The sequence below is a fragment of the Pseudomonas sp. LB3P14 genome, assembly GCF_054898045.1.
In genome coordinates this window covers 5,312,270-5,369,744 of sequence record NZ_CM142714.1, presented here as the reverse complement: position 1 = coordinate 5,369,744, position 57,475 = coordinate 5,312,270, and the positions used below count along the sequence as shown (strand labels likewise).

50 protein-coding genes and 1 pseudogene (2 of these 51 cut by a window edge) are annotated in these 57,475 nt (G+C 58.9%); 27 read left to right on the top strand and 24 right to left on the bottom strand.

What is annotated here, in order from left to right; all coding sequences use genetic code 11:
* On the top strand, positions 1–1,898 hold the 3' portion of the coding sequence (gyrB, locus tag ACYZT5_RS24505; protein ID WP_462047774.1) for a DNA topoisomerase (ATP-hydrolyzing) subunit B. Its footprint begins 520 nt before the window's first position; the window shows 1,898 of its 2,418 coding nt (coding positions 521–2,418); its start codon lies off the left edge, out of view; the stop codon is at positions 1,896–1,898.
* A 72-nt stretch (positions 1,899–1,970) separates the two neighbouring features.
* Here gyrB and ACYZT5_RS24500 read toward each other — a convergent pair whose 3' ends face one another.
* On the bottom strand, positions 1,971–2,696 hold the full coding sequence (locus ACYZT5_RS24500; RefSeq protein ID WP_462047773.1) for a response regulator transcription factor: 726 nt from the start codon (positions 2,694–2,696) through the stop codon (positions 1,971–1,973).
* Between the two features lie 765 nt (positions 2,697–3,461).
* Here ACYZT5_RS24500 and ACYZT5_RS24495 point away from each other — a divergent pair.
* Positions 3,462–4,457: a FecR family protein gene (locus ACYZT5_RS24495; RefSeq protein ID WP_462047772.1), complete on the top strand. Its 996-nt coding sequence runs from the start codon at positions 3,462–3,464 to the stop codon at positions 4,455–4,457.
* Positions 4,458–4,475: 18 nt separating this feature from the next.
* Positions 4,476–6,788 (top strand): CHASE2 domain-containing protein, encoded by a 2,313-nt coding sequence (locus ACYZT5_RS24490; protein ID WP_462047771.1) that lies wholly within the window; start codon positions 4,476–4,478, stop codon positions 6,786–6,788.
* 182 nt (positions 6,789–6,970) lie between these two features.
* Here ACYZT5_RS24490 and ACYZT5_RS24485 read toward each other — a convergent pair whose 3' ends face one another.
* The 4 genes from ACYZT5_RS24485 to glyQ all read right to left on the bottom strand — a co-directional run bounded on the left by ACYZT5_RS24485 (position 6,971) and on the right by glyQ (position 11,362).
* Complete coding sequence (locus ACYZT5_RS24485) at positions 6,971–7,750, bottom strand: lysophospholipid acyltransferase family protein (protein ID WP_462047770.1); 780 nt, start codon at positions 7,748–7,750, stop codon at positions 6,971–6,973.
* A gap of 63 nt (positions 7,751–7,813) precedes the next feature.
* Positions 7,814–8,353, bottom strand: a complete 540-nt coding sequence (gene gmhB / locus ACYZT5_RS24480) for a D-glycero-beta-D-manno-heptose 1,7-bisphosphate 7-phosphatase (RefSeq protein ID WP_462052302.1) — start codon at positions 8,351–8,353, stop codon at positions 7,814–7,816.
* 4 nt (positions 8,354–8,357) lie between these two features.
* Positions 8,358–10,412: a glycine--tRNA ligase subunit beta gene (gene glyS / locus ACYZT5_RS24475; RefSeq protein ID WP_462047769.1), complete on the bottom strand. Its 2,055-nt coding sequence runs from the start codon at positions 10,410–10,412 to the stop codon at positions 8,358–8,360.
* Positions 10,409–11,362 (bottom strand): glycine--tRNA ligase subunit alpha, encoded by a 954-nt coding sequence (gene glyQ / locus ACYZT5_RS24470; RefSeq protein ID WP_003213601.1) that lies wholly within the window; start codon positions 11,360–11,362, stop codon positions 10,409–10,411. Before glyQ ends, glyS begins: the two co-directional genes overlap by 4 nt.
* An 81-nt stretch (positions 11,363–11,443) precedes the next feature.
* On the opposite strand from glyQ, the gene tag reads away from it, so the two are divergent.
* A complete protein-coding gene (gene tag / locus ACYZT5_RS24465; protein WP_462047768.1) occupies positions 11,444–12,001 on the top strand; it encodes a DNA-3-methyladenine glycosylase I in 558 nt (185 codons plus the stop codon).
* Between the two features lie 40 nt (positions 12,002–12,041).
* The gene (locus ACYZT5_RS24460) at positions 12,042–12,929 is read left to right on the top strand and encodes a lysophospholipid acyltransferase (RefSeq protein ID WP_462047767.1); all 888 of its coding nucleotides are present in this window, start codon (positions 12,042–12,044) and stop codon (positions 12,927–12,929) included.
* A gap of 72 nt (positions 12,930–13,001) precedes the next feature.
* Here the strand turns inward: ACYZT5_RS24460 and ACYZT5_RS24455 are convergent, their stop codons facing one another.
* From ACYZT5_RS24455 to def, 5 genes are all read right to left on the bottom strand, one after another.
* A complete protein-coding gene (locus tag ACYZT5_RS24455; RefSeq protein WP_462047766.1) occupies positions 13,002–13,316 on the bottom strand; it encodes a tetratricopeptide repeat protein in 315 nt (104 codons plus the stop codon).
* A 147-nt stretch (positions 13,317–13,463) separates the two neighbouring features.
* Positions 13,464–14,837: a Trk system potassium transporter TrkA gene (gene trkA / locus ACYZT5_RS24450; RefSeq protein ID WP_462047765.1), complete on the bottom strand. Its 1,374-nt coding sequence runs from the start codon at positions 14,835–14,837 to the stop codon at positions 13,464–13,466.
* Positions 14,838–14,859: 22 nt separating this feature from the next.
* On the bottom strand, positions 14,860–16,170 hold the full coding sequence (gene rsmB, locus ACYZT5_RS24445; RefSeq protein WP_462047764.1) for a 16S rRNA (cytosine(967)-C(5))-methyltransferase RsmB: 1,311 nt from the start codon (positions 16,168–16,170) through the stop codon (positions 14,860–14,862).
* Positions 16,167–17,126: a methionyl-tRNA formyltransferase gene (gene fmt, locus ACYZT5_RS24440; protein WP_462047763.1), complete on the bottom strand. Its 960-nt coding sequence runs from the start codon at positions 17,124–17,126 to the stop codon at positions 16,167–16,169. The genes rsmB and fmt overlap by 4 nt, the downstream gene beginning before the upstream one ends.
* A gap of 70 nt (positions 17,127–17,196) precedes the next feature.
* Positions 17,197–17,703 carry a peptide deformylase gene (def, locus tag ACYZT5_RS24435; protein WP_462047762.1) on the bottom strand — a complete coding sequence of 169 codons (507 nt, stop codon included), beginning with the start codon at positions 17,701–17,703 and terminating at the stop codon, positions 17,197–17,199.
* A 170-nt stretch (positions 17,704–17,873) separates the two neighbouring features.
* Here def and ACYZT5_RS24430 point away from each other — a divergent pair, with 170 nt between their 5' ends.
* From ACYZT5_RS24430 to ACYZT5_RS24420, 3 genes are all read left to right on the top strand, one after another.
* Positions 17,874–18,899: a LysM peptidoglycan-binding domain-containing protein gene (locus ACYZT5_RS24430; RefSeq protein WP_462047761.1), complete on the top strand. Its 1,026-nt coding sequence runs from the start codon at positions 17,874–17,876 to the stop codon at positions 18,897–18,899.
* An 80-nt stretch (positions 18,900–18,979) separates the two neighbouring features.
* On the top strand, positions 18,980–20,086 hold the full coding sequence (dprA, locus tag ACYZT5_RS24425; protein ID WP_462047760.1) for a DNA-processing protein DprA: 1,107 nt from the start codon (positions 18,980–18,982) through the stop codon (positions 20,084–20,086).
* Between the two features lie 54 nt (positions 20,087–20,140).
* Positions 20,141–20,698, top strand: a complete 558-nt coding sequence (locus ACYZT5_RS24420; RefSeq protein ID WP_462003388.1) for an L-threonylcarbamoyladenylate synthase — start codon at positions 20,141–20,143, stop codon at positions 20,696–20,698.
* 125 nt (positions 20,699–20,823) lie between these two features.
* Here the strand turns inward: ACYZT5_RS24420 and ACYZT5_RS24415 are convergent, their stop codons facing one another.
* Together ACYZT5_RS24415 and ACYZT5_RS24410 are read right to left on the bottom strand one after the other, a co-directional pair.
* Entirely contained in the window at positions 20,824–21,993 is a 1,170-nt protein-coding gene (locus tag ACYZT5_RS24415) for an IS4 family transposase (protein WP_462046742.1), read from the bottom strand.
* Between the two features lie 121 nt (positions 21,994–22,114).
* Positions 22,115–23,092, bottom strand: a complete 978-nt coding sequence (locus tag ACYZT5_RS24410; RefSeq protein ID WP_462047759.1) for an NADPH:quinone reductase — start codon at positions 23,090–23,092, stop codon at positions 22,115–22,117.
* 171 nt (positions 23,093–23,263) lie between these two features.
* On the opposite strand from ACYZT5_RS24410, the gene hemF reads away from it, so the two are divergent.
* A complete protein-coding gene (gene hemF / locus ACYZT5_RS24405; RefSeq protein ID WP_462047758.1) occupies positions 23,264–24,178 on the top strand; it encodes an oxygen-dependent coproporphyrinogen oxidase in 915 nt (304 codons plus the stop codon).
* A 13-nt stretch (positions 24,179–24,191) separates the two neighbouring features.
* A complete protein-coding gene (aroE, locus tag ACYZT5_RS24400) occupies positions 24,192–25,013 on the top strand; it encodes a shikimate dehydrogenase (RefSeq protein WP_462047757.1) in 822 nt (273 codons plus the stop codon).
* A 96-nt stretch (positions 25,014–25,109) separates the two neighbouring features.
* Here aroE and ACYZT5_RS24395 read toward each other — a convergent pair whose 3' ends face one another.
* The 3 genes from ACYZT5_RS24395 to betC form a co-directional block, all read right to left on the bottom strand.
* Positions 25,110–26,678 carry a SulP family inorganic anion transporter gene (locus ACYZT5_RS24395; RefSeq protein WP_462047756.1) on the bottom strand — a complete coding sequence of 523 codons (1,569 nt, stop codon included), beginning with the start codon at positions 26,676–26,678 and terminating at the stop codon, positions 25,110–25,112.
* 169 nt (positions 26,679–26,847) lie between these two features.
* Positions 26,848–27,768 carry a choline ABC transporter substrate-binding protein gene (choX, locus tag ACYZT5_RS24390; protein ID WP_462047755.1) on the bottom strand — a complete coding sequence of 307 codons (921 nt, stop codon included), beginning with the start codon at positions 27,766–27,768 and terminating at the stop codon, positions 26,848–26,850.
* A 16-nt stretch (positions 27,769–27,784) separates the two neighbouring features.
* On the bottom strand, positions 27,785–29,299 hold the full coding sequence (gene betC, locus ACYZT5_RS24385) for a choline-sulfatase (protein ID WP_462047754.1): 1,515 nt from the start codon (positions 29,297–29,299) through the stop codon (positions 27,785–27,787).
* Between the two features lie 114 nt (positions 29,300–29,413).
* On the opposite strand from betC, the gene ACYZT5_RS24380 reads away from it, so the two are divergent.
* Positions 29,414–30,364 carry a choline sulfate utilization transcriptional regulator gene (locus tag ACYZT5_RS24380; protein ID WP_462047753.1) on the top strand — a complete coding sequence of 317 codons (951 nt, stop codon included), beginning with the start codon at positions 29,414–29,416 and terminating at the stop codon, positions 30,362–30,364.
* Positions 30,365–30,410: 46 nt separating this feature from the next.
* Here ACYZT5_RS24380 and ACYZT5_RS24375 read toward each other — a convergent pair whose 3' ends face one another.
* Complete coding sequence (locus tag ACYZT5_RS24375) at positions 30,411–31,076, bottom strand: NAD(P)-dependent oxidoreductase (RefSeq protein ID WP_462047752.1); 666 nt, start codon at positions 31,074–31,076, stop codon at positions 30,411–30,413.
* Between the two features lie 82 nt (positions 31,077–31,158).
* Between ACYZT5_RS24375 and ACYZT5_RS24370 the strand changes: the two genes are divergently transcribed.
* Positions 31,159–31,485: a DOPA 4,5-dioxygenase family protein gene (locus ACYZT5_RS24370; protein WP_462047751.1), complete on the top strand. Its 327-nt coding sequence runs from the start codon at positions 31,159–31,161 to the stop codon at positions 31,483–31,485.
* A 5-nt stretch (positions 31,486–31,490) separates the two neighbouring features.
* Here the strand turns inward: ACYZT5_RS24370 and ACYZT5_RS24365 are convergent, their stop codons facing one another.
* The gene (locus ACYZT5_RS24365; RefSeq protein WP_462047750.1) at positions 31,491–31,892 is read right to left on the bottom strand and encodes a GFA family protein; all 402 of its coding nucleotides are present in this window, start codon (positions 31,890–31,892) and stop codon (positions 31,491–31,493) included.
* Between the two features lie 319 nt (positions 31,893–32,211).
* On the opposite strand from ACYZT5_RS24365, the gene ACYZT5_RS24360 reads away from it, so the two are divergent.
* The 13 genes and pseudogenes from ACYZT5_RS24360 to ACYZT5_RS24300 all read left to right on the top strand — a co-directional run bounded on the left by ACYZT5_RS24360 (position 32,212) and on the right by ACYZT5_RS24300 (position 45,593).
* Complete coding sequence (locus ACYZT5_RS24360; protein ID WP_462047749.1) at positions 32,212–33,519, top strand: CitMHS family transporter; 1,308 nt, start codon at positions 32,212–32,214, stop codon at positions 33,517–33,519.
* A gap of 85 nt (positions 33,520–33,604) precedes the next feature.
* Complete coding sequence (locus tag ACYZT5_RS24355) at positions 33,605–34,372, top strand: TerC family protein (RefSeq protein ID WP_462047748.1); 768 nt, start codon at positions 33,605–33,607, stop codon at positions 34,370–34,372.
* Positions 34,373–34,585: 213 nt separating this feature from the next.
* Positions 34,586–35,081 (top strand): annotated as a pseudogene (locus ACYZT5_RS24350) (PAAR domain-containing protein).
* Positions 35,082–35,099: 18 nt separating this feature from the next.
* Entirely contained in the window at positions 35,100–36,257 is a 1,158-nt protein-coding gene (locus ACYZT5_RS24345) for a DUF2515 family protein (protein WP_462047747.1), read from the top strand.
* A complete protein-coding gene (locus tag ACYZT5_RS24340; protein WP_462047746.1) occupies positions 36,257–36,889 on the top strand; it encodes a hypothetical protein in 633 nt (210 codons plus the stop codon). Before ACYZT5_RS24345 ends, ACYZT5_RS24340 begins: the two co-directional genes overlap by 1 nt.
* A gap of 50 nt (positions 36,890–36,939) precedes the next feature.
* Positions 36,940–37,545 carry a hypothetical protein gene (locus tag ACYZT5_RS24335; RefSeq protein WP_462047745.1) on the top strand — a complete coding sequence of 202 codons (606 nt, stop codon included), beginning with the start codon at positions 36,940–36,942 and terminating at the stop codon, positions 37,543–37,545.
* Between the two features lie 283 nt (positions 37,546–37,828).
* Positions 37,829–39,487, top strand: a complete 1,659-nt coding sequence (locus ACYZT5_RS24330) for a Na/Pi cotransporter family protein (protein WP_462047744.1) — start codon at positions 37,829–37,831, stop codon at positions 39,485–39,487.
* 56 nt (positions 39,488–39,543) lie between these two features.
* Positions 39,544–40,920, top strand: a complete 1,377-nt coding sequence (locus ACYZT5_RS24325) for a M16 family metallopeptidase (protein ID WP_462047743.1) — start codon at positions 39,544–39,546, stop codon at positions 40,918–40,920.
* A 76-nt stretch (positions 40,921–40,996) separates the two neighbouring features.
* Positions 40,997–42,028 carry a DUF5924 family protein gene (locus tag ACYZT5_RS24320; protein ID WP_462047742.1) on the top strand — a complete coding sequence of 344 codons (1,032 nt, stop codon included), beginning with the start codon at positions 40,997–40,999 and terminating at the stop codon, positions 42,026–42,028.
* 53 nt (positions 42,029–42,081) lie between these two features.
* A complete protein-coding gene (locus tag ACYZT5_RS24315) occupies positions 42,082–43,230 on the top strand; it encodes an ABC transporter permease (protein WP_462047741.1) in 1,149 nt (382 codons plus the stop codon).
* A complete protein-coding gene (locus ACYZT5_RS24310) occupies positions 43,227–44,030 on the top strand; it encodes an ABC transporter ATP-binding protein (RefSeq protein WP_462047740.1) in 804 nt (267 codons plus the stop codon). Before ACYZT5_RS24315 ends, ACYZT5_RS24310 begins: the two co-directional genes overlap by 4 nt.
* A gap of 1 nt (position 44,031) precedes the next feature.
* Entirely contained in the window at positions 44,032–44,970 is a 939-nt protein-coding gene (locus ACYZT5_RS24305) for an MlaD family protein (RefSeq protein WP_462047739.1), read from the top strand.
* A complete protein-coding gene (locus ACYZT5_RS24300; RefSeq protein WP_462047738.1) occupies positions 44,967–45,593 on the top strand; it encodes an ABC-type transport auxiliary lipoprotein family protein in 627 nt (208 codons plus the stop codon). The genes ACYZT5_RS24305 and ACYZT5_RS24300 overlap by 4 nt, the downstream gene beginning before the upstream one ends.
* 118 nt (positions 45,594–45,711) lie before the next feature.
* Here ACYZT5_RS24300 and ACYZT5_RS24295 read toward each other — a convergent pair whose 3' ends face one another.
* The 4 genes from ACYZT5_RS24295 to ACYZT5_RS24280 all read right to left on the bottom strand — a co-directional run bounded on the left by ACYZT5_RS24295 (position 45,712) and on the right by ACYZT5_RS24280 (position 49,706).
* Complete coding sequence (locus ACYZT5_RS24295; RefSeq protein ID WP_462047737.1) at positions 45,712–46,941, bottom strand: nucleoside recognition domain-containing protein; 1,230 nt, start codon at positions 46,939–46,941, stop codon at positions 45,712–45,714.
* Between the two features lie 102 nt (positions 46,942–47,043).
* Entirely contained in the window at positions 47,044–48,375 is a 1,332-nt protein-coding gene (gene gltP / locus ACYZT5_RS24290) for a glutamate/aspartate:proton symporter GltP (protein WP_462047736.1), read from the bottom strand.
* A 797-nt stretch (positions 48,376–49,172) separates the two neighbouring features.
* On the bottom strand, positions 49,173–49,337 hold the full coding sequence (locus tag ACYZT5_RS24285; protein WP_003177151.1) for a DUF1328 domain-containing protein: 165 nt from the start codon (positions 49,335–49,337) through the stop codon (positions 49,173–49,175).
* 81 nt (positions 49,338–49,418) lie between these two features.
* Complete coding sequence (locus tag ACYZT5_RS24280; RefSeq protein ID WP_462047735.1) at positions 49,419–49,706, bottom strand: hypothetical protein; 288 nt, start codon at positions 49,704–49,706, stop codon at positions 49,419–49,421.
* 433 nt (positions 49,707–50,139) lie between these two features.
* On the opposite strand from ACYZT5_RS24280, the gene algB reads away from it, so the two are divergent.
* Entirely contained in the window at positions 50,140–51,486 is a 1,347-nt protein-coding gene (gene algB, locus ACYZT5_RS24275) for a sigma-54-dependent response regulator transcription factor AlgB (protein ID WP_462047734.1), read from the top strand.
* A gap of 10 nt (positions 51,487–51,496) precedes the next feature.
* A complete protein-coding gene (locus ACYZT5_RS24270; RefSeq protein ID WP_462047733.1) occupies positions 51,497–53,287 on the top strand; it encodes a KinB sensor domain-containing domain in 1,791 nt (596 codons plus the stop codon).
* A 12-nt stretch (positions 53,288–53,299) separates the two neighbouring features.
* Here ACYZT5_RS24270 and ACYZT5_RS24265 read toward each other — a convergent pair whose 3' ends face one another.
* The 3 genes from ACYZT5_RS24265 to ACYZT5_RS24255 all read right to left on the bottom strand — a co-directional run.
* Positions 53,300–54,913, bottom strand: a complete 1,614-nt coding sequence (locus ACYZT5_RS24265; protein ID WP_462047732.1) for an EAL domain-containing protein — start codon at positions 54,911–54,913, stop codon at positions 53,300–53,302.
* Positions 54,914–54,988: 75 nt separating this feature from the next.
* Complete coding sequence (locus tag ACYZT5_RS24260) at positions 54,989–55,768, bottom strand: N-acetylmuramoyl-L-alanine amidase (RefSeq protein WP_462047731.1); 780 nt, start codon at positions 55,766–55,768, stop codon at positions 54,989–54,991.
* Between the two features lie 103 nt (positions 55,769–55,871).
* Positions 55,872–57,475, bottom strand: partial view of a GGDEF domain-containing protein gene (locus ACYZT5_RS24255; RefSeq protein WP_462047730.1) — the 3' portion only. Its footprint extends 469 nt past the window's final position; only the last 1,604 of its 2,073 coding nucleotides appear in the window; its start codon lies off the right edge, out of view; its stop codon occupies positions 55,872–55,874.

Here is a 57,475-nt window from a genome sequence, read left to right as displayed (position 1 = left end):
CTGATCTGACTTTCAAGAACATCCACTTCAGCTGGGACATCCTGGCCAAGCGGATTCGTGAGCTGTCCTTCCTCAACTCTGGTGTTGGCATCGTCCTCAAGGACGAGCGCAGCGGCAAAGAAGAGCTGTTCAAGTACGAAGGCGGCCTGCGTGCGTTCGTTGAATACCTGAACACCAACAAGACGCCGGTCAACCAGGTGTTCCACTTCAACATCCAGCGCGAAGACGGCATCGGCGTGGAAATCGCCCTGCAGTGGAACGACAGCTTCAACGAGAACCTGTTGTGCTTCACCAACAACATTCCGCAGCGCGATGGCGGTACTCACCTGGTGGGTTTCCGTTCCGCACTGACGCGTAACCTGAACACCTACATCGAAGCTGAAGGTCTGGCGAAGAAACACAAAGTCGCGACCACCGGTGACGATGCCCGTGAAGGCCTGACCGCGATTATTTCGGTAAAAGTGCCGGATCCGAAGTTCAGCTCCCAGACCAAAGACAAGCTGGTTTCTTCCGAAGTGAAGACCGCGGTCGAACAGGAAATGGGCAAGTACTTCTCCGACTTCCTGTTGGAAAACCCGAACGAAGCCAAGCTGGTCGTCGGCAAGATGATCGACGCGGCTCGTGCTCGTGAAGCGGCGCGTAAAGCCCGTGAGATGACCCGCCGTAAGGGCGCGCTGGATATCGCCGGTCTGCCGGGTAAACTGGCTGACTGCCAGGAAAAAGACCCTGCCCTTTCCGAACTGTACCTCGTGGAAGGTGACTCTGCTGGCGGCTCCGCCAAGCAGGGACGTAACCGTAAAACCCAGGCCATCCTGCCGCTGAAAGGCAAGATCCTGAACGTCGAGAAGGCGCGTTTCGACAAGATGATCTCTTCGCAAGAAGTGGGTACCTTGATCACCGCGCTGGGCTGCGGCATTGGCCGCGACGAGTACAACATCGCGAAGCTGCGTTACCACAACATCATCATCATGACCGATGCTGACGTCGACGGTTCGCACATCCGTACCCTGCTGCTGACCTTCTTCTTCCGTCAGTTGCCGGAGCTGATCGAGCGCGGCTACATCTACATCGCTCAGCCACCGCTGTACAAGGTCAAGAAGGGCAAGCAAGAGCAATACATCAAAGACGACGACGCCATGGAAGAGTACATGACGCAGTCGGCCCTGGAAGACGCGAGCCTGCACTTGAACGAGGAAGCACCGGGTATTTCCGGACCAGCCCTCGAGCGTCTGGTGAATGACTTCCGTCTGGTGATGAAGACCCTCAAGCGTCTGTCGCGCCTGTACCCACAGGAACTGACCGAGCACTTCATCTACCTGCCGGCAGTGAGCATGGAGCAACTGTCCGATCACGCAGCGATGCAGGATTGGCTGGCCCAGTACGAAGTTCGCCTGCGCACCGTCGAGAAGTCTGGCCTAGTGTACAAAGCCAGCCTGCGTGAAGACCGTGAACGTAATGTCTGGCTGCCTGAGGTCGAACTGATCTCCCACGGCTTGTCGAACTACGTCACGTTTAACCGCGATTTCTTCGGCAGCAACGATTACAAGACTGTGGTTTCTCTGGGCGCTCAACTGAGCACCTTGCTGGACGATGGCGCGTACATCCAGCGTGGCGAACGCAAGAAGCCGGTCACCGAGTTCAAGGAAGCCCTTGAATGGCTGATGACCGAAAGCACCAAGCGTCACACCATCCAGCGATACAAAGGTCTGGGTGAAATGAACCCGGATCAGCTGTGGGAAACCACCATGGACCCAAGCCAGCGCCGGATGCTCAAAGTGACCATCGAAGACGCCATTGGCGCAGACCAGATCTTCAACACCCTGATGGGTGATGCGGTCGAGCCTCGTCGTGACTTCATCGAAAGCAACGCCCTGGCGGTTTCCAACCTGGACTTCTGATCCGGCAAGATCGCTAAAACGAAAAAGGCCAACGCTAAGCGTTGGCCTTTTTTATTGATCGTCGAAACGTCGTCATTCGCTAGCAGTGGCAGTGGCCACGCTCTCGAGCCGATACCCATACCCGTAAATCGTCAGCAGTTGCCAACCGCGATCAGCTGTCAGGCCCAACTTGTTGCGCAGGCGATAAATATGAGTATCCAGCGGGCGTGAGGACACTATTTCTTCATGGGTCCAAAAGCGCTCATATAAGTATTCACGGGATAGAGGTCGTCCCAGATTGGCAAACAGGCAGCGGGCGAGACGGTATTCCCGTTCGGTCAGGCTAATGGGGGTGGAGGCGCGGGTGACGGTGAGTTCGGCGTCGTCGAATTCAAGGTCATTGAAGGTCAGTATTTCGGTGGCTGCCGCGCGTTGCAGTCCATGCCGACGAAGCACCGCGCTGACCCGAGCCATCAGCTCGTTGGGACGAAACGGTTTGCTCACGTAATCGTCGGCCCCGGCGTTCAACGCCTGGACGATATCGCTTTCGGTATCGCGACTGGTGAGCATGATCGCGGCGGGTGGCACGTCCATGTGTTCACGGGTCCAACGCAACAATGACAGGCCGCTGATATCGGGCAGTTGCCAATCGAGGATCAGCAGGTCGAAGGTCTCCCGTCGAAGTTGCCGCAACAAGTCCTCTCCCCGCTCGAAGCTGTGCAACGTCCACGCCTGCTCTCCCGTGACGGGGATCTGTCGCAGTGTCTGTTCTACCCGGCGGAGTTCGGCGGGTTCGTCATCCAGTATTGCGACACGCATGCCGAGTGTTTCCTTCATCTCGTAAGTGCAAAGTGAAAACTCCTACGGGAGTTTAGGCTGATTGATTGAATCTGAACAATTGTGGCGAACTGCTGCGAATTTCCCAATTTTGGCTACGCTGATGTCACTTCGCCGGTAGGCGATGAACCATCGGCAGAATGCTCAAGAGGGACTGTGGGAATGATGCGTCTAAAGATTCTCTCTAATGGATTTACAAGGTTGGCAGCGTTGCTGTTGGCGGCTGGCCTCGGACTGGGATGCACCACGGTCCAGTGGACTCCAATCGTCGAACAGGAGACTTTACCGCGTTACTTCGGTCCAGCGGAGACAAACAGGCTTATGGGGGACTCGCCAGGCTTTGCCCCGATGCACTCCCCTCAGATGGAATCCGTACAGCTCGACATCCCTTCAACACAACAACGCTGGGTGTTTTAGCCTTCGGCCAATTCTGAACAAATATTGAGAATCCGCTCGCAAGGCCCCTTATGCGGGTAAATTCGTTCTCGCTGAGCGGCACAGGGGCATTGGGATTTGCTCCGACGCAGGGAGCGTCAACGCCAACCTGGCAGGACCGTCGATCGCCGGTTTTCGACAGTCTGCAGTTCAGGGGAAAACACACGGAGTGCCTGCTCGGTTCCGACACAGGGATGTGTCATCTCATATCCTTTGCTCCCATGGCTATCTGCCAGAGCGTCCGGTCAGGTATCGTGCGTCAAGCGTGTGGGTTTCCCGGCATGATTTCTATAAGAGCATAAAAAGCAATCCATGAACCCCATGACCTTATTGCTTCCACGCCGTTCTGGCGTCTGTCTTTTATTGGTTGCCGGCCTGATGGGATTGTTCACCCAGAGTGCATCAGCGGCTGTCGCCTCGGCAAAACGTCTGCCTTATATCGATGAAAACCAACAATGCCGTGGTCAACCGCTGCCGGCGACTGTCGAGCATCTGACCGGCGAAGCCTGGAAGCTGGACGCCAAAGGCAAGCAGACGCCACTGCAGGAAGGCATGTCGATCGACGAGCAGGAAGGCGTCAAAACCTCTCCCTCGGCGTTTGTCAGCCTGTCCCTGGGGGATGGCTCGCGGGTGGTGTTGCCCTCCAGTTCCCATATCACCCTGCATCTCAATGAAGAACATTCGGTCCCTCAGGTCATTCTTGAGCAGGGGCAGGTTGAGTCGTATGTGATCAAACGTGCCAGCGACCATGATCGCTTTCAGATCGTCACGCCGGTCGGTGTACTGGGCGTACGGGGCACGCACTTTCGGGTGCGCAACGATGACGGTGGCGAGGCGCTGCTGGAGGTTCTGAACGGACACGTGGCGGTCAACCGTGATGAGGAAACGTCGGGCTCCCGCCCTGCCCGGTCGGCTGCCAAACGGACTCAGAGCCCTGAAGCTGACGAGGTCCAGGTCATGGCCCGTCAGGGTTTGCGTATTCAGAAACAAGGCACATTGACGCCAATCGACTTGCTACCTGCCCCACGTTTGTTGGGGCAAGCCGGTCAGACGGGTAATGTGCCTGTGTGGCAATTGATCATGAAACCCATCGAAGGGGCCACGCGTTATCGGGCGCAAGTGGCCGCCGATGCTGCCTTTCTGGACATCAAGCAGGAGCAGTTTTCCAGCACGCCAGAGGTCAAATTCAGCGGGCTGAAAGCGTTTTTCTACCATGTTCGCCTGTCCGCTTATGATGCTCAGGGGTTAGAGGGAGAGACCGGGGTGTATGACATTTTCTATTACCCCAGGACCACACGTGTCCAATAGCACCCCGGTCAACGACCAATGAAGAGGCGGCCAAGGAAGGACGACCGCGAGCCCACCCAGGCTCAGCGGTTGTTTCAGCGGATGGTCCGCGAGTGGCTGTGGGTCTGTCTGATCCTGTTGCCGCTGACGGCGATGCTGTCCATGAGCCAGGGCCTGACCTTGAGCAATCTGCTGTACGACAACCTGCGCCGGCTGAGTCCGCTGCCGGTAGACCCACGAATACTCATCGTCACGATCGACGACTACAGCTTGCAGCAGCTCGGCCAATGGCCGTGGTCGCGGGCCATGCACGCGCACCTGCTGGATCGGCTCAGCGCCGCGAACGTTAAAGGCGTTCTGTTCGACGTAATCTTCAGCGAACCCGATAGCCATCCCGACAACGATCAGCTTTTGGCCCAGGCGGCCTGTCGGGCCGGGAATGTTTTCGTGCCGCTGTTGCGCGAAGGCGTCGCGCGTTATGGGCAACCCTTGGGGGAAATTGAACCGGTGGCTCCGCTGAGCCATTGCGCCAAAAGCGTCGGGCACATCAATGCCGAAGCGGATGCCGACGGAATTGTGCGCAGCGTGTATTTAAGCGAAGGACCGGCGCAAAAAACACGCCCGCAACTGGCCTGGCTGTTGTACGAAGAAACCCTTATCGACAAGAGAAATGCACCGATGCCCGGTACCCCGGCCCCGCCATCGGCGCAAGGCTGGCAGCGAGCCCACGAAATACGGATTCCTTTCATCCGTTCCGACGCGGGCTTTCCCACTGTGCCCTACGTCAGCGTATTGCGCGGCGAAGTCCCACCCGAGTTACTGCGCGATCGCTTGATCCTGATCGGCTCGACCGCGCCAGGCCTGGGCGACCGTTACGTGACACCGCAATCGGCTAGCGTCGGCACCACACCGGGCATCGAGATTCAGGCGAATATCCTCAACGGGCTGCTGCAACAACGCAACATCGTGGTTCTCGATCAGCGCTTGGCGGCGCTGCTATCGGTGGTGATTGTCGGTGGATTGCTGGGCCTGCTGTTGGTGCGTCCGCGTCGCGCCCTATGGTTGACCCTGGGTGCAATGGTGGCCGCTCTACTGGGTTCGAGCCTACTGTTGCGGCTTGGCTGGTGGTGGTCGCCGGCCGCGAGCCTGCTGGGTATGATGCTGGGCTACTTGATCTGGAATTGGCGAAGGCTGAACGCGGTGCTCGCCTATTTCGGCTGGGAACTGGCGCGCCTGGACAGCGAGCCAAAAGTCTTTCCCGAACGTCGTCGCACCCAGGCCCCGGCCGGTGATGTGCTGCAAGGGCAAATCGTCGCGCTGGAGCAGGCCATGAGCCGGACCCGCGACACCCGACGTTTCATTGCCGATGGACTTGAATACCTGCCGGTAGCGACGCTGATCAGCGATCCGAATGGGCGCATTCTACTGGCCAACCGCAAGGCTCGAGAAGTGTTTTGCCGTGGTCTGGTGGGCGAGGACATGCTCGAGCAACTGAGCGACCTGGGTTACCCGGTGCCGTCCGATGGAATGCCATCTGCGTTGTCGACCCTCGAGCCGCTGGAGTTTCGTGACACCCAGGCACGCAGCCTGCGTCTTGACCTCGCACCGCTGTTGCCGGCCGAGGGCGACTCCGTGATTGGCTGGCTACTGAGCCTCACTGACTTGAGCGTCGAGCGGGACGCCGAAGAACAGAGAGCCGTGTTGCTGCGCTTTTTGTCTCATGACCTCAGAGCTCCCCACTCGGCGATTCTGGCCTTGCTCGATGTTCAGCGGCATAGGGTGTCCGGCGACACTCAAGTGTTCAGTCAGATCGAGGTGCAGGTGCGCAAGGCGCTCAACCTGACCGAAGCTTTTGTGCTGTTGGCAAAGGCCGAGTCCGAGGCTTACCAGTTTCAGCCAAGCATGTTCGCGATGTTGTTGCTCGATACCTTCGACCAAGCTTCGAGCATCGCTCATCTAAAGAACATTCAGTTGCTGCATGACCTCGACGAAGACGCTGAAGTCCTGATCCTGGCCGATCAATCGCTCCTGACACGGGCGCTGTTCAACCTGCTGGAAAACGCCATTAAGTACAGTCCGGCGGGCTCGCGGATCTCGGTGCGGGTGAGTTGTGCCGAGGGCTGGTTGATGTGCGAGATCGCCGACCAGGGCCGAGGGATTGCCGTCGAAGAGCTTCCCGAGTTGTTCAGTCAGTATCGGCGTTTTACCTCGGCTCACGGCAGCGATGGACTGGGACTGGGGTTATCCATGGTCAAGGCCGTGGTGGATCGTCATGGCGGGAGGATTTTCTGTCATAGCGTGGTGGGGCAAGGCACGACGTTCAGTGTCCAGTTGCCGCTATTGAGCGAGTGAGCCAGACGCTTTTAACGGGCATAAAAAAACCGGCTATAACAGCCGGTTTTTTTACGCCCGAAAAAAACTTATGCACCTTTTTCAGAATCTTATGAGTTTATGAAATATGTATATAAATCATAAGCCTACAAACTAAATTCAACGTTTTTCAGCAAAACAGTACACAGGTTATCCACAGAATCTCAGACAGCCACTTGATCGGTAGCGGCCGGTGCTTGTGGGGCGGGCGGCAGCGAACCCATTTCACGCTGCATTTGCTCGTTCCAGGCCTGGACCCGATCATTCAGCTCGGCAATGGCTCGCGGCCCGCTACCCTCGGCATACATCGGCGTGCCGATGATTACGGTGATGACGCCCTGCTTCTTCGCCCAACCGGTTTTCGGCCAGAACTTGCCCGCATTGTGCGCAATCGGCAGCACCGGAAGCGCGGCATTGACCGCCAAAGCGGTACCACCTCGAGAGAATTTTCCGATGGTCCCGTAAGGAACACGTGTCCCCTCTGGGAAGATCAGGACCCAGACGCCGTCTTTCAGCAGTTCATCGCCCTTCTTCGCCACATGCTTGAGCGCCGCTTTCGGGTTGTCGCGGTCGATGGCGATCGGTCGCAGCATGGCCATGGCCCAGCCAAAGAACGGCACGAACAGCAGTGAACGCTTGAGCACCTGGCTCAACGGCTCGAAGTAAGCCGATAGAAAGAACGTCTCCCACGTGCTCTGGTGGTTCGACTGAATCACGCAGGGCTGGTCTGGCACGTTCTCGGCGCCCTTCACTTCGTAGCTGATACCGAGAAAGACTTTGCTCAGCCACAAGGCGCAGCGACACCAGTACACATTGATGAAACGATAGCGCGCCTTGAACGGCAGAAAAGGCGCGATAAAGAAGCTCAGGCTGCACCAGAGCAAGGAACTGGTGCCCAGCAGCAGGTAAAAGAGGAAGGATCTGATGGCCTGCAGTATCGACATGGCGACATTTGCCTATTCAAGCGCACTCCCGATCAATCCTTGGCCAGGAATATCAGAAGCACTCTAATTGTGGATAAGTTCTGCGGCAATCGCCGCCAGATCGTCAAAAATCAAGGTGCCTACCGGCAGGGTCTTGCCCTGAGTCTTTTCGCCTTTCCCGGTCTTAACCAAAACTGGCTGAGAATCGACGGCTTTGGCGGCCTCCAGGTCACCGAGACTGTCGCCGACGAACCATAGATTAGTCAGCGATACGTTGTAATGAGCGGCGATGGTTTTCAACATCCCGGGTTTTGGCTTGCGGCAATCGCAGCCTTCATCCGGCCCGTGCGGGCAATAGACGATCAGCCCGACCTCACCGCCCTGCTCCGCCACCAACGAGCGCAAGCGCTCGTGCATGGCGTGCAGGGTGGCGATGTCGTAATAGCCGCGAGCGATGCCCGACTGGTTGGTAGCCACCGCTACCGTCCAGCCGGCCTTGCTCAACTGCGCGATGGCTTCGATCGCACCGGGGAGTGGAATCCACTCCTCCACCGATTTGATGTAAGCGTCGGAGTCGTAATTGATCACCCCGTCCCGATCGAGAATCAGCAGTTTCAACAGCAGCCCCTCAGCCCAGCAGCGAAATGTCAGCGACGCCGAGGAACAACCCACGCAGACGTGCCAGCAACGCATAACGGTTGGCGCGGACCTTGGCATCTTCGGCGTTGACCATCACCGCTTCAAAGAACGCATCCACCGGCTCGCGCAAGGCAGCCAGGCGTGCCAGCGATTCGCTGTACTGACGCGCAGCGGCCATTGGCTGGACAGCCTGGTCAGCCTGCTGGATCGCCGAATACAGGGAGAACTCGTTGGCGTTGTCGAAGTACTTGGCTTCCACGACCGACGGAACAGAGCCTTCTACCTTGCTCAGCAAGTTCGAAACGCGCTTGTTCACCGCGGCCAGGGCAGCGGCTTCCGGCAACTTGCGGAACGCCTCTACCGCTTGTACGCGCTGATCGAAGTCCAGCGCCGAACCCGGCTTCAGGGCACGCACCGACAGGTACGTCCCGACATCAACGCCTTCGTCTTCGTAACGGGCACGCAGACGGTCGAAGATGAACTCCAGCACCGAGTCGTTCAGGCCAGCCGCCTTGACCTTGGTACCGAACGCATTCACGGCGTAAGCCACGGCGTCGTTCAGGTCGAGGTCGAGTTTCTTGTCGATCAGGATTCGCAATACACCCAGCGCTGCACGGCGCAGGGCATACGGGTCTTTGCTACCGGTCGGCAGCATGCCGATGCCGAAAATGCCGACCAGCGTGTCGAGTTTGTCAGCAATAGCCACGGCCGCACCGGTCAGGGTGGTCGGCAGTTCAGCGCCGGCACCGCGCGGCATGTACTGCTCGTTCAGGGCCAGTGCAACATCTTGCGGCTCGCCGTCATTGAGGGCGTAGTAGTAGCCGGCAACACCTTGCATCTCCGGGAACTCACCGACCATCTCGGTCGCCAGGTCGCACTTGGACAACAGGCCAGCGCGGGAAGCCCACGCTGCGTTGCCGCCAATGCGTTGAGCGATAAACGCGGCGAGTTTGGAAACGCGCTCGGCCTTGTCGTAGACGCTGCCGAGTTTTTCCTGGAACACCACGTTCTGCAGACGCAGGTTGAAGTCTTCGAGTTTCTGCTTCTTGTCTTGCTTGAAGAAGAACTCGGCGTCGGTCAGGCGTGGACGAACCACTTTCTCGTTACCGGCGATGATCTGTTGCGGGTCTTTGCTTTCGATGTTGGCCACAGTAATGAAACGTGGCAGCAACTTGCCGTCGGCATCCAGCAGGCAGAAATACTTCTGGTTGTCCTGCATGGTGGTGATCAGCGCTTCTTGCGGCACATCGAGGAAACGTTCCTCGAACGAGCACACCAGCGGCACCGGCCATTCAACCAGCGCGGTCACTTCGTCGAGCAGGGCTGGCGGAACGATCGCCGTCCCTTCCTGCATCGTTGCCAACTCTTCGACGCGCTTGCTGATCAGTTCGCGACGCTCATTGGCATCGGCCAATACGTAAGCGGCACGCAGGTCGGTCAGGTAGTTGGCCGGCGAGGTGATGCGCACACTTTCCGGGTGATGGAAGCGGTGACCACGGGAATCGCGACCCGATTTCTGGGCGAGGAGGGTGCAGTCGATGACCTGGTCACCGAGCAGCATCACCAGCCACTGAGTCGGGCGAACGAACTCTTCCTTGCGAGCACCCCAGCGCATACGCTTGGGGATCGGCAGGTCGTTCAGGGAATCTTCGACGATGGTCGGCAGCAGGCTCGCAGTCGGTTTGCCGGCGATGCTTTGGCTGTAGCGCAGTTTCGCGCCGCTCTGATCGATTTCGCTCAGGTCGACGCCGCACTTCTTGGCGAAGCCCAGTGCCGCTTGAGTCGGATTGCCTTCGGCATCGAACGCGGCCTGACGTGGCGGGCCATCGAGGTTGATGTTGCGATCAGGTTGCTGAGTCGCCAGCGAAGTGATCAGCACAGCCAGGCGACGTGGCGCGGCGTAGACGGTTTTGGTCTCGTAGTTCAGGCCGGCGGCTTGCAGGCCCTTGTCGATACCGGCCAGGAACGCGTCGGCCAGGGTGTTCAGGGCTTTGGGTGGCAGTTCTTCAGTGCCCAGTTCAACCAGAAAATCTTGAGCACTCATTGTGCAGCCTCCAGCTTAGCCAACACTTCATCACGCAGGTCCGGGGTCGCCATCGGGAAGCCCAGCTTGGCGCGAGCCAGCAGGTAGGCTTGCGCAACGGAACGCGCCAGGGTGCGGACACGCAGAATGTATTGCTGACGCGCGGTCACCGAGATCGCTCGGCGAGCATCCAGCAGGTTGAAGGTATGGGACGCCTTCAACACCATTTCGTAGCTCGGCAACGGTAGCGGCTGATCGAGTTCGATCAGGCGCTTGGCTTCGCTTTCGTAGAAATCGAACAGTTCGAACAGCTTCTCGACGTTGGCGTGTTCGAAGTTGTAGGTCGATTGCTCCACTTCGTTCTGGTGGAACACGTCGCCGTAGGTCACTTTGCCGAACGGACCGTCAGCCCAGACCAGGTCGTAGACCGAGTCCACGCCTTGCAGGTACATGGCCAGGCGCTCGAGACCGTAAGTGATCTCGCCGGTCACCGGGTAGCACTCGATGCCGCCTGCTTGCTGGAAGTAAGTGAACTGCGTCACTTCCATGCCGTTGAGCCAGACTTCCCAGCCCAGACCCCAGGCGCCGAGGGTCGGCGATTCCCAGTTGTCTTCAACAAAGCGAATGTCGTGGACCAAGGGGTCCAGACCGACATGCTTCAGGGAGCCCAGGTACAGTTCCTGGAAGTTGTCCGGGTTCGGCTTCAGTACTACCTGGAATTGATAGTAGTGCTGCAGACGGTTCGGGTTTTCACCGTAGCGGCCGTCAGTCGGGCGACGACTGGGCTGCACATAAGCGGCGTTCCAGGTTTCCGGGCCAATGGCGCGCAGGAACGTGGCAGTGTGGAAAGTCCCGGCGCCTACTTCCATATCGTAGGGCTGAAGTACCACACAACCTTGCTCGGCCCAGTATTGCTGGAGGGCGAGGATCAAGTCTTGGAAGGTACGCACGGCTGGCGTAGGCTGGCTCACGAAATTCACCTGTTTCTTGGGCTGCGATTTAAAGAGCGGGAGTATACCCGATTCGGTCCTGCGCACGCCCCCTGGAGCCTTATGCCACGCTGCTTTTGGTGTTCCGAAGATCCGCTGTACATGGCTTATCACGATCAGGAGTGGGGTACGCCGCTACGCGATGCGCAGGGATTGTTCGAGTTGCTTTTGCTCGAAGGGTTCCAGGCCGGCCTTTCCTGGATCACCGTGCTGCGTAAACGTGAGCGTTATCGCGAGGTGCTGTTCGGCTTTGACGTACAGCGCGTGGCGCAAATGAGCGACGCCGAAATCGATGAATTGATGCTCGATCCGGGCATCATTCGCAATCGCCTCAAACTCAACGCGGCCCGGCGCAACGCCCAGGCCTGGCTGGCGCTGGAAGATCCGGTGGAATTTCTCTGGTCCTTCGTCGACGGCAAGCCTGTGATCAATCATTTCAAGGATCGCAGCGAAGTGCCGGCCGTGACGCCGACTGCCGTGGAGATGAGCAAAGGCCTGAAAAAGGCCGGCTTCACCTTCGTCGGCCCGACTATTTGCTACGCGCTGATGCAGGCTTCGGGGATGGTCATGGACCACACTGAGGATTGCGATCGCTACGCGACGCTGGCGAACGGCGGTTAGAATAGCCGCCTCGCGCACAGCACAAGATCAGGAGTGACCTGTGGATAAGTTTAAAGGCGCCTTGCTGGTAGGCGCTCTGCGGCTGTTTGCCCTGCTCCCGTGGCGGGCAGTGCAGGCAGTGGGCTCGGTCATCGGCTGGGTGATGTGGAAAACCCCTAACCGTTCCCGCGATGTGGTGCGGATCAATCTCGCCAAGTGCTTTCCGGAGATGGACCCTGCTGAACGGGAGCGTCTGGTCGGCCAGAGTCTGAGAGACATTGGCAAGTCCCTGACCGAAAGCGCCTGCGCCTGGATCTGGCCGGCCCAGCGCTCCATCGACCTGGTGCGTGAAGTCGAAGGTCTCGACGTATTAAAGGACGCCCTCGCCTCCGGCAAAGGTGTGGTCGGTATCACCAGCCACCTGGGCAATTGGGAAGTGTTGAACCACTTCTATTGCAGCCAGTGCAAACCGATCATTTTCTATCGCCCGCCGAAATTGAAGGCTGTGGATGAATTGCTGCGCAAGCAGCGGGTGCAATTGGGTAATAAGGTCGCCGCTTCCACCAAGGAAGGCATTCTCAGCGTCATCAAGGAAGTGCGCAAAGGTGGTGCAGTGGGGATTCCCGCTGACCCGGAACCGGCCGAATCCGCCGGGATCTTTGTGCCGTTCTTCGCCACACAGGCCCTGACCAGCAAGTTCGTACCGAACATGCTCGCTGGCGGCAAAGCGGTCGGCGTGTTCCTGCATGCGCTACGTTTGCCGGACGGTTCGGGTTACAAAGTGATCCTCGAAGCCGCGCCAGAAGCCATGTACAGCACCGATACCGAGACGTCTTGCGCGGCCATGAGCCAGGTAGTCGAGCGCTATGTGCGGGCGTATCCGAGCCAGTACATGTGGAGCATGAAGCGCTTCAAGAAGCGTCCGCCGGGTGAAGAACGCTGGTATTGAGTTGATTGGCATGATCTGTGGATAACTTTGGGTGCAGGGTTATCCACAACCGTTGGCCCGCGTTACCTCTGATCAATGAGCCAGACGCTCAAGCTTCTTCAGAAACACCGTCATTTCTTTTTCTGCCTGCTTGTCGCCATGGGCGCGAGCGGCTTCCAGGCCCTGTTCCCACGCCTGACGTGCGGACGCGAAATCCTCCAGCCCCAGATGGGCCTTGCCCAATAGCTTCCAGGCCGCCGAATACTTCGGATCGAATTCGACGCAACGCTGGAAATGCTCGGCGGCCTTGGCGTTTTCCCCAAGATCCAGGTAACCCTTGCCCAGCCCGAAGCGCAGCAATGAGTTATCCACACCCTTGGCGAGCATTTTTTCCAGGGATTCGAGCATTTTTCGCACCTCTTTCAGTGATCGTTCCCACGTCGAGGCGTCGAACCGTCCGCGTGGGAATGCAGCCCGGGACGCTCCGCGTCCCATCCAAAGCCGAACGCGGAGCGTCCGTTGAGGCATTCCCACGCAGAGCGTGGGAACGATCAGTTAGAAGAAGCTGAGTCCCACATGGAACAGCTTTTCCACATCCCGAATATGCTTCTTATCCACAAGGAACAGAATCACATGGTCGCCCGCTGCGATCACCGTGTCGTCGTGGGCAATGATCACCTCTTCGTCGCGGATGATTGCGCCAATGGTGGTGCCCGGCGGCAAACCAATGTTCTCAATGGACTTGCCGATGACCTTACTCGACTTCTCATCACCGTGGGCAATCGCCTCGATGGCTTCCGCCGCGCCCCGGCGCAATGAGTGCACGCTGACGATATCGCCGCGGCGCACGTGGGCCAGTAACGTGCCGATGGTCGCCAACTGCGGGCTGATGGCGATGTCGATGTCGCCGCCCTGGATCAGGTCGACGTAGGCCGGGTTGTTGATGATGGTCATCACCTTCTTCGCGCCCAGGCGCTTGGCCAGCAGCGACGACATGATGTTGGCTTCGTCGTCGTTGGTCAGGGCCAGGAAAAGGTCAGCGTCGGCGATGTTCTCTTCCAGCAGCAGATCCCGATCCGAAGCGCTGCCCTGCAGCACCACGGTGCTGTCGAGGTTGTCCGAGAGATGACGGCAGCGCGTCGGGTTCATCTCGATGATCTTCACTTGGTAACGACTTTCGATGGCCTCGGCCAGACGTTCACCAATCTGTCCGCCACCGGCGATAACGATGCGCTTGTAGCTCTCATCGAGGCGGCGCATTTCGCTCATCACCGCGCGAATATTCGCCTTCGCTGCGATGAAAAAGACTTCGTCGTCCGCCTCGATCACCGTATCGCCCTGAGGAAGGATCGGCCGATCGCGACGGAAAATCGCCGCGACTCGGGTTTCGACATTCGGCATGTGTTCACGCAACTGGCGCAGTTGCTGGCCCACCAGTGGGCCGCCGTAGTACGCCTTGACCGCCACCAATTGCGCCTTGCCTTCGGCAAAGTCGATCACCTGCAAGGCGCCCGGATGCTGGATCAGGCGCTTGATGTAGTTGGTGACCACTTGTTCCGGGCTGATCAGCACGTCCACCGGAATCGCTTCGTTGTCGAACAGCTCGGAGCGAGTCAGGTACGCGGCTTCGCGAACCCGGGCGATCTTGGTCGGGGTGTGAAACAGGGTGTGGGCAACCTGGCAGGCAACCATGTTGGTTTCGTCGCTGCTGGTCACCGCCACCAGCATGTCGGCGTCGTCCGCGCCGGCTTGACGCAGCACCGTCGGCAGTGAGCCGCGGCCTTGCACGGTGCGGATGTCCAGCCGATCACCGAGATCGCGCAGGCGTTCGCCGTCGGTGTCGACCACCGTGATGTCGTTGGCCTCACTGGCCAAATGTTCCGCCAGCGAACCGCCGACCTGCCCCGCACCGAGGATGATGATTTTCATCCAGTCACTCCATTGAATCCATTTAACCGCGCGCGGCGGCGATCTTGATCAGCTTGGCGTAGTAGAACCCGTCGTGGCCGCCTTCCTGGGCCAGCAACTGGCGACCATGAGGCTGCTTGATGCCGGCCGCCGTGGCGAGGTCCAGTTCACGGGCGCCTGGCGTGCGAGCGAGGAACGCTTCGATGACTTCAGTGTTCTCGGTTGGCAGCGTGGAGCATGTTGCATAAAGCAGAATGCCGCCGACTTCCAGCGTTAGCCACATGGCGTCCAGCAGCTCGCCCTGAAGCACCGCCAGTGCGGCGATGTCATCAGGTTGGCGGGTCAGCTTGATGTCGGGATGACGACGGATGACGCCGGTGGCCGAACACGGCGCGTCCAGCAGAATGCGTTGAAACGGTTTGCCGTCCCACCAGGTGGCGGTGTCGCGGCCGTCGGCGGCGATCAGTTCGGCGCTGAGGCCCAGGCGTGCGAGGTTTTCCCGCACTCGCACCAGACGTTTGGCTTCCAGGTCCACCGCCACGACGCCGGCGAGTGCCGGCTCGGCTTCAAGAATATGGCAGGTCTTGCCGCCCGGTGCGCAGCAGGCGTCCAGCACCCGTTGGCCTGGCGCCAGGTCCAGCAGATCGGCAGCCAGTTGCGCGGCTTCGTCCTGCACGCTGATCCAGCCTTCGGCGAAACCTGGCAGGCTGCGCACGTCGGCTGCTGCGTCGAGGATGATGCCGTCCTGACTGTAAACGCACGGCGTGGCGGCGATGCCGGCTTCGGTCAGCAACGCGAGATAAGCATCGCGGGTGTGATGGCGACGGTTAACTCGCAGAATCATCGGCGGATGCGCGTTGTTCGCCACACAGATGGCTTCCCACTGTTCAGGCCAGAAAGCCTTGAGGGACTTTTGCAGCCAGCGCGGATGGGCGGTGCGCACCACCGGGTCGTGTTCCAGCTCGGCCAGCAGCGCTTCGCTTTCCCGCTGGGCGCGACGCAACACGGCGTTGAGCAAAGCCTTGGCCCAAGGCTTTTTCAGCTTGTCGGCGCAACCCACGGTTTCACCGATGGCGGCGTGGGCCGGGACCCGGGTGTAGAGCAATTGATAAAGACCGACCAGCAACAGCGCTTCGACATCGGCGTCGGCGGCCTTGAACGGCTTCTGCAGCAATTTGGCCGCCAGCGCTGACAAACGCGGCTGCCAGCGAGCGGTGCCAAACGCCAGGTCCTGGGTGAAGCCGCGGTCGCGGTCTTCGACCTTGTCCATCTGCGTCGGCAGGGAACTATTGAGTGAGGCTTTTCCGTTAAGAACAGCAGCAAGTGCCTTGGCGGCGGCCAGACGTGGATTCATTGAGCGTCCGCCGCTTGACCGAGGACGGTGCCGACGGCGAATTTCTCACGACGGCTGTTGAACAAGTCGCTGAAGTTCAGCGCCTTGCCGCCGGGGAGTTGCAGCCGGGTCAGACACAGGGCTTGCTGACCGCAGGCGACGATCAAACCGTCCTTGCTGGCGCTGAGGATTTCCCCCGGCGCGCCCTGCCCTTCGGCGAGGCTCGCGGCCAGCACTTTCAGCGCTTCGCCGTTCAGCGTGCTGTGGGTGATTGGCCATGGGTTGAAGGCGCGGACCAGTCGCTCCAGCTCAACCGCCGGGCGGCTCCAGTCGATTCGCGCTTCGTCTTTGTTCAATTTGTGAGCGTAGGTGGCGAGGCTGTCGTCCTGCACTTCACCTTCCAGAGTGCCCGCAGCGAGTCCGGCAATCGCCTGGATCACCGCCGGTGGGCCCATTTCCGCCAGACGGTCGTGGAGGCTGCCGCCGGTGTCTTCACCGGTGATCGGCGTGGTGACTTTCAGCAGCATCGGGCCGGTGTCGAGGCCCAACTCCATACGCATCACAGTCACACCGCTTTCGCTGTCGCCCGCTTCAACAGCGCGCTGGATCGGCGCCGCACCGCGCCAGCGTGGCAGCAAGGATGCGTGGCTGTTGATGCAGACAAGGCGCGGAATATCCAGCACCACTTGCGGCAGGATCAGGCCGTAGGCGACCACCACCAGCAAATCCGGCTTGAGCGCGGCCAGTTCAGCCTGAGCGTCTTCGTTGCGCAGCGTCGGCGGTTGCAGCACCGGAATGTTGTTTTCCAGCGCCAGCTGCTTGACCGGGCTCGGCATCAGCTTTTGCCCACGGCCCGCCGGACGGTCCGGTTGGGTGTAGACCGCGACGATCTCATAAGGGCTGTCGAGCAGGGCCTTGAGGTGTTCGGCGGCGAATTCCGGGGTGCCGGCAAAGACGATGCGCAGTGGCTCAGTCATGGAAGCTCTCTATTACAAAGCAGTCGCAAAAGAAAAAGGCTTGCCGCAGCAAGCCTTTGAAAGGAGGGCATCAAGCGTTCTGGCGATGGAGCTTTTCCAGTTTCTTCTTGATTCGGTCGCGTTTGAGAGTGGACAGGTAGTCGACGAACAATTTGCCGTTCAGGTGGTCGCATTCATGCTGGATGCACACCGCGAGCAGGCCTTCGGCGATCAGTTCGTAAGGCTGGCCGTCACGGTCCAGGGCCTTGATCTTGACCTTCTGCGGGCGATCGACGTTTTCGTAGAAGCCCGGCACAGAGAGGCAGCCTTCCTGATATTGCTCCATCTCGTCGGTCAGGGTTTCGAACTCGGGGTTGATGAACACCCGTGGTTCGCTGCGGTCTTCGGAGAGGTCCATCACGACGATACGTTTGTGCACGTTCACCTGGGTCGCGGCGAGACCGATGCCTGGCGCTTCATACATTGTTTCAAACATGTCATCGACCAACTGACGCACTTCGTCGTCCACTACGGCCACAGGTTTGGCGATAGTGCGCAGGCGCGAGTCGGGGAATTCGAGGATGTCTAAAATGGCCATAAGCTTAATTGCTGCACGTGTGAGGTAATGTCGGGTCGATGACCTGGCGGGTCCGAAGATGCAGGCTACCGTTGTAAAACGCAGCCCCCTGCTTTTCAGGAGTGAGCCGGGAGCGAGCCACGAGGGCTCTGGCGTTTCACGTGAACGCACATAATAAAGGGATTCACCGCATGAGGAAATCACTACTCGCCTTGCTGCTTCTGGCCTCGGCCGGTTTGGCGCACGGGCAAGTGCAACTCAAGGAAGGTTTTCCACAGCAATACACCGTGGTATCGGGTGACACACTCTGGGACATATCGGGAAAATTCCTCCGTGAGCCGTGGAAATGGCCGGAGCTCTGGCAGGCCAATCCACAGATCGAAAACCCCAATCTCATCTACCCTGGCGACTCGCTTTCGCTGGTCTACGTCAATGGCCAACCGCGCCTGACCCTCAACCGCGGCGCCTCCCGGGGCACCATCAAGCTTTCGCCACGCGTCCGCAGCAGCCCGGTAGCCGACGCCATCCCGAGCATTCCGCTGCAATCGATCAACAGCTTTCTGCTGAGCAACCGCATCGTCGACACGGTCGAGGACTTCGACAAGGCGCCTTATATCGTCGCCGGCGATGCCGAACGCGTGCTCAGTGGCACCGGTGACCGAATCTTCGCTCGCGGCCACTTCGACCCGGCCCAGCCGGTTTACGGCATCTTCCGTCAGGGCAAGATCTACACCGACCCTGACAGTAAAGAGTTTTTGGGGATCAATGCCGACGACATCGGCGGTGGCGAAATTGTGGCCACCGAAGGCGACGTCGCCACACTGGCGCTGCAACGCACCACTCAGGAGGTCCGTCTCGGCGACCGCTTGTTCAGCGGTGAAGAGCGATCGATCAACTCGACCTTCATGCCCAGTGCGCCAACCACCGAGATCAACGGGTTGATCATCGACGTGCCGCGCGGTGTCACGCAGATTGGCGCACTGGATGTGGTCACGCTGAACAAGGGCCGGCGCGATGGTCTCGCCGAAGGCAATGTGCTGGTGGTGATGAAAACCGGCGAGACCGTGCGTGACCGAATCACTGGTCAGCCACTGAAAATCCCGGATGAGCGCGCTGGTTTGCTGATGGTTTTCCGCACCTACGACAGGCTCAGCTACGGGCTGGTGCTCAATGCATCACGCTCCCTGGCGGTCTGGGACAAGGTGCGAAATCCGTAAGCAGGCTCCACAAGTTACCAACAGAGTTATCCACAGCTTATTCCCGTTTGAACGGGGCTCATAACGATCAAGGATGATCCATGTCACTGCCTGCTTTTGCACCGGTTTCCCCTGCGGAACTGGAAGCTCGTTTACGTTTGCATCGACTACCGGAGCTCGGCCCTGCGCGGTTCAAGAAACTGCTTGAGGCTTTCGGCTCGGCCTCCAAGGCTATCAGCGCGCCCGCCAGTGCCTGGCGTTCGCTGGGTTTGCCCCTCGCTTGCGCGCAGGCCAGGCGCTCCACTGAGATCCGCGATGGTGCGGGCCACGCATTGGCCTGGTTAGAGCGCCCTGGCCAGCATTTACTGATGTGGGACCAGCCTGACTATCCGGCGCTGCTGGCGGAAATCAGTGATGCGCCGCCGCTGTTATTCGTTGCCGGCGATCCGGGCATTCTGGAAAAACCGCAACTGGCGATGGTCGGTAGTCGTCGCGCGTCGCGGCCGGGCATGGACACCGCCGCCGCCTTTTCCCGCAGTTTGGCTGGCGCCGGTTTTGTCATTACCAGCGGTTTGGCGCTGGGCATTGATGCTGCCGCGCATCAAGCCGCTTTGGACGTGGGCGGGCGAACGGTCGGTGTACTTGGCACGGGACTTGAAAAGTTTTATCCACAGCGCAATCGACGGCTGGCGGACGCCATGATCCACTCGGGCAGCGCGGTGATTTCGGAGTTCCCGCTGGACGCCGGTCCCAGCGCCAGCAACTTCCCCCGGCGCAATCGAATTATCAGCGGTTTATCCCTCGGCGTGCTGGTGGTCGAAGCGAGTGTCGCCAGCGGTTCGTTGATCACCGCGAGGCTGGCGGCGGAACAAGGGCGCGAGGTGTATGCAATTCCGGGGTCGATCCACCACCCTGGTGCCAAGGGGTGTCATCAGCTGATTCGCGACGGCGCGGTACTGGTGGAAACCATCGAGCATATCCTCGAAGCCTTGCGTGGCTGGCAACGGTTGCCGTTATCCACAGAAACGCCCTCGGTGGCGGCGACTCATCCCTTGCTTATGCTGCTACACGCGGCGCCCCATACCAGTGAAGCGTTGTCTGTCAGCAGCGGCTGGGCCTTGCCCAAAGTGCTGGCAGCGCTGACGGAACTGGAAATGGACGGCCGTGCGGTCTGCGAAAGCGGGCGCTGGTTTGCGCGGGTGAGCTAGGTTTTATAAGGAAGATCGGTAAACTGCGCAGAGCCTTATTCCGGAGAGTTTTTCATGGTCAACAGTTGGCGTGTGCAACAAGCCGCACGAGCAATTCGCGCAGGGGCGGTGATTGCCTACCCAACCGAAGCTGTCTGGGGCCTGGGTTGCGACCCGTGGGACGAAGAAGCGGTGGATCGTCTGCTGCTGATCAAGGGACGGTCTGTGGATAAAGGCCTGATTCTGGTCGCCGACAACATTCGCCAGTTCGACTTCCTCTTCGAAGACTTCCCGGAACTGTGGATGGACCGCATGGCCAGCACCTGGCCGGGGCCGAATACCTGGCTAGTGCCGCATCAGAATCTGTTGCCCGAGTGGATTACCGGTGTGCATGAAACGGTGGCATTGCGCGTCAGCGATCATCCGCAGGTGCGGGATTTGTGCGCGTTGGTGGGGCCACTGGTGTCGACCTCGGCCAATCCACAGGGCCGGCCGGCGGCGCGGACGCGGATTCGTGTCGAGCAGTACTTCCGTGGACAGGTTGATTTGGTGCTGGGCGGTAACCTCGGGGGTCGCAAGAACCCGAGCGTCATCCGCGATCTCGCGACCGGCAAGGTTTTACGCCCGGACTAGCACCTGATCGTTCCCACGCTCTGCGTGGGAATGCCTCACCGGACGCGCAGCAATCGCTCTTGGGACGCAGAGCGTCCCGGGCTGCATTCCCACGCAGAGCGTCACTAGTGTCCGGTAAACATGCTTCATAGCGGAAGGCTGCCTTGGGCAGCCTTCAACTTTTCTCGCTCCTGCCTTCGTCGATCCCTCAATACTGGGGTTTCGGGTCGTTCAAACAGGACATGAACTATGCGAACCGTCAGCTCGAACAACGAGCCGGTAAATCCTGAGCGACGATGGAATATTTGCAGTAACAGATAGCTGATCAAGGCACTGTAAATCTGCAAACGCACCGCATTTTCGGAGTAGGCATAAAAGCGTTTGAGCTTCAGATGTTGTTTGATCCACTTGAAAAATAGCTCGATCTGCCAACGATCTTTGTACAAGGACGCGATTTCTTCAGCTGTCCTCGTGAAGTCGTTGGTCACCAGAACTAATGGGGTCGCATGCCCCTCGCGCTCAACCACGACGCGTCTTACCGACTTTTCCCAGTAGTCGTTCAGGCGTTTGCCGGCCAAATGTTTTTTGCCAAACTGGACAACTTCATCGGTCATGACCGAGCTTTGCTCAGTCACGGTCGAGTGCTCATGCAGCACTTTGATATTGGCGTTTTTCTTCAGGCGGGTGACGAAAAAAGCACCTTTGGTCTGCAACTTGTGCCACCAGTTGTAATCGCAGTAGCCCTTGTCGAAAACATACGTCATGCCGGCCTGGATCGGCATTTCCAGTGCATCGCTCAGGTCGTTGACGTTGGCAGGCGTAATGTTCACGTACACCGGGGCCAGTTGCGCCAGATCCAGCCCGACATGCACTTTGAGGCCTTGGGTGATGCGGGTTTTCGTCGCGGCTGTCCAGCCATCGAAGTGAGGTCCGCGCAAGCTGATCGACGTGGAGTCAATCAGGCTAACCATAGCCCCGACCTCCTTGCGCTGCTGGCGGCTGACGGCGCTCATCAGGTACCCGCAAAGGTCCTGTAATGGCCGGTAGTCACGCTTGTTCAAGGCATCGGACATTGTCGAGCGGGCAATAGGGCCGGCTTTGAGATGGTAGCTATGCGGGCCGAAATTTTCGGAGATAGTCGCCAAGGACCGCAGGCTTGAGGCTTGGGTCAAATGGCCGCTGATTAGTGTTACCAGCAATTGCCAGGTCGTGCAGCGTTTGACGTAGCGATCAGCTTGGTGTGTTTCGATGGATTGCTGGAAAAACTGGCGCGGGATCGCACTGAGTAGTTGGGTTAAACGGGTGCTGGAAAACATAAGTCAAAATCGAGTCTGAAAAGTCCGATTATGCCTCACAGCCGCCAACAGCAAGGGGGAGCAAGCTCCCCCCTCGTGTTTTACCGGACACTAGTGACGCAGAGCGTGGGAACGATCAGTTTCAAGGCAACAAAACAGTTGAGCCAGTTGTACGCCGCGCCGACAATTCGGTCTGCGCCTTCGCCGCTTCAGCCAATGGGTACTTGTGGCTGATGTCCACCTTCAGCTTCCCGCTGATGATCATCTCGAACAGTTCATCCGCCATACGTTGCAGGTTTTCAGCGTTGTTGGCGTAGGTCGCCAGGGTCGGGCGGGTCACGTACAGCGAACCCTTCGCCAAGAGAATCCCCAGGTTCACCCCGTCTACCGCGCCGGACGCATTGCCGAAGCTCACCACCAGACCGCGAGGTGCCGTGCTATCGAGCGAGGTCAGCCAGGTGTCCTTGCCGACGCCGTCGTACACCACCGGGACTTTTTTGCCGTCAGTCAATTCCAGTACGCGTTGTGCGACGTTTTCATGGCTGTAGTCGATGGTTGCCCAAGCGCCATTGGCTTTGGCCAAAGCGGCTTTCTCCGGCGAGCTGACCGTGCCGATCAACTTCACACCCAAGGCCTTGGCCCATTGGCAGGCCAGGGAGCCGACACCACCGGCCGCGGCGTGGAACAGGATGGTTTCGCCACCCTTGAGTTCATACGTCTGACGCAACAGGTACTGCACAGTAAGGCCCTTGAGCATCACCCCCGCGGCCTGTTCGAAGCTGATCGCGTCCGGCAGGTGCACCAGATTGGCCTCCGGCAAGACGTGAACGTCGCTGTAGGCGCCCAATGGGCCGCTGCCATACGCCACGCGATCACCGACCTTGAACCGGGTGACTTCACTGCCCACCGCCTCGACCAGCCCCGCGCCTTCCGAGCCCACGCCCGATGGCAGAGCTGGTGGCGCATAGACACCGCTGCGGTAATAGGTATCGATGAAATTCAGGCCGATGGCCTTGTTGGTCACACGAACCTGCTGCGGGCCGGGCTCGGCGGGTTGGTAATCGACATACTCGAGTACTTCGGGGCCGCCGTGGGCGCGGAACTGGATACGCTTAGCCATCAGAACTCTCCTTAGGTCTTAGCTTCTAGAGGTGTAATACGAAGCTCCCTATCGGACTCCTATGCTTGATCTTCGTCAACTGCGACGGGGCAAGGTGCAGTGTTATCCTACGCAGCAATTTGCCGCCGGCCGTTAAACGCCGCGTAGCTTTGCCCGATTCAAGGTGATGACATGACGACCCGCACCGAGGCCGTAAAAGCCTACCTGCTCGACCTGCAAGACCGCATTTGCGCGGCCCTCGAAGCTGAAGACGGCGGCACCCGCTTCGTCGAAGACACCTGGACCCGGCCTGCCGGCGGTGGCGGTCGCACCCGGGTCATCGAAAACGGCGCGGTCATCGAAAAGGGCGGTGTCAACTTTTCCCACGTCTTCGGCAGTGGTCTCCCACCGTCCGCCAGCGCCCACCGACCAGAACTGGCCGGCCGTGGCTTCGAAGCCTTGGGTGTGTCGCTGGTGATTCACCCGCACAACCCGTATGTGCCGACGTCCCACGCCAACGTGCGCTTTTTCATCGCTGAAAAAGAAGGTGAAGAACCGGTCTGGTGGTTCGGCGGTGGCTTTGACCTGACGCCTTATTACGGCAACATCGATGATTGTGTGCACTGGCACCGCGTCGCCGAGCAGGCCTGCGCGCCGTTCGGTGCGGATGTTTACCCGCGCTACAAGGCCTGGTGCGACAGCTACTTCCACATCAAGCATCGCCACGAGCCGCGCGGCATCGGCGGGCTGTTTTTCGATGACTTGAACGAGTGGGACTTCGATACCAGCTTCGCTTTCATGCGCGCCATCGGTGATGCGTTCATCGACGCCTACCTGCCGATCGTGCAGCGCCGCAAAAATGATGCGTTTACCGAGAAACAGCGTGAATTCCAGGAATTGCGCCGTGGGCGCTATGTCGAGTTCAATCTTGTCTACGACCGCGGCACGCTGTTCGGTCTGCAATCGGGCGGTCGTACCGAGTCGATCCTGATGTCCCTGCCACCGCAAGTACGCTGGGGCTACGACTGGAAAGTCGAACCGGGCAGCGAAGAAGCACGGCTAACCGAATACTTCCTGCAAGATCGCGATTGGTTGGCCAAGGCCTGAACGAGGAGTTCTGATGGACCGTTACGTCGTATTCGGTAACCCGATTGGCCACAGCAAGTCGCCGCTGATCCACCGTCTGTTCGCCGAACAGACGGCTCAAAAACTCGACTACAGCACGTTGCTGGCGCCTCTCGACGATTTTTCCACATGCGCCCGGACGTTTTTCCTCGAAGGGCGCGGGGCGAATGTGACGGTGCCGTTCAAGGAAGAGGCCTATCGTCTGGCGAACAGTCTGACGGCGCGGGCGCAACGCGCCGGTGCGGTGAACACCCTGAGCAAACTGGCCGATGGCAACCTGCTGGGCGACAACACCGATGGCGCCGGACTGGTGCGGGACCTGACGGTCAACGCCGGTTTCAGCCTCAAGGGCAAACGCATCTTGCTGCTCGGTGCCGGAGGTGCAGTGCGCGGTGCGCTGGAGCCCTTGCTGGCCGAGCAACCGGCGTCAGTGGTCATCGCCAACCGCACGGTGGAAAAAGCCGAGCTGCTGGCGGAATTGTTCGCGGACCTGGGGCCAGTGTCGGCCAGTAGTTTCGATTGGTTGAAGGAGTCGGTGGACCTGATCATCAACGCGACGTCCGCCAGTCTGTCAGGCGAAGTACCGCCGATTGTCAGCAGTTTGATCGAGCCGGGCAAAACGCTGTGCTACGACATGATGTACGGCAAGGAGCCGACCTCGTTCTGCCGTTGGGCCAGTGAACATGGCGCTGCGGTGTCGATGGATGGGTTGGGGATGCTCGCTGAACAAGCGGCAGAAGCGTTCTTCCTGTGGCGCGGTGTGCGCCCGGACACGGCGCCGGTGCTCGCCGAACTTCGCCGGCAGTTGGCACTGTAGGAGCGAGGCTTGCCCGCGAAGGGAGTGCCGCGGTGACTCAGGCATACCGCATCATCGTTCTTCGCGGGCAAGCCTCGCTCCTACAGGAGTAGTGTTTCAATCTTCGAAACGGATCGGGCATTTCTCTGCCCCTTCCAGCTTTCTCAATTCTTCCACCACCTGTGGCCGTGCCCGCCGCAGGGTCAGGCTGCGATCCTGACGCAGTAGTCGCCGCGCTTCCTGGTGCAGCATCTCCACGCCCGAGTAGTCGATGAAGTTGATCTGTTGCGCCTCGATCACCACGCGCGCGCCGTGCATTCGTTGCAGGCGTACTTGCAGGTAATGGCTGGCGCCGAAAAAGATCGAACCACCGACCCGCAGAATGTCTTCATCCCCGTCGCGCCAATGCTGGACCCGCGGTTGCGAGGTGCGCTTGAGGTAGAAAAACAGCGAGGCCAGCACGCCGGCGTAGATCGCCGTCTGCAACTCCAGCAGCAGCGTGGCGACACAGGTCAGCGCCATGACCAGGAACTCGGCGCGGCTGACCCGCAACAACGCGCGAATGCCGCGATGATCCACCAGCCCCCAAGCGATCAACAGAATGCTGCCGGCCATGGCCGGGATCGGAATGTGCGCGATCAAATTCGCGCCGAAGATGGCGAACAGTGCGACCCATAACGCTGAGAACACGCCGGCCATCGGCGAGCAGGCACCCGCTTCGTAGCTCAGGCCCGAGCGGGTGAAAGAACCGGCTGACAGCGACCCGGAAAAAAACGCACCGACCATGTTCGATAAACCCTGGGCGCGGACTTCCTGATTGGCGTCGAGCAACTGCTGTGAGCGGGCCGACAAGGAACGGGCAATCGACAGGCTGGTGACCAGCCCAAGCATGCCCACCGCCACCGCGCTGGGTAGCAAGCGCAGAATCAGGTCCAGATCCAGCGGCAGCGGGCTGAAGGGCGGCATCCGTCCGACAAATGCGCTGACCAACTTCACATGGCCGAACATCGATGGCCAGAACCAGACCAGCAATCCGCTCAGCGCCAGGGTGATCAACAGCGTCGGCCAGCGTGGCAAGAGCAGTTTCAACACCACGCCCACCGCGACTGTCGCCAAGCCCAGCATGAGCGACGGTTTATCCACTTCGCCGAGGTGACTGAACAGCATTATCAAGCTGTTCAGCGCTGTTGCCTGGTTGGGCAAGTCCAGCCCCAGCAGATTCGGCAGTTGGCCGATGGCAATCACCACCGCCGCGCCGAGAGTGAAACCCAGGACCACCGAGTGCGAGACGAAATTCACCAGGGCACCGAAGCGCAGCAAGCCGAGCAGCCACTGGAAAATACCGGCGAGTAGCGTCAGAAGCAGAATCAGGGTGACGTAGTCCTCTGACGCGGGGACGGCCAGAGGGCTGACGCTGGCGTACAAGACGATAGAAATCGCCGCCGTAGGACCGCAGATCAAATGCCACGAAGACCCCCAAAGACACGCGATCAGCACCGGGATGATGGCGGCGTACAGACCGTATTCCGGTGGGAGACCGGCGATCAGCGCGTAGGCAATGGATTGCGGCAGCGCGAGAATGGCGCCGCTCAGACCGACGATCAGGTCACGACCGACACTGGCGCGGGTTTGCCGGGGCAACCAGCTGAGGAAGGGGAAGAGCGAATGGCGGCTTGGGAAGGCCATGGGTCCTCTCGGGTGGGGGTTTGGGCAAGGGTAGCAGGACAGGCGCCGATCGTTCCCACGCTCTGCGTGGGAATGCCGCCATGGACGCTCCGCGTCCGCTTCTGAATGTGACGCTGAGCGTCACGGGATGCATTCCCACGCAGAGCGTGGGAACGATCGGCGCAGGGAGTTACAGTTTTGCCTTCACCGCCGGCAATGCTTCCTTCCCATCCACCGTCTTCACGCCATCCAGCCATTTATCCAACACCGCCGGATTAGCCTTGATCCACGCCTTTGCCGCATCAGCATTGCTGACTTTCTTGTTCACCACCTCGGCCATGATGCTGTTCTCCATCTCCTGGGTGAAATTCAGGTTGGTGAGCAGCTTGCCGACGTTCGGGCAGGCCTGTGCATAACCTTTGCGGGTGAGCGTATGAACGCTGCCGGTGTCGCCGAAATACTTCTCGCCGCCCTTGAGGTAATGCATTTTCAGCTGCACGTTCATCGGGTGCGGGGTCCAGCCCAGAAAAGTCACAAATTTCTGCTTTTTCACCGCGCGAGACACTTCCGCCAGCATTGCCTGCTCGCTGGACTCGACCAGTTTCCACTGACCCATCTCGAAGTCGTTCTTCTTGATGATTTCCTGCAAGGAGATGTTGGCGGGAGCACCGGAGCCGATGCCGTAGATCTTCTTGTCGAACTTGTCGGCGTATTTGTTCAGGTCGGCAAAGTTATGCACACCCGCGTCCCAGACGTAATCCGGGACGGCGAGCGTAAATTCGGTGCCATCGAGGTTTTTCGCCAGTTGCGTGACATCTCCCGTGGCCACGAATTTGTCGTAGAAGCCCTGCTGCGCCGGCATCCAGTTACCCAGAAACACATCGACCTGGCCGTCCTTGAGCCCGCCAAAGGTAATCGGCACTGCAAGCGTGTCGACTTTGGCCTTATAGCCCATGCCGTCGAGCAGAAACCCGGTGATGGCGTTCGTCGCGGCAATATCGCTCCAGCCAGGGTCGGCCATTTTTACCGTCTCGCAACTCTGATCGGCATACGCCGATGCACTGCCCAGAGCTAAAAGCCCGACCGTCACTGCTGTGGATAACCTACGCATGGCATTCCCCTTAACATTATTGGTTTTGGCAGGGTTGTGGATAACGTGCTTTACGCTCCAGATCGTCGAGGTCGATGTGGTTACGCATGTACTGCTGACTGGCGTCCACCAGCGGCTGGTGATCCCAGCTCTTCAGCTTGCCGATGGTTAATGCGTCGGCGACAAATCGTCGGCGTCGCTGGCTGGCGAGTACTTGTTGATGGATCGCCGGGATATCCCATTTGGCGCGTGCTTCGGCGAGAAAATCTTCGAAAAGCGCTCGATGTTGCGGTGATTGACTGAGTTCTTCCTGCTCGCGCGGGTCGTTGTGTACGTCGAAGAGTAGACAAGGGTCGTCTTCGCTGTAGATGAATTTGTAGGCGCCGCGGCGAATCATCATCAGCGGGCTGATAGTGCCTTCAGCCATGTATTCACCGAAAACTTCGTCATGACCGCCCTGCCCTTGCAGGTGCGAGACCAGTGAGCGGCCATCCAGCGGCAGCCCCGGTTCCAGCGAACCGCCCGCCAGTTCCACGAAGGTCGGCAACAGATCGGCGGTGGACACCGCAGCGCTGACCCGACCAGCCCCGAATTGCCCCGGCGCACTGATCAACAGAGGCACGCGGGCGGCCATTTCGTACCAGTGCATTTTGTACCAGAGACCACGCTCGCCGAGCATGTCGCCGTGGTCGCCGGAGAAGACGATGATGGTGTCGTCGATCAGGCCGGTTTCCTCGAGTGTTTGCAGGAGTTTACCGACGTTACTGTCGATATAGCTGCACGCACCGAAGTAAGCACGGCGCGCATCGCGAATTTTATCCACAGGTAGCGGTTTGTCCCACAGGTCGTAAACTTTGAGCAAACGCTGGGAGTGCGGATCGAGTTCGGACTGGGCCGGGGTCTTGGGCAATGGGATGTCGGCGTCGTCATACAGATCCCAGAAAGCCTTGGGAATGGTGTACGGGTCGTGTGGGTGAGTCATCGAAACGGTCAGGCAGAACGGCTGATCGCCATCTTCTCGGATGTGATCGAACAAATACTGTTGCGCCTTGAACACCACCTCTTCGTCGAAATCCAGCTGATTGGTACGTACGCACGGCCCGGCTTGCAGCACCGATGACATGTTGTGGAACCAGGTTGGACGCACGTCTGGCTCGTCCCAGTTCACAGACCAGCCGTAATCGGCCGGGTAGATGTCGCTGGTCAGGCGTTCTTCATAGCCGTGCAGCTGATCCGGGCCACAGAAATGCATCTTGCCCGACAGCGCGGTGCGGTAGCCGAGTCGACGTAGATAGTGGGCATAAGTTGGAACATCGGCGGGGAAATCGGCCGCATTGTCGTAGGCGCCGATCTTGCTCGGCAACTGACCGCTGACCAGGGTAAAACGCGACGGCGCGCACAGTGGGCTGTTGCAATAAGCGGCGTCGAACACCACGCCTTCGGCGGCGAGGCGGCTGAGATTAGGCAGTTTGATGGGCGAAGGGCCGTAGAACGGCAACATTGGCGCGGCCATCTGATCGGCCATGATAAAAAGAATATTCTTGCGCTTCATGTGATCGCGGCATTCCATAGTGAATATTTATGCGAGAGTGCTGCGATCGAGCATGCAACCCATGCATTTTGCGGTAAAGCCCATGCGCGGCAATGACTAGGATAAGCACAGTTTATGTATGACGCCCTTGGTGATTTGTCTCTGGATTTGCTTCGCGCCTTTGAAGCGGCGGCCCGTCAGCGCAGCTTCACGGCTGCTGCGGTGGAACTGGGTACCACGCAACCGGCCATCAGCCAGCAGATCAAACGGTTGGAAGAACAACTCGGGACGCGGTTGTTCGACCGTATCTATCGTGGCATCGAATTGACCGAGGCCGGGACGATCCTGTTCGAGCAGGTTCAGCTCGGATTGCAGAATATCGACGCGGGATTGAGCGCAATCAGTGCACAGAACCAACATGAAGTCTTACAAGTGGCCACCGACTTCGCCTTCGCTGCGTATTGGCTGATGCCGCGCCTGCATCGCTTCCATGCCGCCAATCCTCAAGTGGACGTCAGCCTGGTCACCAGCGAACGCAGCCTCAACATGCTGCGCACCGATATCGATGTGGCGGTGTTGTTTGGTGATGGTCGATTCAAGCAGGGCGAAAGCCACTGGCTATTCAGCGAAGAAGTCTTTCCGGTGTGCAGCCCGCTATTGTTGAAGGACCGCGCCTTGCCCTTGCCGGTCCAGTCTCTTCTTGAGTTCCCGCTGCTGCACCTTCGAGGCGAAAACAGCAGCAACTGGTTCGACTGGAGCGGCGTGTTTCGTGAGTTGGGGATTGCTTCGGCACCCGCGCCGGGGCAATTGCGCTTCGACAATTACACGCTACTGATTCAAGCGGCGATTGGCGGCCAAGGTGTGGCCATTGGCTGGCGGCACCTTGTGGATAACTTGCTGGCGCAGGGATTGTTGTGCCGACCGATTGCGGAAACCGTCATTTCCAGGCTCGGCTATTACGTGGTCCTGCCCCAGCGAAAACGGCGTGGCGCGCTGATTCAACAGTTTGTGGACTGGCTGATGACTGAGCAGGCCAGCAGTGCGCAATCGCTCAATGGACTGCCTTTGCCCTCGATTGCGGTGTGAAAGCAAAAAGATCGTCCGAACGCGGCCCGAGCCTTCGGACGATCTTTTACTGCTCTGAAGTCGCGACGAAGGTCACGTGTTCGCCGACATGCAGGTTCAGGTGGAGCTCATCGGCGATCCCCACCGCTACCCGACTCAGGCGCTCAAGCGGTTCGGCGAGGCTCGGCTCCAGGTTACTGCTGATATGGCTGAAATGCTCGATGGTCAGCCCAGGCACCCCGCGCGGCGCATTTACCAGCGTCCAGTGCAAGGTGCTACTTTGAAGGGCTTCGCGGATTTCTTCGGCGGCGTGGCGTTGCAATCGATCTTCTATCTCCGGATCGTCCAATACCTCGAAATCGCCCACCAAAAACAACCGGGCAATCCCCGAGGCCTGCATGCCATCGATCAGAGCATCCACCGCCAGTACCTGCTCGACCGGGCCAGGCACGATGGATTTTTCCACGTGCTCGCTGTTCATCGGCAACCCTGGTGCATCCAGCAGACAGATCACCACCGAACAACCGGCGACACTCTGCTTGACCCGCTTGGCGTCGAACACATCGCCAGTCTTGGTCCGCAATCCCGGACGCGGCGCGAGCGCCGTCAAATCATCGAGAATCGCGATCACTTCATGTTGGCGCCGCAACATTTCAGCCATCAGCGCACTGCCCAGGCTACTCATGGCACCATAAAGCACCACTTTCACCACCGGTGTTTCGGCATTTTTCATGGCTGTGCTCCGTTCTTCCTACGTATATGGCGTGTGACCTGTGGGAAACAGCGCCAGTTCGACTCGGTTCAGAGGGTTTCAAATGCAGCGGATCAAGGGCTACCACGCCCATGTCTATTTCGACGCCAGCACCCTCCCGCAGGCGCGAGCCTTGTGTGAGCAGGCGGCGCAATTGTTTCCACTGAAGATGGGCCGCGTCCATGAACGCCCGGTGGGCCCGCACCCGGACTGGAGTTGCCAATTGGCCTTCGAGCCGCAATACATTGGCGACGTGCTGCCCTGGCTTGCGCTCAACCGCAAGGGTTTGGTGGTGTTCCTGCACCCGGACACTGGCGACGATCTGCTCGATCACACCGAGCATGCCATCTGGATGGGCGCGATTCGGCCGCTGAATCTGTCTATTTTTTGATCAGTTTACAACTGTTCCTCAGCTTCGCCGGGCAAATGTTCGTCCAGGTGCAGCCAGGGCAGACGGTTGTCCGTCCAGATATGCCTTTGGGCGGGTGCCTGCTCGGGATGATCGAGGGTGGCGATGGTCACGTCGATGCTGTCCGGGCTCAGGTGCGTGACCAGCGCCAGCTGCGCCCCACAGTTGCCGCAGAAGTACCGCACGCAGGTTGTCGAAGAGTCGTACTGCGCGGGTATCCCTTTCACCCATTCAAAAGCTGATGCAGGCACGGTGATCCAGGTGGTCACGATCCCGCCACTGACCCGTCGGCAAATCGAACAATGACAGTGGGCGATGTCGTGCAAAGGCCCGCTGAATTGATAGCGCAGATGTCCGCAGTGGCATCCGCCCGTATGAATGTCGGCCATGTTTTTTCCTCCTGCCCCGTATTCAGGGACTTTAAACCCGTCCGACGACCGGTTGCACATCTGGTCAATGCTTTCATCCGCGAAAGCTGGGTGAAAGCTTCCGCGATTAGGATCGCCCCCACTGCCGGCAACAGACCGGTTGGCCAACGTGAGTGTTTGATTGCTTGCACGGTCCATTTAACAACAACAATGGTGATCCTGATGTCCTCTTCTACCCGCCGCTTCGCTGTTACTCCGCCCGTACTTCTCGTGCTTCCCGTTCTGCGCTGACCTACCCGGTTCGCCCATTCCCTAGCCGCGCTACGCCTGGAGTATTCCCATGCTGACTTTCCTTGGCTTTGCCATGGTCATCACGTTCATGTTCCTGATCATGACCAAGCGCCTCTCCGCGCTGATCGCTCTGATCATCATCCCGATCCTGTTCGCGCTGTTCGGTGGTTTTGCGCCGAAGATCGGCCCGATGATGCTCGAAGGCATCACCAAGCTCGCACCGACCGGTGTGATGCTGATGTTCGCCATTCTGTACTTCGCCCTGATGATCGACTCCGGCCTGTTCGACCCGGCCGTGCGCAAGATCCTCAAACTGGTCAAGGGCGACCCGTTGAAAGTTTCGGTCGGCACCGCCGTACTGGCGCTCGTCGTCTCCCTCGATGGTGACGGCGCGACCACTTATATGATCTGCGTGGCCGCCATGCTGCCGCTCTACAGCCGCATCGGCATGAGCCCGCGGATCATGGCCGGTCTAATCATCCTCGCCGGTGGCGTGATGAACATGACGCCTTGGGGCGGCCCGACCGCTCGTGCGGCCAGTGCGCTGCATGTCGACCCGTCCGACATCTTCGTACCGATGGTTCCGGCGATGGCTGCCGGGGTGCTGGCAATCCTCGTGATCGCCTACTTCTACGGCAAGCGTGAGCGTGCGCGTCTGGGTGAGCTGCACCTGGTGGGCGATGAAATCGACCACAGTGAAATCACCGTTTCGCAATTCCCGGATGCCCGTCGTCCGAAGTTGATCTGGTTCAACGGCGCCCTGACCCTGGGCCTGATGGGCACTCTGATCGCCGGCCTGTTGCCGCTGCCGGTGCTGTTCATGGTGGCGTTCAGTATCGCGATGATCGTCAACTATCCGTGCCTGCAACAGCAGAAGGATCGCATCGCGGCCCACGCCGGTAGCGTGCTGGCGGTGGTCGGTTTGATCTTCGCGGCCGGTATCTTCACCGGTATCCTGTCGGGCACCGGCATGGTCGATGCGATGTCGAAAAGCCTGTTGGCGGTGATCCCGGACTTCCTCGGCCCGTACCTGGCGGTGATCACTGCACTGGTGAGCATGCCGTTCACATTCTTCATGTCGAACGATGCATTTTATTACGGCGTGTTACCGGTACTTGCAGAAGCCGCCAGTCATTACGGTATAACCGCGGTTGAAATGGCACGTGCCTCGATCGTCGGTCAGCCCGTCCACTTGTTGAGTCCGCTGGTACCATCGACCTACCTGTTGGTGGCCCTGGCCGGTATCGACTTCGGTGATCACCAGCGTTTCACCCTGAAGTGGGCAGTACTGGTTTGCGTGTGCATACTGGTTGCCGCCTTGCTGATGGGGATTTTTCCGCTGTTCAGCACTCTATAAGCCCAAGACTCACCATGACGGGTCCAGGCTTTGTTGTTTGAAGCCCGGGCCCTTCGTGGTTTAACACATCCTCAAAGGAATACACATGGAATGGCTGACCAACCCTGAAATCTGGGTTGCCTTCTTCACCCTGACTGCCCTGGAAATCGTCCTGGGTATCGATAACATCATCATGATTTCGATCCTGGTCAGCCGCATGCCCAAGCACATGCAGGCGCGCACCCGGATTTTCGGCCTGGCACTGGCCATGGTCACGCGGATCCTGTTGCTGCTGTCGATCACTTGGGTCATGCGCCTCACCGCCGATTTGTTCGAAGTGTTCGGCCAGGGTATTTCCGGGCGAGACCTGATCTTGTTCTTCGGTGGTCTGTTCCTGCTGTGGAAGAGCTCGCAAGAGATGTACCACGCGCTGGAAGGTGAAGACGAAAGCAATGAGGAGCCGGGCGGCAAGGGCGGCAATTTCCTCTACACCATCATTCAGATCGCGATTATCGACATCGTGTTCTCGCTGGACTCGGTCATCACCGCCGTGGGCATGGTCTCCCACGTACCGGTCATGGTCGCGGCGATTGTCGTTGCCGTGCTGGTGATGATGTGGGCGTCTGGCACCATCAGTGAATTCATCGACAAGCACCCGTCGCTGAAGATGCTGGCGCTGTCGTTCCTGCTGTTGGTCGGTACCGTGCTGATTGCTGAATCCTTCGAAGTGCACCTGCCCAAAGGCTACGTCTACTTCGCCATGGCGTTCTCGCTAGCGGTGGAAGCGATCAACATCAAGATGCGCACCGCGATGATGAAAAAAAGGAAGCAGCAAGAGCCAGTGAAACTGCGCAAGGACGTTCCGGGGCAATAACCCGAGTCTGTGCGCAAAATCTGTGGGAGCGAGCCTGCTCGCGATGGCGGCCTGTCAGTCAACATCAATGTTGAATCTGACGGCCACATCGCAAGCAGGCTCGCTCCCACTTTTTTTGCTCGACCAACAAGCATTTGTGCCAAAGGTTGACGCAAAGGGTTTAGCTGGTTAGCGTCCCCGGCTCGCAACAAACGACAATGACAAGGAATGCATATGTCTGGAAAACCTGCTGCACGTCTCACGGATCCCACCACCTGCCCACTCCCGGGCATGGCACCAACCCGATCGCCAGCGGCTCACCCGATGTCTTTTTCAATGGCCTCGCCGCGGCGAGAGTCAGCGACAAATGCACCTGTGGCCAAGCCCTGAGCGGCGGTTTTTCTTCGACCGTGTTCATCAACGGTCTGAACGCAACGACCATTGATAGCACTGCAAGTCATGGTGGCGTGGTGATAGGCGGCTCTGGTGACATCATCATTGGCAGCAGCCACACACCGGTTCCTTTCATTGCTCCGCTGCCGATCATTGGTCAGCCCTTGGTCGAATTCAAAGCTGTCAGCGCCGGCAATGGCGAGCCGATTGCCCAACAAGACTACGAAATCGAAACCGCCGAAGGCCGCATCGTCAAGGCCAGACCAACGCCCTGGGCATGACCCAAAGCGTCGCCACCTTACAGCCCGACCTCGCCGTCGTCCGCTGGACCGTCTGAGCCTCAGGGAAGAATGAAATGACCGGACAATGCATCGCTCCAGACGATCTGGACATGAAAAAACTCTGGGACAGCACCTGCGAACTGCCCGCCTGCAAGCGCGAAACCACCAAGGGCGGTCCCAACCCGAAAACCCGCGTCGAAGTGCCGTTGCTGACCTGTAATTGCCTATGGCGCAGGTTTCAGAAAGAAGCCGAAGAATGGGTCGCACCGGGTGGCGTGCTGATTGCCGATCCGCAAGCGCGCAACCGCAAGATAAACGCAGCCTATGCGCAGTTGTGGCTGGCGGATAACCGGTTTCAGTGGGCGGGGTTGGCGGCGTTTGCTTCGAAGCAGGTGGGGTGTGGGTTGATCCATGCCACCAAGTTGCAAACGGCTATTGCGGCGCAGAAGGCGGCGCAAGAGAAATTGCGGACGGGTAAGTCGGAAACCATTTTCGAAGGGTTTGGGTTCAAGCTCAGTAAGACAGATCCAGAAATCGAGAAAGAATTAGCGAACGCCAAAACGGCCAATCCTCTTCCTACTGATGATATTACCTTCGGCGACAACTCTCGTTCCGTTGTTCAGCAGCAGTTGGACTATGTGTATGAAATGCTTGCCCTCGGTAACACCTCACTGTTTCTGGATGTTTATCCGCTGCATCGGTTTTTTATGGTGCGGGGATTCAAAGAAATGGAAGCCTGTCTTTCCAAACGCAAGCAACTAAAAAATGAAGTTCTGTGGCCCATCGCTGAAAAAGTAGAGTTCGGTGCGGTGCGTGCAGAAGTGACCGATACTTTCAAAGCCATAGATGAAGGAAGAATTACCAAAAGCGTCGAATTTATGGCCCGTCACGAACAGCTGAACATTTTGCAACCTGCGATGTATGACGATTCCCACTTCGCTTACCTAATGCGCGGCACCCATGCTGGAGATGTCGTATCCGTGGTCACGGGGATGCTGTCCGGAGCTGCAGAAGAAATCCAGTTGACTCTGGCGAGTCAATGCAAGGCGGCAGACGGACGAAAGGTTGCCTTCGGCAGTAATCCATTGTCCAATCTGGCAAACAAGGATCAACGAATGGAATTCGTACTTCGTGCTGCAACACAGTTCGATGACTTATTAAATAATCCCGCGTCAAAAGCCCAACTAAAGCAATCCATTACAGAAATATCTCAAGGTGGAGGAATCCGTTGATGAAATCCCTCACCAGGTTATCTCTGATAAGCATGAGTGCAATTGTTATTGGGCTGTGTGTTGCCTACTTCAATTGGAATACGGAAGTTTTGAGTGCGCATATTGGGAAGTCTTACAAGGATACCGTTGAGGACTCCACATTTTCGGTGACTGCAAATACCGCTTTTTATCCAAGCAAGCCACCGCATCCTAGTTCTACATGGATATCAAAACCAGTCATCATTCATTTTGATGATCCTGAGCATGGTTTTACGCTACCAGCAACCAAGTTTGGCGCCGTTGGTTTTGATGAAGGTAAAGTCTCGACAATGACGACTTCTCCAATGCTGGAGACCCTGCCTTTCGATCAGCTGATACCTTTACTCACTCAGTTGCAGGGGATGTTAAAAGACTCGGGCTGGGTACCGCGCAACCCAGAAGACAATTCTTGGTTAACTGTCGGCAGCGAAGTGGAGAAAAACGCTTTGCAGAGGCAGTTGTTCGATCAGGTTGTCGTCGTGATGCTCCTTATACCTCACAAGTACAGTCTTGCGCTTAACGTCAAATGCTACGCCCGCTGTAATGAGCGCGACCCGAAAACGGCGAAGTATCTAATTGATGTCAGTGTAGGCTCGGATTACTACAGCGAATGAAATGTCGCTCCAGAAGGCGGCGTTGGTATTTGCAAAGAGCAGCATTTTTTATGCTGTTCATCTGTCTGACTTCCTTTCACCATCCAGTTGATTTTTTGAACGTTCATATCGGGAAGTCATACAGAGAAGTCGCACAAGACTCAACATTCCCTGTTCATGGCAACACGGCAATTTATCCTGGGGATCCTAACGACGCTAAAGATCCACCTCATCCGAGCTCTACCTGGATCAGCAATCCAGTCGTCATCAGATTTGATGATCCCGACTATGGTTTTACGCTGCCCGCTTCCACGTTCGGTGCGATCAGCTGGTCCAAATTCAAAGCGATTACCCTGACTACGTCACCGATGCTGGAAACCTTGCCGTTCGAGCAAGCGATAACACTCCTTGAGAAGTTACAACAAAAGTTCAATCAAGTCGGGTGGACTCCAGAGCCTGTGGAGGGTAACGACTGGCTAAAAATAGAAACCAAGGAGGATAAGGCGCGGCTTCAGGCGAAACTCTTTGATCAAGTTGACGGCGTCATCTTGTTGATTCCGCACAAGTACAGCTTGATCCTTCACATCAAATGCTATGCCCGCTGCGACGAACGAAACCCCGAGACAGCCAAGTATCTGATCGACGTAGGACTGGGCGAGGATCACTTCAGCGATTGAACTCTCCCTCAATGGGGCTGCTGCGCTGCCCCGCGGGAGCAAGCTCCCTCACCACAGGGGGTTGTGTTCGCGCACCTTTTCAACTGAGTGGCAGGGGCTTGCGAGCCCCTTTTTCATACCTGCATCAAACTGTTTTCATGACAGTTTTGTTTCAATCGCTTCTTTAGCTGTGCGATGCTGGCGCCCAGACCGTTAGCCAACTACAGCTTAAGTACAGAACGTAGAAGAACGCGCGGCACCGTCAACTTGCCCCTTTGGGGCGCTACCACCACAGGGGGCCTGCATGCTCACCCTGCTCAATTTGTTATCTGCCGTAGCCTTATTGATTTGGGGCACGCACATCGTCCGAACCGGCATCCTGCGGGTCTACGGTTCCAACCTGCGCCACGTGATCGGCCGGAACATGTCCAAGCGCTGGTTGGCGTTCATCTCGGGGATCGTCGTGACGGCGATGGTCCAGAGCAGCAACGCGACCGCCATGCTCGTCACCTCCTTTGTCGGTCAGGGCCTGATGGCGCTGACCCCGGCCCTGGCGACCATGCTCGGGGCAGATGTCGGTACCGCGCTGATGGCGCGAGTGCTGACCCTCGACCTGTCATGGCTGTCGCCGCTGCTGATCTTTCTTGGGGTGATTTTCTTCCTGTCGCGCAAACAGACCCGGGTCGGACAGATGGGCCGGGTCGGCATCGGCCTGGGGCTGATCATCCTGGCCCTGCAACTGATCGTCGAGTCCGCCGCGCCGATTACGCAGGCACAAGGCGTGAAAGTGATTTTCGCCTCGCTGACCGGCGACATCCTGCTGGATGCCTTGGTCGGCGCGCTGTTTGCGATGGTTTCCTACTCCAGCCTGGCCGCCGTCCTGCTGACGGCAACCCTGGCGGGTGCTGCAGTGATCAGCCTGCCCGTGGCCATCGGCCTGGTGATCGGCGCCAACATTGGCAGCGGCGTCCTTGCCTTCCTCAGCACCAGCATGCAGAACGCCGCCGGCCGCCAGGTTGCGTTGGGCAGCCTGCTCTACAAACTGATCGGTCTGCTGCTGATCATTCCGGTGCTCGACCCGTTGGTGCACTGGATCGACAGTCTGGACTTCAGCCCTCAGGAAATGGTCATCGGCTTTCACCTGCTCTACAACACCGCGCGCTGCCTGATCTTGCTGCCAAGTGTCGGGTTGATGGCCAGGCTTTGCGCGTGGCTGCTGCCGGAGCGGCCGGAAATCAACGGCACCGCCAAACCGCGGCATCTTGATCCGACGGCGTTGGTCACGCCCAGCCTGGCGCTGGCCAATGCCGCCCGGGAAACCCTGCGCATCGGCGACCTGATCGACAACATGCTCGAGGCCATGCTCGACGTGCTGCGCGGCAACCAAACCGCCGTGACCCAAGAAATGCGGCGTCTGACCGATGATGTGGAATCGCTCTACAGTGCGATCAAGCTCTATCTGGCGCAAATGCCCCGCGAGGACCTCAGCGAGCAGGACAGCCGGCGTTGGGCGGAAATTATCGAGTTGGCGATCAACCTTAAACTCGCCAGCGACGTCATCGAACGCATGCTGCGCAAGGTTCAGCAGCAGAAAACCTCGCAGCGCCGGTCTTTTTCCGAGGTCGGCCTGGAAGAGTTGGCGGGGCTGCACAGTCAGTTGATTTCCAACCTGCGTCTCGGCTTGTCAGTGTTCCTCAGTGCCGACAAGGAAAGTGCCCGCCAGTTACTGCGTGAGAAACGTCGCTTTCGCGCACAGGAACGCCGCCTGGCCCATGCTCACGTCAGCCGATTGCAACGTAAGATCGTGCAGAGCATCGAGACCAGCTCGTTGCACCTGGAGTTGATTGCCGACATGAAGCGTCTGAATTCGCTGTTTTGCAGCAGCGCCTATGTGGTGCTGGAAACTTCCGACACCGGCGCACTTATTGTCGATGATTTGGCTGACATCACGCATTCACCCTGAACGTCCACAGTTGCCTGAAGTCTGTTGAACTTACGCTAGCCGTATGGAAGCTCGTTATGCGTTGTCTGTTGTTCGCCTGTCTGTTGCTTGGCTCATTCCCTGCGTTTGCCCTGGATCGCTTCCAGGTCGAGGGCTATACGCTGCCCAACGGCCTGCAATTAATGCTCAAACCCGGCACCGAGCGCGGGCATGTGGCGATTCGTCTGGTGGTCGGCGTCGGCATTGATGATTTCAGTTGTGCCGATAAAGAGCTGCCGCACCTGCTTGAGCACTTGCTGTTCAGCGGCATCGACGCCACCGGCGAAGGAGGCCTGGAAGAACGCATGCAGGCCCTGGGCGGCGAGTGGAACGCCTACACCAGCAACGCCGACACGACGTTCGTCATCGAAGCCCCGGCGAAAAACCAGCGCAAGGTCCTCGACCTGCTGCTGGCACTGCTGACCCAAACCCGAATCGACGACAACGCGATCAACACCGCCAAACAAGTGGTCGAGCGCGAAGACGGCGGCCATTACTCGCACCTGCAACGCTGGCTGGATCGCCAGGATCTTGGCCACACGGCGAGTAATCAGCTGGCGGTGGAACTGGGCCTCAAATGCCCCGAGCGGCCTGAGGTCGATCACCTGACCCGCGAACAGCTGGAAAAGGTACGCAAGGCCTGGTACGCGCCGAACAACATGACCCTGATCGTGGTCGGCGACCTCGACCGATTGCTGCCGGCCTATCTGGAACGGTCTTATGGCGCGCTTGAAGCGGTCGACCCTACCGATCACCCGCCCCTGCCGGAAATCCAGGCCAGTGCTGCCCACGAGCGCACCCTGAGTCACGGTTTTGTCGGCGGCAGTGCCAAGTTGCATTGGCTGGTGCCGGAGCCGGTGCTGGAAGATCAGCACGACGAAACCTTCGACTTGCTTAAGGACTATCTGGACTGGGCGCTCTATCGCCAATTGCGCCTGGCCCATAGCTTGTCCTACGGGCCTTCGGCCGAGCGTGAGGTGTTTGGCGGCGTGGGTTTCATGAGCCTGAACGCCGACGTTGAACGCGATGACGTGTCCGAGGCCGAACAGGTGCTGGATGATCTGAAGGCCGGGTTGCTCAGGGACGGTCTCAATGCCAACAACTTCAACCGCCTCAAGCAGGCCGCCATCGCCCGCCAGGCCTGGGCCGTGCAAGGCAATAGCGCGTTGGCCGATTATTACTGGAGTGCCCTCGGGGACTACGAGAACGGCCGTTTCGCCGACCCGGCCAAGGAACTGCAAGGGGTGACGCTGGCGGAAGCAAACAAGGCCATGCGTGAATTGCTCATGCAGCCAGGCTACCTGCGGATCGAAAAGCCGTTGATCAGTGATGACCAGTTGATGTGGGCGATTGCCGGGGTGTTCGGGTTACTTGTACTCGGGCTGTTGGCTTGGCGAGTGCATCGCCGAAAGTAACCGGCACGCTCGCCACGCCGCCCTCTCGGCGGTTACCCTGTCGAGGATTTTTCCCACGACTATTGCGAACCGCCGAATGCCTACTCTGACCCTATACGTACAGCGCATCCTGGAATTGATGAAGCGCTACCCAGGGGTCATTGCGCTCGGTGGTTTCATTTCCGGGGTCGGCAGCTTCATTCTGGTGGATCGTCAGCAAGGTCTGGCGACCTGGATCACCACCATCATGCTGGTCAGCTGGATCTGGCTGATGCTGGAAAACAGCCTCACCAAGCTATTCGCCAGGATCTTCAAGCGCGAAATACCCCAGCCTTTGCTGCGTTACGCCACGCAGATGATCCACCAGGAAAGCCTGTTCTTCGTCCTGCCGTTCTTTTTTATCACCACCACCTGGAACAGCGGCCAGTTGTTTTTCACCGGGCTGCTGGGCATCGCCGCGCTGATTTCCATCATCGATCCGCTCTACTACAAATGGCTGGCGCCTCGGCGCTGGGCGTTCCTGGCGCTGCACACACTGACGTTGTTCGCTGCACTGCTGACCGCCCTGCCCGTCATCCTGCACCTGACCACCTCCCAGAGTTTCAAACTGGCCTTGGGCACCGCCGTCGTGCTGTCGTTCCCGAGCCTGGCGTCGATCTTCCCGATTCGTACCGTGCGCAACGCGCTGGCGATACTGAGCATCACCCTAGGCATCGGCGGCGTTGGCTGGGTGCTGCGTTCGTGGGTTCCGCCGGCGACGCTGTGGATGACCGATGTGGCGATCAGTACGCAAATGCAGGACCGTAACCCCGGCGACAGTCTCGATGAAGTCAGCGCCGACCAGATCCGTGGTGGCGGCCTGTACGCTTACACCGCGATCAACGCTCCGCGTGGTCTGGAGGAGCGGATCTATCATGTGTGGCAGTTCAACGGCAAAGAGGTCGACCGCATCCCTCTGGACATCCACGGCGGGCGCAAGGAAGGCTACCGCGCCTGGACCCACAAGCAGAATTTCCCCGGCAACCCCACGGGTAAATGGCAGGTTCGGGTGCTGACCGAAGATGGCCAGGTCATCGGTGTGTTGCGCTTCGAGGTAAAGGACAACAAGCCTGCGACTGCCGCAAAGTAACCCGTTCGTGCTATTACGTAGATCTGCGTAATAGCCGATAAAGCACGGAGCTTATGACCAGCAGCACAATGGCCGGCAGTGCCCAATTGGACACCTCTCACTCCCCTGCTCAGTTGCGGGTCTCGGGTGACTGGACGCTTGCCCATTACGCCGATCTCAAGCACCTGAGCGAAAAGCTCCACGGCCAATACAACGACAGCACTCACATCGACCTCAACGGTCTCGGCGCGCTCGACACCGCCGGCGCGTCGTTGCTGGTGGAGTTGCTCGGGTCCGAGCGCTTGGGCCGATCCGCCGAACATCCCGATTGCACACTGTCCTCTGCCGACCGGGCCTTGTTGCAGACGGTCTATTGCTCGCTGACCGACTTCTGCGTGCCGATCAAGGAACCGGAAATCAGCGTCGGCATTCAACTGCTGACCCGCATCGGCCGCGCGGTCGACGCGGTCTGGCAGGACACCCTGCAACTGCTGGGTTTCGTCGGCCTGATTCTGGAAACCATCGCCCGCGGTCTGTTTCGCCCCAAGCGCTGGCGCATCACGCCGATGGTGGCGCACATCGAACAGACCGGCCTCGACGCCGCCCCCATCGTCGCCCTGCTGACCTTTTTGGTGGGCGCCGTGGTGGCGTTTCTCGGCGCGACGGTGCTGGCGAGTTTCGGCGCGAGTATTTTCACCGTGGACCTGGTGGCGTTCTCCTTCCTGCGCGAATTCGGTGTGTTGCTGACCGCGATTCTGATGGCCGGCCGCACCGCCAGCGCGTTCACCGCGCAGATCGGCTCGATGAAAGCCAACGAAGAAATCGACGCTATTCGCACCTTGGGCCTCGACCCGATGGAGTTGCTGGTGGTGCCGCGAGTGTTGGCCCTGCTGGTCGCGCTGCCGATGCTGACCTTTCTGGCGATGCTCTCGGGGATTGTCGGCGGCGGTGTGGTTTGCGCGGTGTCGCTGGATATTTCGCCCGCGATGTTCCTGTCGCTGCTGCAATCGGACATCGGCGTTCAGCACTTCCTGGTCGGGATCGTCAAAGCGCCGATCTTCGCGTTTTTGATCGCCGCCATCGGCTGTCTTGAAGGCTTCAAAGTCAGCGGCAGCGCCGAGTCCGTCGGCGCGCACACCACGTCGAGCGTGGTCCAGTCGATTTTCGTGGTGATCGTGCTCGACGCCGTGGCCGCGCTGTTTTTCATGGAGATGGGCTGGTGAGTCGTCTACCCCGAGTGCCTTCCGAGGCGGTGATCGAAGTCCGCGGCCTGTGCAATCGCTTCGGCCGCCAGAGCGTGCATGAGAACCTCGACCTGGATTTGTACAAAGGCGAAATCCTCGCCGTGGTCGGCGGCTCCGGCAGCGGTAAATCGGTGTTGTTGCGCAGCATCGTCGGGTTACGCCAGCCCAGCGAAGGTGTGGTGAAGGTCTTTGGAAAAAACCTGCCAACGCTGTCCGAACACGAGCGCTCGAAGGTCGAACGGCGCTTCGGCGTGCTGTTCCAGAAAGGCGCCCTGTTCTCTTCGCTGACGGTCACCGAGAACATCGCCCTGCCCTTGATCGAGCATGCCGGTTTGAGCCGAGAGGACGCCGAACACTTGGCGGCAGTGAAAATGGCCTTGGCCGGGCTACCGCTGTCGGCGGCCGACAAGTACCCCGCTTCGCTGTCCGGCGGCATGATCAAGCGTGCGGCACTGGCTCGCGCTCTGGCGCTGGATCCGGACATCCTGTTTCTCGATGAACCCACCGCCGGCCTCGATCCGATTGGCGCGGCCGCGTTCGATCAATTGATTCTGACCCTGCGCGATGCGTTGGGCCTGAGTGTGTTTCTGGTCACCCACGACCTCGACACGCTCTACACCATCACCGACCGGGTGGCGGTGCTGGCGCAGAAGAAAGTGCTGGTGGCGGACGCCATCGACAAGGTCTCGGAAACCGACGACGCGTGGATTCACGAATACTTCCATGGCCCTCGCGGCCGCGCGGCGCTGACGGCCGCTCAACAGCTTAAGGAGGTCTGACATGGAAACCCGAGCCCATCATGTATTGATCGGCCTGTTCACCGTGATTGTGGTGGCGGGCGCCCTGCTCTTCGGCTTGTGGCTGGCCAAGTCCAGCGTCGACACCGAGTTCAAGGATTACGAGATTGTCTTCAACGAGGCCGTCAGCGGCCTGTCCAAGGGCAGCGCCGTGCAGTACAGCGGGATCAAGGTGGGTGACGTGGTGACTCTGCGTCTGGACCCGAAAGACCCGCGCCGGGTATTGGCGCGAATTCGCCTGGGCGGTGACACTCCGATCAAGGAAGACACCCGGGCCATACTGGCGCTGACCGGGATTACCGGGACCTCGATCATCCAGCTCAGCGGCGGTACTCCGCAGAGTCCGAAGCTCAAGGGCAAGGACGGTGATTTACCGACGATCATTGCATCGCCCTCACCCATCGCCCGTCTGCTGAACGACAGCAATGACCTGATGGCTGGCGTGAACATGCTGATGCATAACGCCAACCAGATGTTTTCCGCGGAAAACGTCGCCCGTATCAGCAGCACCCTTGAGCATCTGGAGCAAACCACCGGAACCATCGCCGACCAGCGCGGCGATATCCGTCAGGCGATGCAGCAACTGGCGTCGGTCGGCAAGCAGGCCGGCGGGATGCTGGAACAGACATCGGCGCTGATGCGCAATGCCAACGGTATGCTCAACGATCAAGGCAAGCAGATGTTCGGCAGCGCCGAGCAGGCGATGAAGTCGCTGGAACAGAGCAGCGCGACCATCAACACGTTGCTCACGACCAATCAGGATTCGCTCAACAGCGGCATGCAAGGCCTCAATGGCCTGGCCCCGGCGGTGCGTGAGCTGCGCGATACCCTGACATCGTTGCGGGCTATTTCCCAGCGTCTGGAAGCCAACCCCGCCGGTTATTTGCTGGGCAATGACAAGAACAAGGAGTTCACGCCATGAAGCTGCCTCACCTCGCCCTCCTCGCCGGCTTCATGGTGCTCAGCGCCTGCTCGATCCTGCCCAAGTCCGAGCCGTCCGATGTCTATCGGTTGCCTTCGGCCCAGAGCAGCGCATCGGCCAGTCACGGGACGCCGCAACGCTGGTCGTTGCGCCTGACCAAGCCGCAGGCCAGCGAGGCGTTGAACAGCCCCAAGATCGCCGTGATCCCTCAGGGTGATCTGATCAGCAGCTACAAAGCCTCGCGATGGAGCGACCCGGCACCGGTGTTGCTGCGCAATCGTTTGTTGGATGGTTTCCAGCGTGATGGACGGGTTTCATTGCTGAGCACCGACGACAGCAATTTCCAGGCTGATCTGGAGCTGGGCGGCAGTCTTCAGGCGTTCCAGACCGAGTACCAAGGCACGGCTGCCAGCGTGGTCGTGCGTCTGGATGCATTGCTGGTGCGCGGTTATGACCAGCGAATCCTCGCCAGCCGACGCTTTGAAGTGCGCCAGCCATTGAGCGATGTGAAGGTGCCAGCGGTGGTGGCCGGGTTTGGCCAGGCCAGTGATCAACTGACGGCGCAGGTGATCGCTTGGGCGGTTGAGCAAGGACAGAAAGTGGCTCCTCCACCAAGACCCTGAGCCCGACACAAATCAACTGTGGGAGCGAGCCTGCTCGCGATAGCGGAGTGACAGCCACGTTTATGTCGGCTGATACACCGCTATCGCGAGCAGGCTCGCTCCCACAAGGGTTTTTCTTTTAGCCGAAGAACCAGTAGCAAACCCCGATGGCGCCTAGAACGCCGGCAAGCTCCGCCAGCAACGCACACCCCACCGCATGCCGCGCCCGCTGGATCCCCACCGCGCCGAAGTACACCGCCAATACATAGAAGGTCGTTTCGGTACTGCCCTGAATCGTCGCCGCCACGAGTGCCGGGAAGCTGTCCACGCCGGACGTTTTCATGGTTTCGATCAGCATCGCCCGGGCGGCACTGCCGGAGAACGGCTTGACCATGGCGGTCGGCAGCGCATCGACGAAGCGCGTGTCCCAACCGGCCCATTCCACTAGGTGCCGAATGCCGTCCAGGCCAAAATCCAGCGCTCCGGACGCGCGCAGCACGCCCACCGCGCACAGCATCGCCACCAGATACGGCAGCAGGTTCTTGGCCACGTCGAAGCCTTCTTTGGCGCCTTCGATGAACGCTTCGTAGACCTTGACCTTACGTAACGCGCCGATCACCAGAAACAGCATGATCAGCCCGAACAGCGTCAGGTTGCCGAGGATCGATGACAGGCCGGCCAGAGCGGTCGCCGAGAGCGTCGCCAGCAGCGCCATGAAGGCACCGAGGGCGAGGGCACCGGGAACCAGGTACGCGAGCACCACCGGGTCCCACAGGCGCAGACGCTGCATGAACGCCACCGACAGCAGGCCGACCAACGTCGAGCAACTGGTGGCGAGCAGGATTGGCAGGAACACCAAGGTCGGATCGGGCGCACCTTGCTGGGCGCGATACATGAAGATCGTCACCGGCAGAAGGGTCAGGGAGGAGGCGTTGAGCACCAGGAACAGAATCTGCGCATTGCTGGCGATGGTGTCGCTGGGGTTGAGCTCTTGCAGCGCCTTCATGGCTTTAAGGCCGATCGGCGTGGCGGCGTTGTCCAGGCCCAGGCCATTGGCGGCAAAGTTCAGCGTGATCAGGCCGATGGCTGGGTGACCCGCCGGGACTTCGGGCATCAGGCGCAGAAACAATGGGCCGAGCGCCTTGGCCAGCCACTCGACGATTCCGGCCTTCTCGGCAATCCGCAGAAAGCCCAGCCAGAGGGTGAGGGTGCCGAACAGCAGGACCATCACCTCGACCGACAATTTAGCCATGGCGAAAATGCTTTCCACCATCGCCGCGAAGATCCCGGCGTTACCGCCGATCAACCACTGCGCCAGCGCCGATACGGCTGCCACGATGAAGAAGCCAAGCCACAGGCCATTGAGCATCAGTTAAATCCCCCGAAGAATGCGGCGAATGATAGCGGGGTAGCCAGAAACGACAAACCCCGGATTTCTCCGGGGTTTGTTTTGGCTCTAATGCAGGATGACTCAGTTGCTGGAAACTTCACCGACCGGCAACTTTTCCTTGCTGCGCCAGTGCGGCAGGGAGTTCCAGTAGCGTTGGCCCTTGGCATCGTCGTACATGCCTTCCCAGCGGGAGATGACCAATACGGCCAGGGCATTGCCGATTACGTTCAGCGCGGTTCGGGCCATGTCCATGATCCGGTCGACACCCGCGATGAACGCCAGGCCTTCGAGTGGAATGCCGACGCTGCCCAGGGTGGCCAGCAACACCACGAAGGACACACCCGGTACGCCGGCGATGCCTTTGGAGGTGACCATCAGGGTCAGCACCAGCAGCAATTGCTGGCTGATGGACAGGTCGATGCCGTAGAGCTGGGCAATGAAGATTGCCGCGATGCTCTGGTACAGGGTCGAACCATCGAGGTTGAACGAGTAGCCGGTCGGGACCACGAAGCTGCAAATGGCTTTCGGCGCGCCGTAGGCTTCCATCTTCTCGATAACGCGCGGCAGCACGGTTTCGGAGCTGGCAGTGGAGTAGGCCAGCACGAGCTCATCCTTGAAGATGCGCATCAGCTTGATCACCGAGAAGCCAAACAGGCGAGCGATCAGGCCCAGCACCACGAAGGCAAAGAAGGCGATGGCGACGTAAACCAGGATCACCAGTTTGGCCAGCGGCAGCAGGGAGGCGAAACCGAAGTTGGCCACGGTCACCGCGATCAGTGCGAAAACGCCGATCGGGGCGTAGTTCATGATCATGTGAGTGACTTTGAACATGCTTTCCGACACGCCCTGGAACATCTTCACCAGCGGCTCGCGTAGGTCCGATTGCAGGCTCGAAAGACCGAGGCCGAACAAAACGGAGAAGAAAATGATCGGCAGCATCTCGCCGCGGGCCATGGCCGCGAAGATGTTCGACGGGATCAGGTTGAGGATGGTTTGGACGAACGCATGTTCATGCTGAACTTCGGCGGCAGTGGCCTGGTACTTGGAAATATCCACGGTACCCAGGGTGCTCATGTCGATGCCGGTGCCCGGATGGAACACGTTGGCCAACACCAGACCGACCACAATGGCGATGGTGGTGACGATCTCGAAGTAAAGGATGGTCTTGAGGCCAATGCGCCCGAGTTTCTTCGCGTCACCGACGCCTGCAATACCGACGATCAACGAAGAGATCACGATCGGGATCACAATCATCTTGATCAGACGGATAAAGATATCGCCTGCCGGTTGCAGGACGTTGCTGACCCACCAGGCTTTTTCGGCACTGAAATGGTTGAGCAGCGCACCGATTGCAATCCCCAATACCAGACCGATGAGGATCTGCCAGGCGAGGCTAAGCTTTGCCTTCTTCATATCTTTACCCTTACTTGCGTTTGACTCAGGCAGATGCAAAAACTGGAACGCTTGTGGCGAAAAAGTCTTGTGCCTCTACCCCCGTATAAAGGTGCCCCGGAGCGCTTGTTATCGGCTCTCTGGCAGGCGAAAAAAGGCGCAACTATTCCGATGCAAGGAAGCAACGTCTAATGCCGTAAACGCCTACCCTATGCCGAATCGGCATGAGCTTTTTCAACTGAAACTCGCGTCCCAGCCGGTTCGAATACGACATTTCGGCAGGCATAAGTGCCGTGAACCGGCCATCACAGAGGAGGTTGGTTGTTTTTTGAGCGGAGGAATGCGGGCTAAAACTTGGGAAAAAGCCTACGTTAAATCGCGAAAATTCTCGGTCTTTTATCCGCAGATTTCTCGATATACGGTCACCAAAAAAAACACCGTGACAGGGTTTTACGAGGGATTAACGGAGGTGGAGTGGAGGAGGCGAGCAGAACGCTCTAGGACAACGCTTTACGCTGAGAAGCTCTTCGCAAGTCCGTCGAGTCATGAGTGACCGGCGAACTTGCGTCGCAGCTTTTGCCTGACCCGGCCCTTGCGCAGGCACCCCATGTGCCCGTAGGTCACTCCGCCCCTGAAACAGGCAGAACGTCCCGACCCCTTGGTCATGCGTCTACCTTCCTCGGGTAGCGCAGTGGAAAGAAGCCATGCTGCTTCTTTCATGTTACGAATTCAGTACCAGTGTGGATCTTTCGCTGTTGCCATGGCACAACCGCCCAGAAGCAGGGCGGCTGCCAGTGTCTTTAACGAAACGCTCATATTCAGCCTCGACCGCGACGGCCAAAGAAGAAGGAAGCAATAAACATCACCAGGAACACGACAAAGAGAATCTTGGCGATACCCGTGGCGGTGCCCGCGATACCACCGAAGCCCAGTACCGCAGCGATGATGGCAATGATCAAGAATGTGATTGCCCAGCTCAACATGGTGATTCTCCTTACGCTTCTATTTAGAGATGTTACTTGTGGTGCTTTTCCCGGCGCATTGAACGCGCCAAGTTCGTGTGTTTAGAACACCCAACGTTCCTGACGAGGCATCTCATCCACAGGCTGAGCCTGGTCGACGTCCATCATTCGCATCGGCGCGCTGTCAGCGTGGTTATTGCTGGCGGCACTGAAATGGGTCTGGGTCGGATGCTGAGTCGACAGGCGTGGCGCTTCTTGCTGCTGGCTCTGCTCCCACCGCTGAAACAGCTGGCCGCCGATCAAGGTGATCAATAGCGCCAGAACAGCAAACAGGCCTTGTTGGATAGGCAGTGGCGAGATACGCAACTGGGCGGCACGTTGGCGACTCATCCTGAAGCTCCTCCCACACGGTGGTGATCTTGTTGGGGCGACGTTTCAATGCCCTGGTTAAGCAGACTATTGCAGCCTGCATGCCAGTTTTTCATGAGAATAAAAATGAATAAAATCAATTAGTTATGAATGATGTGGGATTCGAATCGGACGCATCCTGCACGATGGTCCTTTTGGAGTCGTGCGTAATGCACGATAAATTCGTAGGGACTTTCAATATTTTTGAATTGCGAGGAGGGCATGGATGTCACAAGGGGAGACCGGTAACTGCCTGTGAACCGGCTATCTGATAAAAAAACAACAAAATCAGGCGATTAGCCGTAGGGTGAGGAGAGAGCTACGCTGCTATGGCTGGAATCGACCAGAATCAACCATGCAACTTGCCCGATTTTTCCGGGACTAACCAAGATCATTCATTAAGGAGCGTAGGAAAATGGAATCAGCCACTGAGCATCAAGGCCGCATTCTGCTGGTGGACGATGAGTCCGCCATCCTGCGTACTTTCCGCTATTGCCTCGAAGATGAAGGCTACAGCGTCGCTACCGCCAACAGCGCTGCTCAGGCTGATGCACTGCTTCAGCGCCAAGTCTTCGACCTGTGCTTCCTCGACCTGCGTCTGGGTGAAGACAATGGCCTCGATGTACTGGCCCAAATGCGCATTCAGGCACCCTGGATGAGGGTGGTGATCGTCACCGCTCATTCGGCTGTGGATACCGCCGTGGATGCCATTCAGGCCGGTGCCGCCGACTATCTGGTCAAGCCTTGCAGCCCCGACCAATTGCGTCTGGCCACCGCCAAACAGTTGGAAGTGCGGCAACTGTCGGCACGTCTGGAAGCCCTTGAGGGCGAAGTGCGCAAACCCAAGGATGGCCTGGACTCTCACAGCCCGGCCATGAAGGTAGTGCTCGAAACCGCCCGCCAGGTGGCCAGCACCGATGCCAATATTTTGATTCTTGGCGAATCTGGCACCGGCAAAGGTGAGCTGTCCCAGGCCATTCACGGCTGGAGCAAGCGCGCGAAGAAATCCTGCATCACGATCAACTGCCCGTCCCTGACCGCCGAACTCATGGAAAGCGAGCTCTTCGGCCACAGCCGTGGCGCGTTCACCGGGGCCAGCGAAAGTACTCTTGGTCGTGTCAATCAGGCCGACGGTGGGACGCTGTTTCTTGACGAGATCGGCGATTTTCCGTTGGTTTTGCAACCTAAACTGCTGCGTTTCATCCAGGATAAAGAATACGAACGGGTGGGCGACCCGGTCACCCGCCGCGCCGATGTGCGCATCCTCGCGGCCACTAACCAGAACCTTGAAGACATGGTCCGCGATGGCCGTTTCCGCGAAGACCTGCTCTACCGCCTGAACGTCATCACCTTGCACCTGCCGCCTCTTCGCGAGCGCAGGGAAGATATTGTAAATCTGGCTGATCGCTTTCTGGCCCGTTTCGTCAAGGAGTACGCGCGTCCGGCTCGTGGCTTCAGCGACGAAGCCCGCGAAGCGCTGCTCGGCTACCGCTGGCCGGGGAACATCCGGGAGCTGCGCAACGTTGTGGAGCGGGCAAGCATTATTTGTCCACAGGAGCGGGTCGAGATCAGCCACCTGGGCATGGCCGAAACGCCGGTCAACAACGCACCACGGATCGGCGCTGCGCTGAGTCTGGATGAGTTGGAAAAAGCCCACATCGGAGCGGTCCTCGCCACCGCAGACACACTGGACCAGGCCGCCAAGACCCTGGGTATCGATGCCTCGACGTTGTACCGCAAACGCAAGCAGTACAACTTGTGAGCTGTCTGCGATGAAACTGGCGATGAAGTTGCGCACGCGGCTGTTTCTGAGTATTTCCGCACTGATCACCGTGGCGCTGCTTGGGCTGTTGCTCGGGCTGGTCAGCGTCATGCAGATGGCGGGTACCCAGGAAGCGCTGATTCGCAATAATTTCGTCACGCTCGACCTGGGGCTGAAATTGCGTCAAACCCTGGACGATCAACTGATCATCATGCTCAGCGAAAAGCCAGATCCTGCGGCGTTCGAGGCGTCCAGGCAGCATTTTTTTCAGTTGCTTGATGACGGCATTGCCCATACCCCGACGGGTGATGAGCTCCAGTACGGCTTCGAGCAGGCCAAGGCTGACTACCAGAGCTTTCTGCAAGCGTACGACTCGTCACGTGACTCGACCCACGTGTTGAGTGGCAACGAAGTACTCACAGAAAAATTCAATACGCTGCGCAATGGTTTGATCGCCGAGCAGAAGCGTGCGCTGGATAACATCACTGCCACCGAACGGCAGGCTCGAGAGAGGGCGCTGCTGGTTGCCGGCCTGCTCGGGCTGGTGGGGCTGGCGGTGCTGATCATCGGCTTCATCACCGCCCACGCTATCGCTCGACGTTTTGGTGCACCGATCGAGGCCCTGGCCCAGGCGGCGGACAACATCGGCCAAGGTAATTTCGAAGTGACGCTACCGATTTCCTCGGCAATGGAAATGAACCAGCTGACCAAGCGCTTCGGGATCATGGCCGAGGCCTTGCGCGAGCATCAGGCTACCAATGTCGATGAGCTGCTCGCAGGCCAGCAACGATTGCAGGCCGTGCTCGACAGCATCGACGATGGGTTGCTGATGATCGACCGCGATGGTCATTTGGAACACCTCAACCCAGTGGCGCAGCGTCAGTTGGGTTGGGATACCGATCGTCTCGGTCAAGGTCTGGGTACGGCGCTTGAGCGTCCCGAACTCGATGATCAACTGCAGCTGGTGCTGCGTGGCGGCACCCTGGAGCGGGCGCCGGAAGACCTGAGTATCGAGGTCGACGGTGAGTCGCGATTGCTGACCTTTAGCCTGACACCGGTCAGCCATACACAGGGCCATATTCTCGGCGCCGTGATGGTGCTGCATGACGTCACCGAACAGCGTGCATTTGAACGGGTGCGCAGCGAGTTCGTACTGCGCGCCTCCCATGAATTGCGAACGCCGGTCACCGGGATGCACATGGCGTTTGGCCTGTTCCGCGAGCGCGCGCACTTTGCCGAGGACTCGCGTGAAGCTGATCTGCTGGACACCGTGAACGAAGAGATGCAGCGCTTGATGCAGTTGATCAACGACCTGCTGAACTTCTCCCGCTATCAGAACGGATTACAGAAACTCACGCTGGCGCCGTGCGCCATCGAGGAGTTGCTGGAACAGGCCAGGGAACGTTTTGCCGGCCCTGCAAAAGAGAAGCGCATCGACCTGTCGGTGGAGGTGCAAGGGCCATTACCGCGATTGCAGGCTGATCAGCCGCAGCTGGACCGGGTGCTCGATAACCTGATCGACAACGCGCTGCGCCACACCGCCCCCGGCGGGCAAATACGTTTGCAGGCTCGACGCCATGGAGAGCGAGTCATCATCAGCGTCGAGGATAACGGCGAAGGCATTGCCTACGGCCAGCAGGGGCGGATTTTCGAGCCCTTTGTACAGGTGGGTCGCAAGAAGGGTGGTGCCGGGCTCGGTCTGGCACTGTGCAAGGAAATCGTGCAATTGCATGGCGGACGGATGGGCGTTTATTCGCGGCCAGGGCAGGGTACCCAGTTCTATATGGCGCTGTCGGTATAAGCCGCAGCCGCTTCAGGCTTCGTCATCGAGACGTCGAGCGGCCAATCGGCGACCACGGGTAATCAGCTCGATGAACTGCACCGCACTCAACGCATGGGCGAAGAGCCAGCCCTGACCGAACTTCACGCCTTCACTACTCAGAAACGCTGCCTGGGACTCATGTTCGATGCCTTCGGCTATCACTTTCAGTTGCAGGGCCTGGGCCATGTGAATGATGTGCGGTGCGACACCGCTACTCGCAACGTCATGACCCAGCGCATCGATAAACGCCTTATCGATTTTGAGGTAGTCGACTGGCAGGGTTTGCAGATAGGCGAGGCTGCAATAGCCGGTGCCAAAGTCATCAATCAGCACCTGATGCCCCACATCCCGTAAGGCTTGCAGGTTTTCCCGAGCTACGACGACATCGACCAATCCCCGCTCGGTGACCTCAAAGGCAATTTGCTTTGCTGCGACGCGGTGCAAGGTCAGCAAGCGCGCCATCACCTGGCCTATACGCGGCACCATAACGTCGCAGGCCGCCAGATTGACCGAAATGTACAGTTGTGGATTGGCCCGCAACAATTGACCAAGCTGCTCAAGCAGGCGCTGCAGGACGAAGTCGGTCATTTGGCGGATCTGGCCGGTGTTCTCCGCCATCGGAATGAACAGGTCGGGGCTGGTCAGGGTGCCGTCCGGCCTTCGCCAGCGCAACAAGGCTTCGGCTCCAACACAGTTGCGACTGTCGAGGTCGAAGATCGGTTGGTACAACACCTGCAATTCGCCTCGCCGTATGGCGCCACTTAGTTCGGCGTCCAGCGACTGTCGCTGGCGCACCAACAGAAGCACCAGAAAGCCCACACACACCGCCAGCACCATGCTGGCCGGTAGCAACCACCACCAGACCGCAGGCACATGCATGCGGGTGCGCGGGCTGATCAGCACCAATTGGTATTCCGGATTGTTGGTTGGCATGCGGTAAATCAAGCGGGACTGCGTGACCTGTAGCGCGTCGCCGCTTTTCGGGGGCCAGGGTTCGGTCGGTGGCCAGACCTGGGAGACACCCAGTACCGGAATCGCGCGCGTGCCGTGGTCGAGTACCACCAGAAGGCTGCTTCCCGGTGACAAGTCGACCATGTCAGTCAAATGCCCGCGAGACGTCGCGACACGAAAATTGCCGCGCCCGAGCATCAGCGCGGCACGGTTTTCATCGGGTTCGGTGGTGGTGTTCAGCCAGTAGCTGTAGGTCGGGCCTTTGATGTCCGGCGGTCTTATCATCGACAGCCCTTCCTGGCGGGGGCGGTTGGAGCAGATCCGCGAGGCATCCATATAGACGGCTTCGTAAACGAAACGGTAATTGAAGCCGACCTGCTGCAAGGTCGCGATCATTTCGTCATCGCAGCCCCGTAACGGCTGGGCTTCCAGGTCGTCGAGGCTTTCACGCAACTGCCCGAAAAGTTGCTCCAGGCGAGCAAGGAAGCGCTCACCTTGGGCATTCATCTCTTCGCTTTCGCTCTGCTCGACTTGATGCATGGCCACGAACAGGCTGCCGGCCATCAGGAATGTCGCGCTCAAGGCAGCAGCCAGTATCGCCAAAAACCATGGGCGATAGAACCAACTACGTAATGTCTCTCGAGCAGCAGGCATATGGAATATCCGAAGAATTACCAATGAGTTATAGCTGCTGATTGGAAAAAAGCCCTGACCGTCGGGCGGGCGTCATTATTTTGTCTGATTCAATACTTGTAAAAGCGCCGCGGTTTGCGCATCCGGTGTGCCATCGAAACGAGACGGTCGGAAGTGCATCTGAAAGGCCGCAATCACATGACGCGTCGCAACATCCAGTTCGCCGGTTTGCGGCGTGGGATAACCCAGGCCGGCCAGCTGTGCCTGAAACCAACTGATGGTTGGCGGCTGTACTTCGAACTGTGCTTGCTGGCGCGTTACGGCCTGCTCGTTCGGCCAGATTCCAAGGCCTTCGGCAGCCAGACGCTTCCAGGGGAACAGCGGCCCCGGATCGAGCTTGCGCAGTGGGGCTATGTCGCTATGACCAATGATACTGCGTGGATTGATGGCGTAACGCTTACTGATGTCCTTGAGCAGGACGATCAGAGACTGGACCTGGTCTTCGCTGTAGGGGTACCAAAGGCGTCCGGTAGGGGTGTCCTTAAAACCTGGATTGACGATTTCTATGCCAATGGAGCTGGAGTTCAACCAGGTCCGGCCTTGCCATTCGCTTTCCCCGGCGTGCCAGGCTCGGAGGTTTTCATCCATCAGCTTGTAGATGGTGGCGCCCTTGTCGTCGCCAATCAGATAGTGGCTGCTGACGTCGCCATGGGTCAGCAGTTGCAGCGAGCGCTCCAGTGACGCGGAAGTGTAATGCACCACCACGAACTGAATGCGGCTGTCGTGATTGGCTGAAGGGTGACTGGTGTCGAACCGAGGGCCGCTGGCGCAACCGGCCAACAGAATCAGCGACACGATGAGGGTTAGGGATTTCATGGCAGAAGGCAATACACGCAAGACAGTAATGCAACAGTGTAACGTACTGCCTTGCGCTCAGACGGCCAACGTGAAGTTTTAAACAAAATGGAACAATTGAGCGTCAGCCCAATTCTATCCGGTTGCGGCCGGCATGTTTCGCCCGATATAGCGCCTGATCGGCTCTTTTAAGCACCAGATCGCTATGTTCGCCGGGTTTGAACGCAGTCAGCCCCATGGAAATGGAGATGGTCACCGGCTCACCCTTGAAGTGGAAAGGGCAGGCTTCGATCGACGCGCGCAGGTTTTCCAGTAGTTTCGCGCCGACAGCCGGTACTGTCGCGGGCATCAGCAGGACAAACTCCTCACCGCCAAACCGGGCAATGAAATCCGTCCCGCGCAGGCGCTTGCGGAGCACGCTGGCGATGATTTTCAGCACTTTGTCGCCCGCCAGGTGACCATAGTTATCGTTGATACGTTTGAAATGGTCGAGGTCGAGCATTGCCAGCAACAGGGAGTTGCCCTGTTGCTGCCATTGGCTGATTTCGTGATCCAGCTGTTCGCTCCAGGCTGCCCGGTTAGGCAAGCCGGTCAGCGGATCGATCAAGGCTTTCTGGCGTTGCTCTTCGAGATGCTCGCGGTAGCCCAAGGCTTCCTGCTCCATGTGCGCAACGCGTTCGGCCAGACCATGAAGGCGGGCCGCCACTTCCTGCTCGCGCTCGTCACGCTGCCTCTGGTGCTGGTCCATAGTGCCGAGCAGGCCTTCCAGATGGTTTTCCAGGACGTGCTTGAGATCGTCCAGGTTGGCCGCGTCGTGCATGCTGTTCTGCAAGCCGTCGACCTGCTCGCGGATCTGGGTGTCCATCTCTCGTGCGGCAGAACGGTTGTCGGCATGGCCCTCGCTGGCGGCTTGCAAGTTGCTTTGGAACGACTCGAGGCGCTCGTTGAGCTGCTGCAAATAGGCTTCGAATTCGTGCTGGCCGCTGTCGGTGATTGCCAGCATCAAGGTTGCCAGATCATCGAGAATTGGCAGCAATTCGTACCAGTTCAGGCCATTTTTCAATCGATCACGCATGGCTTCGGCTTGCGGACGATGACGCTCGGGGAGCGTCAGGTCGTCGAGTAAGCCCAGAAGCGTGTCTTCGATGTGCTTGGCCACCGAGCTATAGGACGGTTCGGGTGAGTCCGGCAGGGCGTAGAGAATATCCGGCTCGGGTTGTTCAGGGCCGGCGGCTGCCAACACCTGGGTCATGGCCGGGGGTAGCGGCAGGCTGTCGAGGTAAGCCACCGGGGTTAGTTCGTCGGGATTGAGTGCCGGTGGAGCCTGTGTGGCTGGCTCGATGATCAATGGAGCCGGTTCTTCCGGATGTTCAATGCCCGGTTGCGTCTCTGGCGTCTTGGCGCGTGCTTGCTCTGGCTCAAGTACCGGCGGGACAAATGCTACAACGGCAGGAGAAGGCGCTGCTGCGGGCAATGTCTCGATCGTTACTGGCTCGGGTGCAGCAGCGGTAGCGGCGACGTGTGCGACCGCCACTTGCGGCTTATCGACATTTGGCGCGAGATCGACGTTTACCTGTGGTCTCTCGGCATGAGGCACAGCAATCGCTTCGGCATGCTGCAGGGTGGGCGTCGGGACAGTGGCGGGGATGACCTGTAATGCCGTTTCATCCGTTTCACGGCTACCAAACAGTCGTTGAAGCAAACCGGGGCGGCCGGGTTCCGCCGGAT

Excerpts from the sequence above, each read along its gene's own strand:
- ACYZT5_RS24420 (WP_462003388.1), top strand. The coding sequence starts at position 20,141 with ATGGTCAACAGTTGGCGTGTGCAACAAGCCGCACGAGCAATTCGCGCA.
- ACYZT5_RS24300 (WP_462047738.1), top strand. The coding sequence starts at position 44,967 with ATGAAGCTGCCTCACCTCGCCCTCCTCGCCGGCTTCATGGTGCTCAGC.
- ACYZT5_RS24280 (WP_462047735.1), bottom strand. The coding sequence starts at position 49,706 with ATGAGTCGCCAACGTGCCGCCCAGTTGCGTATCTCGCCACTGCCTATC.
- hemF (WP_462047758.1), top strand. The coding sequence starts at position 23,264 with ATGACGACCCGCACCGAGGCCGTAAAAGCCTACCTGCTCGACCTGCAA.
- ACYZT5_RS24375 (WP_462047752.1), bottom strand. The coding sequence starts at position 31,076 with ATGAAAAATGCCGAAACACCGGTGGTGAAAGTGGTGCTTTATGGTGCC.
- ACYZT5_RS24265 (WP_462047732.1), bottom strand. The coding sequence starts at position 54,913 with ATGCCTGCTGCTCGAGAGACATTACGTAGTTGGTTCTATCGCCCATGG.
- trkA (WP_462047765.1), bottom strand. The coding sequence starts at position 14,837 with ATGAAAATCATCATCCTCGGTGCGGGGCAGGTCGGCGGTTCGCTGGCG.
- ACYZT5_RS24295 (WP_462047737.1), bottom strand. The coding sequence starts at position 46,941 with ATGCTCAATGGCCTGTGGCTTGGCTTCTTCATCGTGGCAGCCGTATCG.
- ACYZT5_RS24370 (WP_462047751.1), top strand. The coding sequence starts at position 31,159 with ATGCAGCGGATCAAGGGCTACCACGCCCATGTCTATTTCGACGCCAGC.
- ACYZT5_RS24410 (WP_462047759.1), bottom strand. The coding sequence starts at position 23,092 with ATGGCTAAGCGTATCCAGTTCCGCGCCCACGGCGGCCCCGAAGTACTC.
- ACYZT5_RS24360 (WP_462047749.1), top strand. The coding sequence starts at position 32,212 with ATGCTGACTTTCCTTGGCTTTGCCATGGTCATCACGTTCATGTTCCTG.
- ACYZT5_RS24380 (WP_462047753.1), top strand. The coding sequence starts at position 29,414 with ATGTATGACGCCCTTGGTGATTTGTCTCTGGATTTGCTTCGCGCCTTT.
- choX (WP_462047755.1), bottom strand. The coding sequence starts at position 27,768 with ATGCGTAGGTTATCCACAGCAGTGACGGTCGGGCTTTTAGCTCTGGGC.
- ACYZT5_RS24270 (WP_462047733.1), top strand. The coding sequence starts at position 51,497 with ATGAAACTGGCGATGAAGTTGCGCACGCGGCTGTTTCTGAGTATTTCC.
- ACYZT5_RS24340 (WP_462047746.1), top strand. The coding sequence starts at position 36,257 with ATGAAATCCCTCACCAGGTTATCTCTGATAAGCATGAGTGCAATTGTT.
- aroE (WP_462047757.1), top strand. The coding sequence starts at position 24,192 with ATGGACCGTTACGTCGTATTCGGTAACCCGATTGGCCACAGCAAGTCG.
- ACYZT5_RS24485 (WP_462047770.1), bottom strand. The coding sequence starts at position 7,750 with ATGTCGATACTGCAGGCCATCAGATCCTTCCTCTTTTACCTGCTGCTG.
- ACYZT5_RS24285 (WP_003177151.1), bottom strand. The coding sequence starts at position 49,337 with ATGTTGAGCTGGGCAATCACATTCTTGATCATTGCCATCATCGCTGCG.
- gltP (WP_462047736.1), bottom strand. The coding sequence starts at position 48,375 with ATGAAGAAGGCAAAGCTTAGCCTCGCCTGGCAGATCCTCATCGGTCTG.
- algB (WP_462047734.1), top strand. The coding sequence starts at position 50,140 with ATGGAATCAGCCACTGAGCATCAAGGCCGCATTCTGCTGGTGGACGAT.
- ACYZT5_RS24315 (WP_462047741.1), top strand. The coding sequence starts at position 42,082 with ATGACCAGCAGCACAATGGCCGGCAGTGCCCAATTGGACACCTCTCAC.
- ACYZT5_RS24325 (WP_462047743.1), top strand. The coding sequence starts at position 39,544 with ATGCGTTGTCTGTTGTTCGCCTGTCTGTTGCTTGGCTCATTCCCTGCG.
- dprA (WP_462047760.1), top strand. The coding sequence starts at position 18,980 with ATGTCACTGCCTGCTTTTGCACCGGTTTCCCCTGCGGAACTGGAAGCT.
- ACYZT5_RS24495 (WP_462047772.1), top strand. The coding sequence starts at position 3,462 with ATGAACCCCATGACCTTATTGCTTCCACGCCGTTCTGGCGTCTGTCTT.
- ACYZT5_RS24430 (WP_462047761.1), top strand. The coding sequence starts at position 17,874 with ATGAGGAAATCACTACTCGCCTTGCTGCTTCTGGCCTCGGCCGGTTTG.
- ACYZT5_RS24355 (WP_462047748.1), top strand. The coding sequence starts at position 33,605 with ATGGAATGGCTGACCAACCCTGAAATCTGGGTTGCCTTCTTCACCCTG.
- ACYZT5_RS24345 (WP_462047747.1), top strand. The coding sequence starts at position 35,100 with ATGACCGGACAATGCATCGCTCCAGACGATCTGGACATGAAAAAACTC.
- rsmB (WP_462047764.1), bottom strand. The coding sequence starts at position 16,170 with ATGAATCCACGTCTGGCCGCCGCCAAGGCACTTGCTGCTGTTCTTAAC.
- ACYZT5_RS24305 (WP_462047739.1), top strand. The coding sequence starts at position 44,032 with ATGGAAACCCGAGCCCATCATGTATTGATCGGCCTGTTCACCGTGATT.
- ACYZT5_RS24260 (WP_462047731.1), bottom strand. The coding sequence starts at position 55,768 with ATGAAATCCCTAACCCTCATCGTGTCGCTGATTCTGTTGGCCGGTTGC.
- ACYZT5_RS24320 (WP_462047742.1), top strand. The coding sequence starts at position 40,997 with ATGCCTACTCTGACCCTATACGTACAGCGCATCCTGGAATTGATGAAG.
- ACYZT5_RS24395 (WP_462047756.1), bottom strand. The coding sequence starts at position 26,678 with ATGGCCTTCCCAAGCCGCCATTCGCTCTTCCCCTTCCTCAGCTGGTTG.
- ACYZT5_RS24335 (WP_462047745.1), top strand. The coding sequence starts at position 36,940 with ATGCTGTTCATCTGTCTGACTTCCTTTCACCATCCAGTTGATTTTTTG.
- ACYZT5_RS24490 (WP_462047771.1), top strand. The coding sequence starts at position 4,476 with ATGAAGAGGCGGCCAAGGAAGGACGACCGCGAGCCCACCCAGGCTCAG.
- tag (WP_462047768.1), top strand. The coding sequence starts at position 11,444 with ATGCCACGCTGCTTTTGGTGTTCCGAAGATCCGCTGTACATGGCTTAT.
- ACYZT5_RS24415 (WP_462046742.1), bottom strand. The coding sequence starts at position 21,993 with ATGTTTTCCAGCACCCGTTTAACCCAACTACTCAGTGCGATCCCGCGC.
- glyS (WP_462047769.1), bottom strand. The coding sequence starts at position 10,412 with ATGAGTGCTCAAGATTTTCTGGTTGAACTGGGCACTGAAGAACTGCCA.
- ACYZT5_RS24455 (WP_462047766.1), bottom strand. The coding sequence starts at position 13,316 with ATGCTCGAATCCCTGGAAAAAATGCTCGCCAAGGGTGTGGATAACTCA.
- def (WP_462047762.1), bottom strand. The coding sequence starts at position 17,703 with ATGGCCATTTTAGACATCCTCGAATTCCCCGACTCGCGCCTGCGCACT.
- ACYZT5_RS24365 (WP_462047750.1), bottom strand. The coding sequence starts at position 31,892 with ATGGCCGACATTCATACGGGCGGATGCCACTGCGGACATCTGCGCTAT.
- fmt (WP_462047763.1), bottom strand. The coding sequence starts at position 17,126 with ATGACTGAGCCACTGCGCATCGTCTTTGCCGGCACCCCGGAATTCGCC.
- betC (WP_462047754.1), bottom strand. The coding sequence starts at position 29,299 with ATGAAGCGCAAGAATATTCTTTTTATCATGGCCGATCAGATGGCCGCG.
- ACYZT5_RS24330 (WP_462047744.1), top strand. The coding sequence starts at position 37,829 with ATGCTCACCCTGCTCAATTTGTTATCTGCCGTAGCCTTATTGATTTGG.
- ACYZT5_RS24500 (WP_462047773.1), bottom strand. The coding sequence starts at position 2,696 with ATGCGTGTCGCAATACTGGATGACGAACCCGCCGAACTCCGCCGGGTA.